At 57.0% G+C, this 57,671-nt stretch carries 49 protein-coding genes and 4 pseudogenes; 29 read left to right on the top strand and 24 right to left on the bottom strand.

The genetic code is table 11. The annotated features are described in order from the left end of the window. Positions 1–21: 21 nt before the first annotated feature. Together ACIPIN_RS24020 and ACIPIN_RS24015 are read left to right on the top strand one after the other, a co-directional pair. A pseudogene (locus ACIPIN_RS24020) lies at positions 22–141 on the top strand (SDR family NAD(P)-dependent oxidoreductase); the annotation flags it as partial. Positions 142–287: 146 nt separating this feature from the next. Then, on the top strand, positions 288–911 hold the full coding sequence (locus ACIPIN_RS24015; RefSeq protein WP_401122997.1) for a glutathione S-transferase family protein: 624 nt from the start codon (positions 288–290) through the stop codon (positions 909–911). Positions 912–1,005: 94 nt separating this feature from the next. On the opposite strand, the gene ACIPIN_RS24010 is transcribed toward ACIPIN_RS24015, so the two are convergent. Genes ACIPIN_RS24010 through ACIPIN_RS24000 form a run of 3 tightly spaced genes read right to left on the bottom strand, consistent with a single transcriptional unit; the run spans position 1,006 to position 3,865 of the window. Continuing rightward, complete coding sequence (locus ACIPIN_RS24010; protein WP_401122995.1) at positions 1,006–1,854, bottom strand: phytanoyl-CoA dioxygenase family protein; 849 nt, start codon at positions 1,852–1,854, stop codon at positions 1,006–1,008. A 10-nt stretch (positions 1,855–1,864) separates the two neighbouring features. Then, entirely contained in the window at positions 1,865–2,644 is a 780-nt protein-coding gene (locus tag ACIPIN_RS24005) for an ABC transporter substrate-binding protein (RefSeq protein ID WP_401122993.1), read from the bottom strand. Positions 2,645–2,689: 45 nt separating this feature from the next. Further along, a complete protein-coding gene (locus ACIPIN_RS24000) occupies positions 2,690–3,865 on the bottom strand; it encodes a M20 aminoacylase family protein (RefSeq protein ID WP_401122990.1) in 1,176 nt (391 codons plus the stop codon). A gap of 237 nt (positions 3,866–4,102) precedes the next feature. On the opposite strand from ACIPIN_RS24000, the gene ACIPIN_RS23995 reads away from it, so the two are divergent. After that, positions 4,103–5,017 (top strand): LysR family transcriptional regulator, encoded by a 915-nt coding sequence (locus ACIPIN_RS23995; RefSeq protein ID WP_401122988.1) that lies wholly within the window; start codon positions 4,103–4,105, stop codon positions 5,015–5,017. 84 nt (positions 5,018–5,101) lie between these two features. Here the strand turns inward: ACIPIN_RS23995 and ACIPIN_RS23990 are convergent, their stop codons facing one another. After that, the gene (locus tag ACIPIN_RS23990) at positions 5,102–5,764 is read right to left on the bottom strand and encodes an NADPH-dependent F420 reductase (RefSeq protein WP_401122987.1); all 663 of its coding nucleotides are present in this window, start codon (positions 5,762–5,764) and stop codon (positions 5,102–5,104) included. Positions 5,765–5,867: 103 nt separating this feature from the next. On the opposite strand from ACIPIN_RS23990, the gene ACIPIN_RS23985 reads away from it, so the two are divergent. The 3 genes from ACIPIN_RS23985 to ACIPIN_RS23975 all read left to right on the top strand — a co-directional run bounded on the left by ACIPIN_RS23985 (position 5,868) and on the right by ACIPIN_RS23975 (position 8,570). Beyond that, positions 5,868–6,761, top strand: a complete 894-nt coding sequence (locus ACIPIN_RS23985; protein ID WP_401123007.1) for a LysR family transcriptional regulator — start codon at positions 5,868–5,870, stop codon at positions 6,759–6,761. Positions 6,762–7,080: 319 nt separating this feature from the next. Continuing rightward, positions 7,081–7,464, top strand: a complete 384-nt coding sequence (locus tag ACIPIN_RS23980) for a hypothetical protein (protein ID WP_401122984.1) — start codon at positions 7,081–7,083, stop codon at positions 7,462–7,464. A gap of 680 nt (positions 7,465–8,144) precedes the next feature. Continuing rightward, positions 8,145–8,570, top strand: a complete 426-nt coding sequence (locus ACIPIN_RS23975; protein WP_401122982.1) for a hypothetical protein — start codon at positions 8,145–8,147, stop codon at positions 8,568–8,570. Between the two features lie 181 nt (positions 8,571–8,751). Here the strand turns inward: ACIPIN_RS23975 and ACIPIN_RS23970 are convergent, their stop codons facing one another. Together ACIPIN_RS23970 and ACIPIN_RS23965 are read right to left on the bottom strand one after the other, a co-directional pair. After that, the gene (locus tag ACIPIN_RS23970; protein ID WP_401122979.1) at positions 8,752–9,567 is read right to left on the bottom strand and encodes a DUF4824 family protein; all 816 of its coding nucleotides are present in this window, start codon (positions 9,565–9,567) and stop codon (positions 8,752–8,754) included. Then, positions 9,567–10,634: pseudogene (locus ACIPIN_RS23965) on the bottom strand (DUF2157 domain-containing protein). Before ACIPIN_RS23965 ends, ACIPIN_RS23970 begins: the two are co-directional and overlap by 1 nt. A gap of 1,607 nt (positions 10,635–12,241) precedes the next feature. Between ACIPIN_RS23965 and ACIPIN_RS23960 the strand changes: the two are divergent. Further along, positions 12,242–12,778 (top strand): hypothetical protein, encoded by a 537-nt coding sequence (locus tag ACIPIN_RS23960; protein ID WP_401122976.1) that lies wholly within the window; start codon positions 12,242–12,244, stop codon positions 12,776–12,778. Between the two features lie 171 nt (positions 12,779–12,949). Here ACIPIN_RS23960 and ACIPIN_RS23955 read toward each other — a convergent pair whose 3' ends face one another. The 4 genes and pseudogenes from ACIPIN_RS23955 to ACIPIN_RS23940 form a co-directional block, all read right to left on the bottom strand. After that, complete coding sequence (locus ACIPIN_RS23955) at positions 12,950–13,852, bottom strand: hypothetical protein (RefSeq protein ID WP_401122974.1); 903 nt, start codon at positions 13,850–13,852, stop codon at positions 12,950–12,952. Between the two features lie 56 nt (positions 13,853–13,908). Beyond that, positions 13,909–14,038: pseudogene (locus ACIPIN_RS23950) on the bottom strand (aconitase family protein); the annotation flags it as partial. Positions 14,039–14,181: 143 nt separating this feature from the next. Continuing rightward, a complete protein-coding gene (locus tag ACIPIN_RS23945; protein WP_401123005.1) occupies positions 14,182–14,901 on the bottom strand; it encodes a methyl-accepting chemotaxis protein in 720 nt (239 codons plus the stop codon). Positions 14,902–16,824: 1,923 nt separating this feature from the next. Further along, positions 16,825–17,781, bottom strand: a complete 957-nt coding sequence (locus ACIPIN_RS23940) for a LysR substrate-binding domain-containing protein (protein ID WP_401122971.1) — start codon at positions 17,779–17,781, stop codon at positions 16,825–16,827. Between the two features lie 100 nt (positions 17,782–17,881). Between ACIPIN_RS23940 and ACIPIN_RS23935 the strand changes: the two genes are divergently transcribed. Beyond that, complete coding sequence (locus ACIPIN_RS23935) at positions 17,882–19,303, top strand: aldehyde dehydrogenase family protein (protein WP_401122969.1); 1,422 nt, start codon at positions 17,882–17,884, stop codon at positions 19,301–19,303. A gap of 341 nt (positions 19,304–19,644) precedes the next feature. Here the strand turns inward: ACIPIN_RS23935 and katG are convergent, their stop codons facing one another. Then, on the bottom strand, positions 19,645–21,879 hold the full coding sequence (gene katG / locus ACIPIN_RS23930) for a catalase/peroxidase HPI (protein ID WP_401122966.1): 2,235 nt from the start codon (positions 21,877–21,879) through the stop codon (positions 19,645–19,647). Positions 21,880–22,227: 348 nt separating this feature from the next. On the opposite strand from katG, the gene ACIPIN_RS23925 reads away from it, so the two are divergent. The 5 genes from ACIPIN_RS23925 (at position 22,228) to ACIPIN_RS23905 (ending at position 25,415) form a co-directional block, all read left to right on the top strand. Next, complete coding sequence (locus tag ACIPIN_RS23925; protein ID WP_401122963.1) at positions 22,228–22,920, top strand: hypothetical protein; 693 nt, start codon at positions 22,228–22,230, stop codon at positions 22,918–22,920. Continuing rightward, the gene (locus ACIPIN_RS23920; protein WP_401122961.1) at positions 22,895–23,218 is read left to right on the top strand and encodes a hypothetical protein; all 324 of its coding nucleotides are present in this window, start codon (positions 22,895–22,897) and stop codon (positions 23,216–23,218) included. The genes ACIPIN_RS23925 and ACIPIN_RS23920 overlap by 26 nt, the downstream gene beginning before the upstream one ends. A 467-nt stretch (positions 23,219–23,685) precedes the next feature. Further along, complete coding sequence (locus tag ACIPIN_RS23915; RefSeq protein WP_401122960.1) at positions 23,686–23,979, top strand: fructose-bisphosphate aldolase; 294 nt, start codon at positions 23,686–23,688, stop codon at positions 23,977–23,979. A 238-nt stretch (positions 23,980–24,217) separates the two neighbouring features. After that, complete coding sequence (locus ACIPIN_RS23910; protein WP_401122958.1) at positions 24,218–24,718, top strand: Hcp family type VI secretion system effector; 501 nt, start codon at positions 24,218–24,220, stop codon at positions 24,716–24,718. Next, positions 24,711–25,415 carry a DUF4225 domain-containing protein gene (locus ACIPIN_RS23905; RefSeq protein ID WP_401122956.1) on the top strand — a complete coding sequence of 235 codons (705 nt, stop codon included), beginning with the start codon at positions 24,711–24,713 and terminating at the stop codon, positions 25,413–25,415. The genes ACIPIN_RS23910 and ACIPIN_RS23905 overlap by 8 nt, the downstream gene beginning before the upstream one ends. A 15-nt stretch (positions 25,416–25,430) precedes the next feature. Here the strand turns inward: ACIPIN_RS23905 and ACIPIN_RS23900 are convergent, their stop codons facing one another. Further along, positions 25,431–25,910 (bottom strand): hypothetical protein, encoded by a 480-nt coding sequence (locus tag ACIPIN_RS23900; RefSeq protein WP_401122954.1) that lies wholly within the window; start codon positions 25,908–25,910, stop codon positions 25,431–25,433. Positions 25,911–25,947: 37 nt separating this feature from the next. Next, positions 25,948–26,433 (bottom strand): annotated as a pseudogene (locus ACIPIN_RS23895) (cupin domain-containing protein). A 197-nt stretch (positions 26,434–26,630) separates the two neighbouring features. Between ACIPIN_RS23895 and ACIPIN_RS23890 the strand changes: the two are divergent. Next, positions 26,631–27,539 carry an alpha/beta fold hydrolase gene (locus tag ACIPIN_RS23890; RefSeq protein WP_401122951.1) on the top strand — a complete coding sequence of 303 codons (909 nt, stop codon included), beginning with the start codon at positions 26,631–26,633 and terminating at the stop codon, positions 27,537–27,539. Positions 27,540–27,605: 66 nt separating this feature from the next. Here ACIPIN_RS23890 and ACIPIN_RS23885 read toward each other — a convergent pair whose 3' ends face one another. From ACIPIN_RS23885 to ACIPIN_RS23855, 7 genes are all read right to left on the bottom strand, one after another. After that, positions 27,606–29,366 (bottom strand): L-tyrosine/L-tryptophan isonitrile synthase family protein, encoded by a 1,761-nt coding sequence (locus ACIPIN_RS23885; RefSeq protein ID WP_401122950.1) that lies wholly within the window; start codon positions 29,364–29,366, stop codon positions 27,606–27,608. 27 nt (positions 29,367–29,393) lie between these two features. Beyond that, positions 29,394–30,110, bottom strand: a complete 717-nt coding sequence (locus tag ACIPIN_RS23880; RefSeq protein WP_401122947.1) for an HAD family hydrolase — start codon at positions 30,108–30,110, stop codon at positions 29,394–29,396. After that, positions 30,110–31,105 carry an L-tyrosine/L-tryptophan isonitrile synthase family protein gene (locus ACIPIN_RS23875; RefSeq protein WP_401122944.1) on the bottom strand — a complete coding sequence of 332 codons (996 nt, stop codon included), beginning with the start codon at positions 31,103–31,105 and terminating at the stop codon, positions 30,110–30,112. The genes ACIPIN_RS23880 and ACIPIN_RS23875 overlap by 1 nt, the downstream gene beginning before the upstream one ends. Before the next feature lie 476 nt (positions 31,106–31,581). Then, positions 31,582–32,130 (bottom strand): cupin domain-containing protein, encoded by a 549-nt coding sequence (locus ACIPIN_RS23870; RefSeq protein ID WP_019689637.1) that lies wholly within the window; start codon positions 32,128–32,130, stop codon positions 31,582–31,584. Positions 32,131–32,487: 357 nt separating this feature from the next. Beyond that, the gene (locus ACIPIN_RS23865; protein ID WP_401123003.1) at positions 32,488–33,771 is read right to left on the bottom strand and encodes an NAD(P)/FAD-dependent oxidoreductase; all 1,284 of its coding nucleotides are present in this window, start codon (positions 33,769–33,771) and stop codon (positions 32,488–32,490) included. A 52-nt stretch (positions 33,772–33,823) separates the two neighbouring features. Beyond that, positions 33,824–35,314: an aldehyde dehydrogenase gene (locus ACIPIN_RS23860; RefSeq protein ID WP_401122940.1), complete on the bottom strand. Its 1,491-nt coding sequence runs from the start codon at positions 35,312–35,314 to the stop codon at positions 33,824–33,826. A gap of 149 nt (positions 35,315–35,463) precedes the next feature. Next, positions 35,464–36,840 carry a glutamine synthetase family protein gene (locus ACIPIN_RS23855; RefSeq protein WP_401122938.1) on the bottom strand — a complete coding sequence of 459 codons (1,377 nt, stop codon included), beginning with the start codon at positions 36,838–36,840 and terminating at the stop codon, positions 35,464–35,466. A 280-nt stretch (positions 36,841–37,120) separates the two neighbouring features. Between ACIPIN_RS23855 and ACIPIN_RS23850 the strand changes: the two genes are divergently transcribed. From ACIPIN_RS23850 to ACIPIN_RS23830, 5 genes are all read left to right on the top strand, one after another. Continuing rightward, positions 37,121–37,882, top strand: a complete 762-nt coding sequence (locus ACIPIN_RS23850; RefSeq protein WP_401122936.1) for a gamma-glutamyl-gamma-aminobutyrate hydrolase family protein — start codon at positions 37,121–37,123, stop codon at positions 37,880–37,882. A gap of 223 nt (positions 37,883–38,105) precedes the next feature. Then, positions 38,106–39,248, top strand: a complete 1,143-nt coding sequence (potA, locus tag ACIPIN_RS23845; RefSeq protein ID WP_401122934.1) for a polyamine ABC transporter ATP-binding protein — start codon at positions 38,106–38,108, stop codon at positions 39,246–39,248. A 29-nt stretch (positions 39,249–39,277) separates the two neighbouring features. Beyond that, positions 39,278–40,159: an ABC transporter permease subunit gene (locus tag ACIPIN_RS23840; RefSeq protein WP_401123002.1), complete on the top strand. Its 882-nt coding sequence runs from the start codon at positions 39,278–39,280 to the stop codon at positions 40,157–40,159. Beyond that, complete coding sequence (locus tag ACIPIN_RS23835; protein WP_401122931.1) at positions 40,156–41,055, top strand: ABC transporter permease subunit; 900 nt, start codon at positions 40,156–40,158, stop codon at positions 41,053–41,055. The genes ACIPIN_RS23840 and ACIPIN_RS23835 overlap by 4 nt, the downstream gene beginning before the upstream one ends. Positions 41,056–41,307: 252 nt before the next feature. After that, on the top strand, positions 41,308–42,429 hold the full coding sequence (locus ACIPIN_RS23830) for an AI-2E family transporter (RefSeq protein WP_401122928.1): 1,122 nt from the start codon (positions 41,308–41,310) through the stop codon (positions 42,427–42,429). 123 nt (positions 42,430–42,552) lie between these two features. Here the strand turns inward: ACIPIN_RS23830 and ACIPIN_RS23825 are convergent, their stop codons facing one another. Further along, entirely contained in the window at positions 42,553–43,941 is a 1,389-nt protein-coding gene (locus tag ACIPIN_RS23825) for a PLP-dependent aminotransferase family protein (RefSeq protein WP_401122926.1), read from the bottom strand. Positions 43,942–44,292: 351 nt separating this feature from the next. Between ACIPIN_RS23825 and ACIPIN_RS23820 the strand changes: the two genes are divergently transcribed. Next, the gene (locus ACIPIN_RS23820; protein ID WP_401122923.1) at positions 44,293–45,498 is read left to right on the top strand and encodes a benzoate/H(+) symporter BenE family transporter; all 1,206 of its coding nucleotides are present in this window, start codon (positions 44,293–44,295) and stop codon (positions 45,496–45,498) included. Then, positions 45,495–46,733, top strand: a complete 1,239-nt coding sequence (gene glyA, locus ACIPIN_RS23815) for a serine hydroxymethyltransferase (RefSeq protein ID WP_401122921.1) — start codon at positions 45,495–45,497, stop codon at positions 46,731–46,733. The genes ACIPIN_RS23820 and glyA overlap by 4 nt, the downstream gene beginning before the upstream one ends. Before the next feature lie 206 nt (positions 46,734–46,939). Here the strand turns inward: glyA and ACIPIN_RS23810 are convergent, their stop codons facing one another. After that, positions 46,940–47,155 (bottom strand): molybdopterin-binding protein, encoded by a 216-nt coding sequence (locus ACIPIN_RS23810; protein WP_054598130.1) that lies wholly within the window; start codon positions 47,153–47,155, stop codon positions 46,940–46,942. A gap of 206 nt (positions 47,156–47,361) precedes the next feature. On the opposite strand from ACIPIN_RS23810, the gene ACIPIN_RS23805 reads away from it, so the two are divergent. After that, complete coding sequence (locus ACIPIN_RS23805; protein WP_401122918.1) at positions 47,362–48,183, top strand: aldo/keto reductase; 822 nt, start codon at positions 47,362–47,364, stop codon at positions 48,181–48,183. A 3-nt stretch (positions 48,184–48,186) separates the two neighbouring features. On the opposite strand, the gene ACIPIN_RS23800 is transcribed toward ACIPIN_RS23805, so the two are convergent. Beyond that, positions 48,187–50,550: a DNA polymerase II gene (locus ACIPIN_RS23800; protein WP_401122915.1), complete on the bottom strand. Its 2,364-nt coding sequence runs from the start codon at positions 50,548–50,550 to the stop codon at positions 48,187–48,189. A gap of 603 nt (positions 50,551–51,153) precedes the next feature. Between ACIPIN_RS23800 and ACIPIN_RS23795 the strand changes: the two genes are divergently transcribed. From ACIPIN_RS23795 to ACIPIN_RS23770, 6 genes are all read left to right on the top strand, one after another. Continuing rightward, positions 51,154–51,483 carry a hypothetical protein gene (locus ACIPIN_RS23795; protein WP_401122913.1) on the top strand — a complete coding sequence of 110 codons (330 nt, stop codon included), beginning with the start codon at positions 51,154–51,156 and terminating at the stop codon, positions 51,481–51,483. Between the two features lie 232 nt (positions 51,484–51,715). Then, positions 51,716–52,156, top strand: a complete 441-nt coding sequence (locus tag ACIPIN_RS23790) for a CBS domain-containing protein (RefSeq protein ID WP_401122910.1) — start codon at positions 51,716–51,718, stop codon at positions 52,154–52,156. 216 nt (positions 52,157–52,372) lie between these two features. Then, on the top strand, positions 52,373–52,969 hold the full coding sequence (locus ACIPIN_RS23785; protein WP_401122907.1) for a paraquat-inducible protein A: 597 nt from the start codon (positions 52,373–52,375) through the stop codon (positions 52,967–52,969). Then, positions 52,966–53,610: a paraquat-inducible protein A gene (locus ACIPIN_RS23780; protein WP_401122904.1), complete on the top strand. Its 645-nt coding sequence runs from the start codon at positions 52,966–52,968 to the stop codon at positions 53,608–53,610. The genes ACIPIN_RS23785 and ACIPIN_RS23780 overlap by 4 nt, the downstream gene beginning before the upstream one ends. Further along, positions 53,591–55,246, top strand: coding sequence for an intermembrane transport protein PqiB (locus tag ACIPIN_RS23775; protein ID WP_401122902.1), 1,656 nt, complete (start codon positions 53,591–53,593; stop codon positions 55,244–55,246). Before ACIPIN_RS23780 ends, ACIPIN_RS23775 begins: the two co-directional genes overlap by 20 nt. A 16-nt stretch (positions 55,247–55,262) precedes the next feature. Continuing rightward, positions 55,263–55,823, top strand: a complete 561-nt coding sequence (locus tag ACIPIN_RS23770; RefSeq protein ID WP_401122899.1) for a membrane integrity-associated transporter subunit PqiC — start codon at positions 55,263–55,265, stop codon at positions 55,821–55,823. Positions 55,824–55,882: 59 nt separating this feature from the next. Here ACIPIN_RS23770 and ACIPIN_RS23765 read toward each other — a convergent pair whose 3' ends face one another. Next, positions 55,883–56,932 carry a hypothetical protein gene (locus ACIPIN_RS23765; RefSeq protein WP_401122897.1) on the bottom strand — a complete coding sequence of 350 codons (1,050 nt, stop codon included), beginning with the start codon at positions 56,930–56,932 and terminating at the stop codon, positions 55,883–55,885. A gap of 217 nt (positions 56,933–57,149) precedes the next feature. Between ACIPIN_RS23765 and ACIPIN_RS23760 the strand changes: the two genes are divergently transcribed. Then, on the top strand, positions 57,150–57,524 hold the full coding sequence (locus ACIPIN_RS23760) for a DUF2784 domain-containing protein (RefSeq protein ID WP_401122894.1): 375 nt from the start codon (positions 57,150–57,152) through the stop codon (positions 57,522–57,524). Positions 57,525–57,671 lie beyond the last annotated feature (147 nt).

Raw genomic sequence — 57,671 nt, 5'->3', positions numbered from 1 at the left:
CTGCGTCAAGATCCAAAGCCTACCCACGAAGACTACGCTGCTGTGCTGTCGGTGAACCTGAATGGTTTCTTCTACATCACCCAACTCGCCATCGCCGAGATGGAAAAACAAGGCAGCGGCCATGTCGTCAGCATCACCAGTCTGACGTATTCAGCCGGTCGCGACAGGCAGTAATCGGCCAGAAGCAGCCCTTGAACCAGGGAGCCCGATTCGCTTAACTTCCCCCTGGAATGACAAAAAACGCAGGACTTATTCAGGTCAACAGCCCCGAACTATAAGGACATGGAATGCTGCGCATATTGGGTAAAGCATCGTCGATCAATGTACGGAAGGTACTCTGGGCATGCGCCGAGATCGAAATACCCTTCGAGCGGGAAGATTGGGGTTCTGGCTTCAAGTCGACGCACACGCCTGAATTCATTTCGCTGAATCCCAACGCAATGGTGCCGGTGATTCAGGACGACGACTTGGTGCTATGGGAATCAAATTCGATCATTCGGTACCTGGCGTCCCGCTACAACGGAGCTCATCTCTACCCGGATCAACCGAGAGCAAGGGCACGGGTGGACCAATGGATGGATTGGCAAGCGTCGGACCTCAACAAATCGTGGACTTATGCCTTCATGTCATTGGTCAGGCAGTCACCTGAGCATCAAGACGGCAAATCGTTGGCCGCCGCTTGCGGTCAATGGTCGAGGCACATGGAAATCCTCAATCGACAGCTCGAATCAACAGGGGCTTACGTCAGCGGTGACGAGTTTTCTCTCTCAGACATTCCGATAGGTCTATCGGTTAATCGATGGTTTGAAACACCGCTCGATCATCCGGATTTTCCTGCCGTGAGTGCCTATTACGAACGGTTGAGTCGTCGACCTGGCTACCTCCTGCACGGAAGAAACGGGACTCCGTGATAGTTCGTCTGGGCATTCTGTTTCGCGGAGCATGCAGAGCCATTTCGACTCATAACGGATGACCGCTATGGGTCGGACAGCAACGCTCGGACATTCAAATCCCGCGATGCCAAAGTGTCGGAAACAGCTCGTGTTCCATAGGAACATCGGGTGCCAGAGTATCCCGAAGCCCAGGAAAATCAGGTGAGGTGGCCCAGGGTCTGGGAGCATGCCGCACGTCGTCGCCTATGACCCTCACTGAAAACGCGCGACGGCGGTTTTGCCCTCCCACCCCGGCAGAGGCATGCAAGGTCAACATGTTAAAACACACCATGTCCCCCGGCGACAAAGCCCATCCCAGGATGGGAAAGTCCTCGCGATGGCTTTCTATGTCCGGTAGTTCGTCCAGGGTTCCCTCGGAAAACCATTTGGCCTGACTGTCCATGAAAGACCGAGGCATCAACCAGGGTCCCTTGTGTGAGCCCGCGATAAACTCGAGGGTCGATTCCCTGGGCACTGGATCGACGGGAATCCAGAAACTCACCGTGTCCGAGCCACTGATGTTGTAGTAAGGCTGGTCCTGATGCCAAGGGGTGCGTTGGCGCGTATGGGGCTCCTTTACGAGCAAGTGGTCATGGTGCAGGCGCACCCGTTGGCTGTTCAACAGGGCGGCAGCGATAGGCGCGATGGCGGAGTTGAAAATGAGGTTGCGATAGTGCGCATTCTCTTGCCAGTTACAGAAATCCTCGAAGAACCATCCCGGGTCGGTGGCACTGCTCGCCACTTTTGCGCGAGGGCTGGGATGGACAAGGTTCAATTCGATGCCTTGGGTCAGTTCGCTGATTTGCTGCGCAGAAAACGCATTGCGGATGCACACCGCGCCCTGAGTCTGGAAGGCGCGCACAGTCTCGTCACTGACGGGGACGGCAAGACGAGACTCACCGCATTGTGTCATTTCGTTCATGGGGATTGCCTCACTCGCCGTAAATATCGAAGTTGAAATACTTCTTCGCAATCTGGTCGTATTGGCCTGATTGACGAACGCCGGCAATGGCTGTGTTCAGTTGTTCTCTGATATCAGGCTCGTTCTTTCTGACACCGATTGCGACGCCATCGCCAATGATGCGTTTGTCGGTGATGGGGTCGCCCGCGAAGGCAAATCCTTGACCTTGAGTCTTTTGCAGCAATCCGATATCTGCCTGTACCGAGGCTTGGAACGAAGCATCCAGGCGCCCGTTGATGAGGTCTGAAAACACTTGGTCCTGGGTTTGGTAGGAAAGGATCTCGATTCCTTTGCTGCCCCATTCCGATTTGGCAAAGCTTTCTTGCAGTGACCCTTGAACAACCCCCACGGACTTCCCTTTCAATGACGCTGCCGTCGGCAGCAATCCGGCGTTTTTCCTGGCGACGAGAGATGATGGAGCGGTGTAGAGCTTATCGCTGAAATCGACCTGCTGGCGACGTGCCTCGGTGGCGCTGAATGCAGACAGAATGGCGTCGAATTTCTTCGCTTTTAACGCCGGGACCATGCCGTCGAAACTCTGCTCGACCCAAATGCACCTGACACGCAACTTGGCACACAGGGCGTTGCCCAGATCGATATCAAAACCACTCAATGAGCCGTCTGGCTGCTTTTGCTCGAACGGTGGATAGCTAGGGTCGACGCCGAATTTGATCACCGGTTCCGCCTGCGATATCGGGGTGATGATCAGCCCGAACAGCATGACGGTGTATTGAAGTTTGCGTAGCTGCATGATGACCTCATTTTTTATTGGTTTTCACGGTTTGCAGGTCTTTGTTCAAGCGTTAAGCGGTAAAAAGGCCTCGGTCAACTTGACCCAATAGCCAGCGCCACGAATCAGGATGTCGTCATTGAAGTCGTAGCGTGGGTCGTGAGCCATGCAGCTCTGTTCACCGTCGCCATTGCCGATGATCAGGTAACAGCCAGGGCATTGCTGCAGGAAATAGGCGAAATCTTCGCTGCCATTGAAGGGTACGATGTCTCTCATGACCTCGTCTTCACCGAGCCAGTCGGTGGCCACCTGACTGGCGAACCGGGTCATTTCTTCGTCATTCACCAGCAAGGGGTAGTCGGCACTGTAGTCAATGTCGGCGGTAGCGCCGAATGCCTCCGCCTGGGCGTGAATGAGGCGTTTTATCTGGCTCTCCAAGCGGTCTCGGACGGCGTTGTTCAGTGAACGGACCGACATCAGCATGTGCGCGCTGTCCGGGATCACATTGGACGCCTTGCCTGCGTTAATGGCCCCGACGGTGATAACGCTCATGTCCTGAGGTGAAACGTTACGCGAGACGATGGTCTGCAAGGCCATGATGATGCTTGCGCAGACCACCACAGGGTCGACACTCAGATGCGGCATCGCGCCGTGACCACCTTTTCCGTGAATCGTGACATTGACCTGGTCGGCGGAGGCCATGAAGGGGCCGACCCGGAATCCGAGTTTTCCGACAGGGTAGCCAGGCATGTTGTGTGCGGCGAACACCGCATCGCAGGGGAACTGTTGTAGTACACCTTCCTGAATCATTCTTCGGGCGCCGGCCAGGCCTTCTTCAGCGGGTTGGAAAATCAGGTGTACGGTGCCATCGAACGGGTGACCATGGGCAAGGGCGTACGCAGCGGCGAGGAGCATGACCGTATGTCCGTCATGGCCACACGCATGCATTTTGCCGGGTATCCGGCTTGCATAGGGGAGCCCGGTTTTCTCTAGAATGGGCAGTGCGTCCATATCAGCCCTTATGCCGAGCACGCGGGGGCTGGTGCCTTTTTTCAGCGTGGCGATGACCGCGGTTTCGGCGTAGCCATGCGTCACTTCATACCCCCATTTGGTTAATCGCTCGGATACCAGTTTGCTAGTCTCGACCTCCTGATAACCGAGTTCAGGGTTGGCATGGATATGCTGGCGGAGTTCGCGCATTTCATGCTCGATCTCTTTTAGTAGCGTCATGAACTGTGTCATTGGCAGCGTTTTTCCTTTGTGACCAGGAGGAGAAACAGATCTGTCGCCGCGGCCACATCCAACGCTATGGCTCACGGCATCATACGTTTCATCAAAATGCCTACGCTTTTTCTGATACGGTCTTTTGATAATGCTGGAAGCCCAGGCGGCGTTGGTTTGAGCTTAGAGGGCCAAGGGAAAGGCCAATAGGCAATCGAAAGTGAACAAGGCAACCCAGGGTTAACACCGGCGGACACTATGAAGTTCTATCAACTCAATGCACTGGTGGCGGTGGCCGACGCAGGCAGCATTCGCGGCGCCGCAAAACGGCTTGATACCTCGCCGGCCGCCGTCACCAAAGCGATACAGAAACTGGAGGCAGACACAGCAACACAATTGCTGATCCGCAACTCCTCCGGGATTGTGTTTACCGAACTCGGCAAGAAACTGTTGATTCAGTCACGCTTGCTGGTGGCACAGATGGTCAGTGCCCGTCAGGTGTTGGTTGATTGCAACGGGGAACTGGCTGGACGCTTGTCGGTAGCCGTCACACCTTGGTTGGCGATGACGCTCATGCCCAAGGCAGTCGTGCGTTTTCGCCAGCTATTTCCAAAAGTGCAACTTGAGCTGCATGAAGGTCTTTCGTCCGTCGCTTGTCCGCGGCTGCGGGATGCGAGCGTCGATCTTTTTATCGGACGGCTTGATAGCCAGTGCTCCAGCGCCGACCTGACCTATCTACCCCTGTTCACGGCCGATTGTGCGGTGGTGGCGCGTCAGCAACATCCTTTGTCGAACTGTCGAGCCATAGTGGAACTGGCGTCGGCCGACTGGATTCTGGCCTCGCAGCAAGACGGGACGATTACGACGCAGGGGCATGTGCATTTCGCCCATTCGCTGTCGATCATCTTGAGCTTGCTGCGTGAAACCGACATGTTGAGCATCTTTCCATGGCCGCTGGTGGAAATTTGCGCTCAGAGAGAAGGCTTGTGCACCTTGCCGCTGCGCGAGCCGGTCAGCAGTGCTTCGGTGGGCGTCATCAGCCGAAGCGGGCAGCCCCTGCGGCCGGCGGCCGAGCGGTTTCTGGAGTGTCTGATCGAAACCATTCACTTCGAGATGGGGCATCCCGACTCGCCTTATCGGCGTATGTTGCAGACCGTCGATCTACTTGTCTGAGCACTGTTATCGAAACTGAGTGAATGGTCCCTGGTTTCATAGTCAGCTCCAAGTCTTCTCTCGATCCAGTGGGTTGCGGGCTATTCAGCGGCGCCACGATCCCTCGGGCAATTCGACCTGCCGTTGGGCCGCAGCCAAGGCAACCTTCAGCCCCTCTTTATCCAGTGGGATGCAGTAGGCGGGTTTAGCCCGTTCGAATCGCCAGCTTTCATCAAGGCTGCCAGCATCAACAGCGTCGAATCCAATCTCGTCCAGCAACGTGATAACCAGGGCTTTCGCGACCGGATCATCAGCAGCAATCGGAAGTGCGCGTCGGTCGGGCGCAGCTTTCGGGCGTGAGTCTTGCACCAGGTCTTGAGCGAGGATTGCGTTAAAAACCTTGACCACTTTGGAGTGCGGCAGATGCTCGGCGAGCAGGCGGCTGGTGGTGGTTTCGAATCGGTCCAGGGCGGAAATGTGGCCGTCTCGTGCCGGGTAGTAGTTGTTGGCATCCAGAACGGTTTTGCCCTCTAGCCACTTGGCAGGCACGCTTCGGTAATGCTCCAAGGGGATTGCCACGAGAACCACTTCGCCAAATTGTGCAGCCTCCTCTATGGTGCCGACCTTACTGGTGGGAATATCACTGAGCACGCTGCTCATCGTCTTTGGGCCGCGTGAGTTGCTAAGCATCGCCTCGTGTCCCGCAGCTATAACCAATTGCGCCACTGCACGCCCGATGAACCCTGCCCCAATAATGCCTATACGCATGTCCTTGCTCCGCTGGGTGGTAGGAAGAGGCTATGATGATTGGCAATCAATGGGAGATAAATAACCATCTGAGACTTAGTATTGTTACCAGGAGTGTTGAATGATGGATCGCCTGACGAGCATGGGCGCTTTTGTGATGGCTGCGGAATCAGGCTCTTATGCCAGCGCCGCAGAGCGATTGGGCATGTCGCCGCAGATGGTGGCCAAACATGTTGCCGCTCTTGAGCACCGGCTAGGGGCGAGGCTACTGAACCGTACGACCCGGCGGCAGAGCCTGACTGAACTGGGGAGTGCTTACTATGAACGCTGTAAGCATATTTTGAGCGAAGCCCAGGCGGCCGACTCCCTTGCGCAGATCATGAACGACACCCCTCGTGGCAAACTGAAAATCAGTGCTCCCGTGACCTTCGGTTCCTATAGCCTCATGCCATTTGTGACGGATTTTTTGCGGCACCACCCTGAGGTAGAAATCGATCTACATTTGACGGACCGCTTCGTCGATCTAGTGGAGGAGGGTTATGAAGTGGCTTTTCGGATCGGCCCCTTGGCAAGCTCCAGTTTGACAGCCAGGCCGTTGGCGCCTTATCGGTTGGTGGCCTGCGCAGCACCGAACTATCTGACTGAGCGCGGAACGCCACAAACACCGGATGATCTCGAGAACCATGAATGTTTAGGATATGCCTATTGGTCCCGCCCGGCCGACCGCGAATGGCAGTTCTGCAAAGGCTCCGCAGTTCATAAGGTACAAGTCGCCAGTCGTTTGCAGGTCAACGAGAGCAAAGCACTGCTGTCAGCAGCGCTTGACGGGTTTGGAATTGTCCTTGGACCCGAAGACTTTCTTGAGCCAGCGCTGCGAAGCGGCAAGTTGGTGCGACTGTTAGCTGATTTCGAAGCTCCGAGCCGGCAAATGCATTTGCTCTACACGGCAAATCGTCAGAGAACAGCCAAACTCCGACGATTTATCGATGCTGCGCTCGCCCGCTTTGGTGCGCTTTGAGCAGGCTTTTGAGTTGTCTAAGCCGCATTGACCTGTGATTGATCTCGGTCGCAGGCTACTGCTTCATTGACTGGCTGCTTTTGGCCGATTTCTGCCTCTCGTGAAGGGCGGTCATCGGCCAGAAGTGGACATCGAGATAGCAAACCTCAAAGGTGCCGAACACTGAGGCCGTTGGCTATTTAAGCAGCGGCTTCCTAGAACTTTTCCCTATTTATCGGTCTATGTGAATAGGCACATCCGATCGGTAAGCGCGAACCCGCAGGTTTCCCGCAGCCAGATGGCCACACGTCCAATTGTCAATCAGAGGTTGTCTTCACTCATGAAATTCCATGACCCACGGATGGTGCTCTTCGGCCTGTTCGCGTTCGCGGCAGTGGGCTCGGCATCAGCAACACAGATGATGACCTCAACCCCTGTTTTCGCAACTGAAGTCGCAGCCGTTCAGGCTCCGATCCAGGCTGCCGGCAACCCTTGGCCGACCTTGGCCAGTATGGCCGGCAAGCAGCCAGGGCCGTTGCTTGCCCATGACGACCGATACTGGCATGACGACCGTTGGCACGATCGTAGAGACGATTGGCGCCGAGACGACTGGCGTAGAGAGCAAGCCCGCCGAGAAGCCGAACGCCATCGTGATTGGGAGCGCCACCATGATCGGGCGATGCGGCACCGCTACGAGGACGATCACCGCTACTATCGTCGCTAGTGCAAAGCCACGGGATCAATCCGCCTGCAACACGGGCGCTGCTCCGCCAACCTGCGAAACCGGGACTCAAACCGGCCCGCAATAGCAGTGCTCGCCCACCAGGTTGTAGAAATCAGGCTGAAAACGTCGACGAGGCATGAATCGGATATTTGTTCAGCGCTTCCCAAGTGAAGTCTGACCGTCCGCAATGGGTCGATTGTGTTGAAAAAGTCGACCCGGCCTGGCTAGCCATGCATTGAGCGGCGAAAACGCTTTTTTGCGCGCTGCCACGTCAAATCTGAGCCCTGAACCTTCTGCGCAAAACACAGATTTCAATCTCAGATGCGCACTTTTCTGCCGTGGAAACCGAAGCCGACTTTTTCAACAGAATCGGTCGATTTCGGTCAGTCGCGACCGGCAAAAATCGGCCAGGAGCAGTCAGTCAGACCGAGTAGAATCAGGCGTGATCACACCCAACATGACACCAGCTCAAAGAGAATAAATCGCTCAAGTATCTTCGATACCATCGGGGCTGGATTGAGTAAACCACGACTAAGGAAGACAATGAACAAAAGTACGGTCGGTTTTGTACCTTGGGTCGGCACCCACTATGAGAGAGGACTTTGCGGTTTACGCACTCTGAACCGCCCCAGAGTTTGCAGGCATAAATAAAACGAATAAGCCGCGCGCCAGGAGCAAAAATGGCAACCAACATGACTTTGCATACGCAACTAGAAAAGAAGCAGAGAGCCATAAAAAGACTTGCGGAAATTTTTCGTGATCATTGGGAGGAAGGTAGGGTTGGCAGCACCCGGATTTTTGAACACGTAATTCCTGATGAGTGGCTAATATGTGGGAAGTCATCGAGCGGAGGGAATTATAGAGAGCACGTTGTGCCATGTGTCCTCATTCGTGACCAAAGCATAAAAATGTATCAAGAAGGCAAGATGATCGAAGATGTGGCAAAAATGATTGAGAGGCATCTTGCGATTGTTCTTATTTCAGAAGAAGAAAAAGATCGGATGGATAAACAGCGTGGCTGGAAAACGACAATGCCTGAAGGTTGGGTGTTTGGATCTGGAGATCCATTTGCGCGACTGACCTCATCTGAAATTGAATTTTCCTGAGAAAACGCCTAAAGCGTTCGCACCTGTAACTGGATGGCTGCATGATGCGGTTGAATCCACAGTCGATTTCGGCCCATCGCGACAGGCAACAATCGGCCACAACCAGTCAGTGGAGGGCTAGTCTGTTAGCAGCCATCCGTCGATCAGTAAATTGACGCCACGGTTGCCATTATTATTGAGTTCATTTTGTCGATACCGTCACAATCCATGGCTCAAGTCGTTTACCAAAAGCAATCGCTGCCTCAAATGGAGGCCGCCCGTCATTCTCGGCGGAATAACTGCTTTTTTGAACGGTTCGCTGCATCGGCTCAAATACAGATCTAAACGCAAAAGGCACATTGATGTTCTCAGCATCAATCTTATTTACATAGCCTGTAAGCATTGCCTGCTTATTTTTACGGTAGATCACCATCAGTTGGATCTGGCCGCGGACAATGCTGTATTGAGTCGTATCCGGGTACTTCGCACGCAGGATTTCGCGGTTCACGCCAGCATCGACAATAAATAATCGACTGCTCGTATTCTGCTCTTTTGCCAGCGTTGTAGGCTGTTTTTTCTTTAATTCGTCCGGCTCCACTTTCTTGGCAAGCTCAACCGCCTGTTGATACGCTCGGCCGTTAAACTCCAAGACCAAAAATACCTGCCTGGAACGTTGTTTACGATAGTAAGAGCGGTCTTGCTCTGTATCGATCGGCGCTGAGACATTGAATCCCAATTCGGTAAGCTTTGCTGTGTCAAACCATGCTGCGCTACCCTCCTCGCCGGGAAACCCCACATCAAACGGCCCCGTAGACCTCAATAGCAGCCTTAACGATATTCCACTATTGTCAGTGCCTTCCCTTCCACCGTAGGGAACTTGTAACTCGCGCTGCGACAACTTAAGCACACTATCGGGCGTTCCACTTTTGTTGTATATAGCGCCCAGCAACACGATCACATTCGTGATCAAAATCAATCCTACTCCGGCGATCAAAGAGTGTCGACGCGTCCAGTTCATTATTTCGCCTCCCCGGGTTGCATCATCCTCAACCGTTTGAGAACAACGAGCATCAGCAAAGCGGTAAGACTGAGCACGAAGAAGAATAAATATTTCGGCATGGACTCCCACCACCAATCGTAAAACTTGGTGTACAGGAAGATCACGAAAAACGTCACACCGGTGTTCACTACCTCCGACCAATAATTGCGTATGCCGAGCCAAATTGCGCCACTACTAAAAAGGAAGCCTGCGACCTGATAGCTATGCTTGATGAGTACTGGATCGGTTTCAAAATAACTGCCTTCCCCCCAGTTGGCCAATACCAGCATAGGTAGAAACAATGTCAAAAGAGAGAAGACTCGATATATCACAGCAAATCCGGCAAAGTTCCGGTGTGGCACAAGTAGTGCCGCAAGAAAGAGAAGAATTGCGGCAGGAAAAAAATTTTCTGGCCGCTCGCCAAAATCGAGCCAATACATGCCGCCCCACGTCCCGGTACGCGCAGCGATGAAGCCAACAAGACAAAGGGTGCCGGCCGCAAGCAGCAAACGTAACTTACATGTATACGCCAGGAGTAGCGCGAGAGCCCCCTAGGCAATCAATACGTTGTCAGATGAAGTGATATTGAAGATTTGCCCAAGCATCGTAATGTCGAGAACGAAACAGGCGAATGTCACCATGGCCACCAGTTTTGTGAAATCACCGGTAGCGTCGTAACTTTGTATCCACATCGTTCCAAGAAAAGTACCAAGCGGAGCCAATAACAGAGTCGTAATCTGCACCGGTGTAGAGAGCATTCCCCAGAATTTGTAGAAGAGGAAGAAAATGCTTGCAGCCAAAGCCAGCGCCCCCAGAAACGAGGCCACACGCATGCCGATCGAGAGTTGCCGAGAGGTAGCGGTTCGATCGATGTCGAACGTGCGAGTGTAGCTGTCCAGCAAGTCACGATGATGGCATGACACCGAGTCCCGCTGCTCTTCTGAAAGCGCGAGAACACCATTCTGCTCAAGCCGTTCCAGCTCTTGCTTGAATGCCCTGATCTCGTCTGCCCGCTGCTGTGCGTCTGTTTGCGTGAATGCGATCATAGAGACATCCATTTCTTAGGCGGAAGCTTGATTGGTAGCTCGAAAACCCGATGCCATCATTGCAACCTAGTCAATCATATGTCGAATGTCCACTTAGCTCGATCCAGACTGTCTCCTATATAGGGTCGATCCAGGTCAGTCGTGGCAGGCAAAAATCGGCCAGCATCTGCCAATCGACCGGTGCCGTCATCTCCACGGTACAGGCCAACCTCTTCACCAGAGCGCTCACCACGATTACACCTACGACCCTTATGGTCAGACCAACAGCATCAGCTCCACCAGTGTTAGCTGCCAGGAGTACACCGGCCGGAAAATGATGGCATTGAGGTCTATTATTGTCGGACACGGTATTACTACCCGAGATTAAATGAACATGACACCCTACGATGGAAACCCACTTTTAAAAAATGTACGTCGGCGCCGAAAAATGTTCTGGTTGTGGCTCCCTATTGGCTTTTTGATTGATTTTATAACTGTAACATCAATTGATTTTTTTTGGGGAGAACCGCCTGGATGGGTGTTTACTGCACTTAACATAGGCTGGGGAATCGTTGCGTTCATACTACTAATAAAACTCTCAAATGTGCGCTGCCCCAGGTGCGAAAATAAGGCATTTCGATTTGCACCGCCCCGCGCAGCGAAGTATATTCGCTGTCAATGGTGTGACTACCCAGAAAAGGAATAATTTAACGCAAGGGACGTTATTTGGTAGATTGCCGCGTGGCCAATCAGTTACAAGGAATTTGATGTGATGTTGACAATCTTTTCAAGTGGAGGGAGTGTGACATTAAATGACACAGCAATTGCTTGTCTGACGGGAGCCTCATTACTTCTAAGCTATTGCTCTCTAAAGAATTCGCGAACCGAGAATCAAAATGCCGAGTTATTCAAAGTGATGGGCGAATTGAAATCATCGCGATGGATAGCGGTTATGGCCAGCGTCATAGCGGCTGCCGTTAGCATTATGGCTGCTGCAATGAATTGCCATTCGGACAAAGATGATTCGTGGGTTTTGTCGTTGAGTGGATCACTTGTATTGCTTATTTTCTTTTGGCGCTCGTTCTATGGAATTCGCTTCGAAAATGAGTTTCTTCGCTACGGCCTTAAGTGTCGAAAACAAGTTTCCTATTCAGAGATCAATGAGTTAGAGAGAGTATCTACGGGGAAAGACGCTACGTTCGTCGTCATACTTCGGTCGGGCGCCCGTATAAGCATTGGATCGAATTTGCCTTGTGAATCTCTGCTGATTGAAGAACTTCAAAGACGCTCCGGTTGCAAATTCTTCCGAAGCGTATGGGGTAGGCGCAAAATTTAGGGAAGGTCTTACGTGTCCTATGCAGGACTCAAGTGTGCATTGATCTGCCCGCTGGGCATTAGGTGCTACTGGCTCAATAGCCGTGTTGATGAAATATTAGTCGCACCGAGACCAGTGGCAACACCTTCAGCAACTTGGTTGATGCGCTGGGTTCAACCCAAGCGCTCACCGACAGCACCGGAGTGCTCACCACGCAATACACCTATGACCCTTATGGCCAGACTAGCAGCAGCGGCCCTGCCAGTGCTAACAGCCAGTAGGGTTCATCGGTACCAATATCCGCCGTCCGCGAATGACCACAGTTGATTTCGGTCAGTCGCGACAGGCAGAAATCGGCCAGAACCTGCCGGTCGCCGCAAAAGAAAATATGGATTCTCATAGAATGAATGAACGCGAAATATTTGGTCCTGCGTCCGGTTGCCAAAGCCTCTCGGAGCTGGCGTTACTCCAACGACGAGTATTGGGCGATGATGCCAAACGTGCCATCGCTGCTTACGCGATGGTTCTTAGTGGCCGGTCTGCGCCACAAGGCGACTACCGTGAAGATGCTCTAGGCGTTCTTGATTGTCTTGGGGCGGCTAAAATGGAATTGGATAAGTCTTCATTTCATACTAAGCCAACAGTTATAGTCACGGCCACAATTCTGTCCGAGACTCAAAGATTCGTGGATGAAATGACCATACCTTGTACTGAGTGGCCAACCTCTGGCGAAGTCGTTTCTTTCATTTTTGAGATTGCGGCTAAATTCGCATGTGCTGGGCCATGGAAACGGACAGTGGTTGGACTTCACGGGCAGGTCACCGGCATCGAAGAATTTGACCGTATCTGATGCTCAACCTTTCTATCGCTAGGTGCCCTCAATGCGGTCGGCCGAGTTCGGCCAAAAGCCGACAGTCGACGGACCTACATAGATCGCAAACAATAGCCGCTGGTTCGACGCCCAAAAGTGCTCAACAGTTTCAATATGCCCCAAGCATTGTTACCCATGCCCCAAGCGGTCCTACGTTGATTCGATACTCGATTGGTCTAGTTTGCTGCAATAAATTGCGGACTCCATAAGTAACGTCAGAGCGATATCGGGGGGCAACACTTGTTTCACATCTTGGATAGGGCGATTCGAGGCTTGTGCTGCGATGGCCGACCACCATGCGACAGGTGCGGCTCCAATTTCGAGCTTGGCAGCAGGAAATTTTCCTGAAAGACAGGTGAGTGCTAAAGGCCACACTAGTTTCAGCAGATCTAGTGCCGCAAGGTGAGCTTGATGCTGAGCAGGAACTGAAGATCGACCTTCATTTGCTCCGCCAATCGTCGACACGACGTGTTTAAACATCGCATCGAGATTGGGTAATTGCTGAGGCTGCAGACCAGCACCTAGTGCGCCGCCGACCGCCAATGACCAAAGGCAGCGATTCCCATCGGCTTCCGCTTTGGGTATGAGCATATTGTTCAGTGCATCGCCAAACCAGTATTGTTCGCCAGACTTCATGCCTATGCGATGAATGTTGTGCCCGACAACCGGCGGCGTTTCGGCGAACAGCGTGCGCTGCGCAGCGTAGCCCGCAATTGCCCCGATCGCCGCAATATAGGTTTCAGCATGGACACGGCCATTGACCTGCAATCGCGGCTGGAGGTTCATAAGAAGATGACCCATCGCAAGATTGCATTCCATCTCATACGGGGTATTTTTCCAGGGAAGTATGTTCGGCGTGGATTTCATTTGGTCTTCCCCGATATTGGCTGGATATGATTTCTTAGCAGCCCACAGTTTGAGAAATACTATTGCATCCACATGATAGTCAGATAACTGGTCGCGCCGAGCGTCCGATGTGGAGAAAACGGACAGACCGCTTTGGGTCGATTTCAGTCGGTCGTGACAGACAGCAATCGGCCAGAAAACAGACATCCGTTTTGCGGTAGCAACGCTGGCGAGTGCGTTTTAGAAAGTGCGGACGAGCTCTCTTCAATCATGCTCTCTGCGATGGCTGCCGCTGTTGCCATGACTGGGCTCATCAAATGAGTCCACCGCGGCCTTGGCTCCTTCGAAATTGCGATTGGACGTCGAGGCGCAGCACTCGCCCGGTTCAAGGCGGTGATCAGAAGCGGAATCAGCATGACGTCAAATTCGACTTTCAAGTCAAACACGGCATCGACCCGAATGGCGCAAGGTCAGCGAGAGTGCCGCTTCACGCATCAGATCGAAGCCACGGGAGAATGCTGTCGAGAAAGGTTCATTCAGGCTGGTTCAGGCACGAGTAATCGTTGCGGGCTACCGTCATGATCTGTCCGCCCTCGCCTGCCTTCTGAAGCAGCTGTAACCCGTCCGGTGTCGTTACTCACCTCAAACTGCCCCACCAGTTTTTGCAGTTTGTTGGCATTGAGCCTCACGGTCTCGGCACTGCCTTGCAACACCACCACCGTCTGACGCATTTCTGCGGAAGACTGGTCGACCTGCTTGATCGTCTTGCCGTAGTCGAGGCTGCGATTGTTGAGCTGCTGGATAATCGCAAACATACTGTCCACCGCTTGATGCAACTGCACGTTTTCCGAGGAGGCATCTTCGGCCAGGCGCAGGCTGTTATCGACATCCGTGACGCCCTCCTTCATGAAGCTGACGGCGATTTGCGTTTCGTTCTGCAAGCCTTCGACCCTCTGCCGAATGTCGTCGGCGGCCCGAGAGGTGCGTGAGGCGAGACTGCGTACCTCATCGGCGACCACCGCAAAGCCTCGCCCATGTTCGCCTGCCCGCGCGGCCTCGATGGCGGCATTGAGTGCCAGCAGATTGGTCTGGTTGGTGATATCACTGATCAGGCCGGTGATATTGCCGATTTGTGTCATGCGGCTGTCGAGCAACTGCACGCTTGAAGAAGAGCGCTCGACCACATCCCTAATCGACTGGGTGCCTGCCTGCACGGCGAGAAACTGCTCGCGAGCACGGGTGACGACTTCGTCCATCGCCTGCTTCATTTGCTCGGCGCTGGCAGAGGCTTGCTGGATCTCACCCAATTGGTCTTCAACGATGATCATCATGCGATGCACCGCTTCGGCCACCTCGGCCGAGGTGACGCCGGCTTCCTGGCTGCGCCCCAACATCATCTGATTGGTGGCGCCGACGGTGCGACTGGCCTTCACCACTTGCCCGACAACCGAGTCCAGATTATCGATGAAGCTGTTGATCCAGCGCCCCATGTCACCGGTCTCATCGTTGGCCATTCGCGTGGTGTCCAGACGCTGACGAAGATTGCCCTCGCCCTCGGCGATGGTCCTGATCACACACGTCATCTCGCTCAACCTCGCCGCCAGCCGTTTCGGCCCCAGCAGGCTGAACAGCAGCGTGGCGCAGACCATGCTCGACACCTGGAGGGTATCGATCAGTCCCTGTGCCAGGCCGCTGTAATGCTGGACCATGAAATTGCAGGCAAAGAGGCCGGCCATGATTGCCAGATAAGGCTTCATCAAGCCATGGCTGAGTGAACGTCGGCGGTAGACCTCCTCCAGATCGGCCTCACACATCATGCCCCAGCGGTCAGGTGATCCTGGCAGCTGGAACGTAACCCCCTTGCCAACCACCGGAATGTGCCGGTAGTCCGAGTAACCGGGATAGGTCACGAACAGATTGGAGCCCATACGGATGGTTTCGCGTACACCCGGGTGTAGCTCCTGGGTCGCCGGGTCAGTGAAGCGCAGTTCCAATTCAGTGTGCCGCTGAATCTGCACGGTCTTCCACGGCGTGTGTACGCCGCTTTTGAGGTTTTCGCCATGGCTGAACGTACCGTCTTCGAAACGTGAACGCGACAACGCGGTTCCCGGCGCAATCGCGGGATCAAAGCGTGATTGCGCCATGAACAAATAATTGTCGCCCGATTCGGCATAGATGTGCCCGGCCTCGCGCTGGATAAGATCGCCCAACACATCGTTTGGCACGCGACCGCAGAGGCAGCCAAGGACTTTTCCCTCGGCCTTCAAAGGCTGATAGAACATCAACGTGACTTCATCGTGAAAGCGTGAAGTCGATGGACCGATCTGCAGGGTCAATGGATCGCTGTAAGGGCCGTGAAGAAACGGCGCCTTCAACCCTTCGGCCAAGGCGCGGGGTTTGTCCAGCTGATGTTTACCGCGTCCACTCCAGGTGGAGGCGATGACGGCGCCGTCGACATCCACGACAAACAGCTCGGAAAAATCTTCGGCCTGGCTGAGCTTGTCCATCAGTGAAGCGCTGTCGATATGGGGAAAATTCCGACCGAGATTTTCCGCCAGTTCAGCGAGGTGCTCCCATTGCTCGCGCGTCCAATTTTGTAGCAACTGCGCACGGGTTTGCGCAATGGCTTCAAAGGTTTGTTCGATCACCCGGTAAGCCGACTGATTGAGTCGGCATGACCAACCCATCGCAAGTTTTCCAGTTTTGCCGAACCACGGTAACCAGCGCCTCTCGCTAAGGGACAACCGCATGGAATTACTTGAAAGCGACATCTGCCTCTCCAACTGCGACATTCAGATGGCGATTTGACAGCAAATACCACGCCAAGTCCCAAGCAGGCTAAGCATCAGTACTGATCAGCGGATATTCTGCAGAGAACGGCATGCTGTCTGCTTTAGTGCACAACCCCCGCATGCTTCAACTCAGTGCGCCAAGCGCCATATGCTCTGAAAAAGCGCTGATTTCAGACTGAGTGACAGCTCGCCAGGGACTAGGTGTTTCGAGAGTCAGGCAAACGCGGTATTACCGGGATACAGCCTGCCGACCCAGAAGCCGCGGCAATGTCGTTCAATCGTTTTTCGCATGGGCCAATCCCAGCCATTCGTCGAGGACACACCGGTGTCCGATGTTGCGTCTCGAGCGGTCGTTCGAGCAGTACGCCAAAGCGCGAAGTTAGCGCATCAGCGCCGCGTGCCATGCTCCGGCGGCGAGCGACGATTCCTCTTCCCCGCCACGCGCTCGCGGTTCGCGTCAGCGTATTCGCGAATAATGTCGGTCAGTGCGCGTAGTCCCGCTGGCACATGATGCCGGCCCGGATAGTACAGGCATAGCCCGTCTAGCGGCGGCGTCCAGTCTTCAAGCACCCGCACAAGCGTGCCGGCCTCCAGATCCGCGTTGACGTGCCATTCGGTCAAATACGCGAGACCTAGGCCTGCGCGTGCCGCCGCCAGCATCAACCCCGGCTCGTCCAGCGTCAGCGCGCCGTCACCGTCGATGCGCACCGTCTCGCCGTGCCGTTGGAATTCCCACTGATAGATTGACCCGCTCGGCATCCGGCTGCGGATGCACCGGTGCGCACTGAGGTCCACGGGCGCGTGCGGCGGCTTTTGCTGCGCAAAATACGCGGGGCTGCCAACGACGGCAAACCGCTGCCTGTCGCCAAAAGGCACCGCGATCATGTCCTGCGGCACGCTTCCCATCAGCCGGATGCCCGCGTCGAACCCTTCGACCACGATATCGATCAGCCGCCCTTCAGTGACGATGTCGAGCTTCATCTCGGGATAGCGCTGCAGGAATGCGATAAAGGCCGGCATCACCTGATTCGCCGCACCCACTGACGTATTGATCCGCAATGTGCCCGACGGCGTGTCGCGGAAGCTGCCGGCCTGCTCGAGCGCGGCATGAATGGTCGACAGAGCGGGCGCGATGCTGTTCACGAATTGCGCTCCAGCTTCCGACAGCGACACGCTGCGGGTCGTACGATTGAAGAGCCGCACACCGATACGCGCTTCGAGCGCCGCGACCGCGTGACTAAGCGCGGACGTCGACACGTTAATTTCGTTTGCTGCGGCGCGGAAACTGCGATGGCGCGCGACGGCCAGAACGGCTTCCAGTTCGCTCAGGCCGGATGTCCTCATTGTCCTAAATCCTTCAACAGGTCATCCTCAATTGTACGGCTAGTCAGTGCAATGGCGACGATCTATCTTGTTCCTCTGACCACATTTTTTCGGACCAACCATGCAAATCATCGACAAAATCTACATCGACGGCGCATTCGTCACGCCGCATGGCAGCGAGTTCTTCGACCTCGTCAATCCGTCTACCGAGCAAGTAATTGGCCGCGTGCGCCTTGCCGACGCCGAGGACGCGTGCGCCGCCATCGCTGCGGCGAAGCGGGCATTCCCAACGTTCTCCCGTACGGACAAGTTCGAGCGCGTTGATATGCTCAAGCGCATGCATGCGGCTGTGGTCGCGAAAGAGAACGAGCTTTTCGAAGCCATTGTTGAGGAATATGGCGCACCTGTGTCGCGCGGCCGCTGGATGGCCCAACACGCGAGCAATGTGCTGCTGGAAGCGGCGAAGGTGCTTGAAGACTACGCGTTTGTCCGCCGCGCCGGGTCCGCCGAAGTGGTGATGCAGCCACTCGGCGTCGCCGGACTGATTACGCCTTGGAATAGCGACGCGGGCTTTATTTGCGGCAAGCTCGCGGCGGCGCTGGCCGCCGGCTGCACAGCCGTGGTCAAGCCAAGCGAGATGAGCGCCATTCAGACACGAGTCATCACTGAGGCGCTGCATGAAGCGGGGCTCCCACCGGGGGTGTTCAACATCGTCACGGGACGTGGCGAAACGGTAGGCGCGCAGATCAGTTCGCACCCCGACGTCGCCAAGCTATCGTTCACAGGATCAACGGCAGTCGGCAAGACGATTCTGCGCACTGCCGCGGAGACGCTTAAGCGCGTGACGCTGGAGCTCGGCGGCAAGTCCCCCGTGATCGTGCTCGACGACGCGAACTTCGACGAAGCCGTGCCGTTTTCGCTTCAGGCGGGCTTCTTGAACAGCGGGCAGGCGTGCATTGCTGGCACGCGCATTCTGGTGCCGCAGGCGCGGCTCTCAGAGTTCGAGAAGAAAATCGTGGACGCAGTCGCAGACATTCAGTCCGGCGACCCGCGCGACCCGCGCACGAGTATCGGCCCGATGGTGAGCCAGAAACAATGGGACCGAGTGCAGCGTTATATCCGCATCGGCATCGACGAAGGCGCGCGCCTGATCGCCGGTGGTGAGGGGCGTCCACACGGCGTCAACAGCGGCTGGTTCGTACGCCCTACCGTCTTCAGCCATGTGACGAACGATATGACCATCGCGCGTGAGGAAATATTCGGTCCGGTGCTCTCGATCATCGCGTACCGCGATACGGAGGACGCAATCGCGATTGCCAACGATACGCCCTACGGCCTGCAAGCCTACATATGCTCATCCGATGCAGGTCGAGCAAGCGCAGTGGCCTCGCAAATCGAAGCGGGACGCGTGCTTGTCAACACACTCGCGCACGAACCGGCTGCACCCTTCGGCGGGTTCAAGCAATCGGGTATCGGCCGCGAGTGCGGAACGTTCGGGCTTGAGGCGTTTCTCGAGCCGAAGGCGCTGCTTGGCGTCTTGTGAACGAATGCCCGCCGGGCGGTCTCTGGACCGGACGAAGCGAGACACGGTATCGCGCACGTTGCCAGTCCATCAGAAAGCGGCTTCGACCGCCTTGACCTCCGGACCGTTATGGCGTCTAGGTTCAGGAATATCCTGACCATCAAAGTCCGCTGGCCGACCGGTCACCGAGCCCCGCGTCTTTGGGCGAGCAAAAAGCCCAACGCCTCCACACAGGGAGGCGTTGCGGGTTTTCAGAAACACCGAATGGAATGCATCTACTCTTGGCAACCTCCCTGGAGCCCCCGAACCTGAGCGATCAGGTGAAGGTGGCCCCCTTCAAGACCCAGGGTCCAACGTTCGCGTCACCTGAGGTCGAAGCGATCGAGGTTCATTACCTTGGTCCAGGCCGCTACGAAGTCTTTCACGAACTTCTCCTTCGCGTCGCTGCTTGCATAGACCTCAGCCAACGCCCTCAACTGCGCATTCGAGCCAAAGACGAGATCGACACGAGTGCCTGTCCATTTGAGGTCGCCGTTTTTGCGATCGCGTCCTTCAAACTCTTCATTGGCGTCCGAGACCGGCTTCCATTCCACACCCATGTCGAGCAGGTTGGTGAAGAAGTCGTTGGTCAACGCTTCAGGTCGTTTGGTGAAGACCCCGTGCCGGGTTTGTCCGACGTTGGTATTGAGCACGCGCAGGCCGCCAATGAGCACCGTCATTTCTGGTGCAGTGAGTGTCAGTAGTTGCGCCTTGTCGATCAGTAATGCCTCGGCCGGTACGCGGTAACGGGTCTTGAGGTAGTTACGGAAGCCATCGGCGATGGGTTCGAGAAACCCGAAAGACTCGACATCCGTCTGTTCCTGGCTCGCGTCCATCCGCCCCGGAGTGAAAGGCACCGTGACGGTGTGACCGGCATTTTTCGCCGCCTGTTCGACGCCAGCGCTACCGGCCAGCACGATCAGATCCGCCAGCGAGATCTTCTTGCCGCCAGTCTGCGCGCTGTTGAACTCGCTCTGAATCTTCTCGAGGGTCGCCAGCACGCTCGCCAGTTGCCCAGGCTGGTTGGCCGGCCAGTCCTTCTGCGGGGCCAGGCGCAGGCGCCCACCGTTGGCGCCACCACGCTTGTCGGAGCCACGGAAGGTGGAAGCCGCCGCCCAGGCAGTTGATACAAGCTGCGAGACTGTCAGGCCACAGGACTGAAGCTTGCTCTTGAGTGAGACAATGTCACTGTCGTTGACTTGGGCATGGTCGACCGCCGGGATGGGGTCTTGCCACAGGAGTTTTTCGTTGGGCATTTCCGGGCCGAGGTAGCGCGAGAGCGGCCCCATGTCGCGGTGGATCAGCTTGAACCAGGCGCGGGCGAACGCGTCGGCCAACTGATCGGGATTCGCCAGGAAGCGCCGCGAAATCTTTTCATAGATCGGGTCGAATCGCAGGGACAGGTCCGTGGTCAGCATGGTTGGATTACGCCGCCTGGACGGGTCGTGAGCATCCGGAATGATGCCCGCGCCGGCGCCGTTTTTCGCCGTCCACTGGTTCGCACCCGCCGGGCTCTTGGTCAGCTCCCACTCGAAGCCGAACAGGTTCTCCAGGTAATTGTTGCTCCACTTCGTGGGTGTCGTGGTCCAGGTCACTTCCAGGCCGCTGGCGATCGTGTCGCCACCTTTTCCAGTGCCGAAGCTGCTCTTCCAGCCCAGGCCCTGCTCTTCGAGGCCAGCGGCTTCGGGGTCGGCGCCCACATTGGTTACAGGCCCGGCGCCGTGGGTCTTGCCGAAGGCGTGGCCGCCGGCGATCAGTGCCACGGTTTCTTCGTCATTCATCGCCATGCGAGCGAAGGTTTCGCGGATATCCACCGCAGCAGCGACCGGGTCCGGGTTGCCCTCCGGGCCTTCCGGGTTGACGTAGATCAGGCCCATTTGCACCGCAGCGAGCGGTTTCTCCAGGTTGCGCTCCTGGACAGTAGGGCTCTCATCTTTGCCATAGCGCACGTCGCCCCCCAGCCAGGTTTTTTCGGAGCCCCAGTAGACGTCCTGATCCGGGCCCCAGACGTCCGGACGACCTCCGGAAAAACCAAAGGTCTTGAAGCCCATGGACTCCAGCGCGACGTTGCCGGTGAGGACGATCAGATCGGCCCAGGAGATGTTACGACCATACTTTTGCTTGATCGGCCAGAGCAGTCGGCGCGCCTTGTCGAGGCTGACGTTATCCGGCCAACTGTTGAGCGGCGCGAAGCGTTGCTGACCGGAGCCGGCACCACCACGCCCGTCACCGGTGCGGTACGTGCCTGCGGCGTGCCAGGCCATGCGAATAAAGAACGGTCCATAGTGACCGAAGTCCGCAGGCCACCAGTCTTGCGAATCGGTCATCAGCGCATGCAGGTCTTTCTTGAGCGCCGCAAAGTCCAGTTTTTTGAACGCTTCGGCGTAGTTGAAGCCCTCGTCCATGGGATCGGACAGGGACGAGTGCTGGTGCAGGATCTTCAGATTGAGTTGGTTTGGCCACCAGTCGCGGTTCGACGGGCCACCGCCCGCGGCGGCGTGATTGAACGGGCATTTCGATTCAGTTGCCATGTGTGAGCTACCTTTGGTCGTGTTCATCCGGCTATCCGGCCCGGCGTGGGCGCGCAATAGCGACGAGCGAAATCAATGACATAAGCTGCAGGGCCAACAATTCGATCAATTGATCATCGTGGTCACACGGGCAATCCGGATAGCGGCAATCGAGTTGCCAGCACGGTGGCCCACGGCAAGCCTAGTACGCTTCTGACTTATTCGTATCTCTTATCAGGTCTCAACCGGCCAGTTTTCACCAGCGCTCCGTTCAGGTTAGACCCCTATAAAGCAGTCAGCTAATAGGTGGCGTATCAGGTCCTGATAGGCCTAGTCTTTTACCTGACACCTAAGACCTGATACGTGACATCCACATGCACAGGAGAGGGCCAGACCATGAATAAGCGCCCGCGCCGCACGGCCATCCACGAAGCTGGCCACGCCCTGGCCTTTTGGTGGAATGATCAGCACATAGAGCGCGTCACTGTGCGCACCTGGACAGAAGCCTTCACCGGCCCAATGATTGATCTGCGCGGCAACCCGCAAAACGTAGAGGGGTTGGTAGAGGCTGATTACTTTGTCCAGCACCCATCCTTCGACGCCCCCGGGATTGCTGAATACCTGCCCTCTATGGTCGAGTCTATTGAACGCGACCTTCTCCATTGCTTCGCCGGCCCCGTGGCCGAAGCAGTCTACAGGCACACCAAATCTGACAAATTCATCAGCGGCAGCGGCTGGGGTGACCGGCGCCGGGGTTACGAATTGATAAGTTTGCTGCCCGCACGAAAGCTACTCGACGCCGAATCCCAGGCAATCGCCCGCTCCAGCTGTCTGGTGCGTCGTTACTGGCCCGCTGTCACCGCTGTGGCGGATCTTCTGCAAGAGCACGGCACGGTTAACGGGGAAGCTATAACAGCGCTGCTGTGCCAAGTCACCGGGGAGTCACCTACGCGGCTCACTAATGACCTGGCAACCCTCGACACGCGACGCAATAGGCAGTGGACTGCAGCCCACTCGAAGCTACTTTTCAGCAAGGCCCAGCAATCGTCTGACCGAACTGACAATGACGGTCCATCAGCTCAATCCTGAAAAAATAATGGGCGCCTACAAGCGCCCCCATGCCATTGTCAGTCATCAAACGGTGTCTTCGGTGCCGGTCGCTGACTGGGTTGTTTCCCATTCGGGCCACTGTGGGTCGATAGCGGCCACCCTCCTGAATAAATCCACAGTCGCTTTTTCCTTAACGGAAATACCGGAACAGACCACGATTTCAAAAACCGTTGAAATCGTGGTCTGCCCCCAAATCCAAGCCCCCCAAAATCCAAACCCCTACCCGACCGGCGTAGGAGCTGCCGAAGGCTCGGGCCGCGTTCGGACGATCTTTTGATCTTCAGCTCCGAAACTCTTGTAGGAATCCACCCACCGTGGCGAGGGGGCTTGCCCCCGTTGGGCTGCGAAGCAGGCCCAAGCCCTGGCACCCAATTTCCTCAGACACTCCGCAGCGCCCGGTTTACGGTAAATACACCGCCGAACATGGACAAACCACATCGCCACAATGGCCGCGCAGCGTCCTACCCCCCGGTTGCGGCGCCAAAAACCGACGCCTATATTCGATCCGTCGCTGACAGCTGTTAGCGATAGGGTTTCGCAGCCCTACAGAAGATGACACACACCGCTAAATGACAACTGTGGCAAAATTTGCCGCCGTTACGTTTTATGGCGGCTGTGTGTGTGGGAGACCCTCGGGTCTGCCGGTTTGACTCTTCTCCGGTCTGCGAACCCGCACATAGCTGCCACCCATTTGTTTCGCAGCAGAATGGTGGCACTTCATTATCCTTTGAAGAGTTCACCCTTATGACCACGAACAATCCGCCCCACCGCTTCACCCCCATGTCCCAATTTGCCACCGACAACCCAGTCCTGCACATCGACAGCGACGCCCCGCTACGCGAACTCCACAACTGCGTCAGCGAACGCCTCAACGCCGTCCTCAAATACCTCAACCTGATGGCCTGCACCAGCCTCCCCGACTACGCCGAGAACGACATCAACACCGTCACCAACATCGCCCGGATCCTGGTCCAGGATGTTGCCGATGTGTTTGGGGTGATTGAACAGCGTGGGTTTGATACGCCTAAGGGGCAGTGAGTAAATTTCAGCCACCAACCCCCGCGTTGCTGCGGGGTTTTGGCCGAAGAATACTTCGCAAAATAAATACACCCTGTTGTGCATGTAGGATTCTTCGGCCTCTAACTTCTTAACTCACTGTAAGAAACATCTGAAATGCCTCAGACGCTGAGCCACCGAAACAAAAACTAAAACACTCCCGACAGAATGCCTGTAACACTCGGAATAGAGTGATCGGCTAATTAAAGGAGCAACACGTATGGCTAACCACGGTTACATGAGCATTACCGGAAAACGACAAGGCTTGATTTCCGCCGGCTGCTCCAGCTTAAGCTCTATCGGTAACAAATGTCAGATTGGTCATGAAGACGAAATCATGATTTTGGCTTACTCGCACAACATGATTACGGGCAATGACGGTGGAGTTTCAGGTGGCCGCGGAAAACACCTGCCTATTATGATTACCAAGAACATCGACAAATCGTCACCATTACTGGCAAGTGCCCTCCATGAGCGCGAAGAAGTGGAGTGCATTATCAATCTATATCGAACCTCGCCTGCTGGCGGCCAGGATAAATATTATTCAATACGGCTCACGGGGGCGAAAATTGCACATATCAGCCTACAAGTCCCCCACTCCATTCACATGAGCGATGCACAACCGCAAGAACTGGTATCCATTCGCTATCGAGATATTAGTTGGACACATATTCAGGCAGGCACAAGCGCTTATAGCACTTGGGGCAACGAGGATGAATGATACAACCTGCGATATTCATGACGTAACTAAAGCCGCATCCGATCTTGTTGCGTTCGGGTGCTCTATCGGTGCTACGCAGCTGTACGATAGTTTTTTGCAGCTTCAATTTAGCTCGATTGTTTCATCTTATGCTAATGAGATTATCCAAGCGGTTGATGAAGGTATCATCAGTGCGTGGCAGGGGATACAAAAGATCCGAGAGGAATACGCTGAGTTATCGTCCAAGGCGCTTTTTTATGCTCAAAACGGCGCTGGGATGGTGGCGGGGGCCATGCAGATTGAGGCTGGCGCCACCGTTTTAGGGAGCACAAGAGGTTTGGCCGTAGTACCTGGAATACCTTTAATCGCGCATGGATTCAATAACATCTATGAAGGCGCCGGCAATATCTACAATGGCCCTGGCGCACCCGGGGTGGTTGGACCCGTTCGAGAGTTTTATCAGGACCGACTTGGAAGCATTTACGAGGGCAATATGACCTACTACTCCATGGACGTGTACTTATCTATAAATGGCTTATCAAAGCTTGTTCGAAAGCCCGACTCGATGCAGTTATTTAACCGCGACCCTATCAACTATGAAATGGCCTACAAACAAATGGGGAGGCTCGCTTTAGCTTTCGAAGCGTTAGTCGACGCTATCACAATCAAAACAATGATAAACGAGAGCAACGTAGCAATTGAAAATAAGCAACCATGAGCGCGAACAACTCATTCATCGCCTACACCGTGACCGCCCAGCATAAAAACTCAAGAAGGCAAAGATTAACGTAAAAACAAGGAACACAACAGCCACAATCAACAAATAAGGCGCACCATCTAATAGCTCAATTCTCTTCACCTGAGGCATAAAAATCATGGTCCCAGTTACGGCTCCAATGACAATACCAACCCAAGAACCGCGCAAACTAATATACTTTTCTTCCATCATCCCGCCAAGCCACACATTACGCAGCCTAGGGACATAAAAACGCAAACCTAAGAAACTAATAACCATATATATAACAATGCAGGTTACTCGCAAATAGCTGCCCTCCAAGGGTATTACTTGCTTTATCCCCCCAACAATTATTACGGTATAAAATCCGGCAGAGCCCAAGACAAGAGAACACACCCAAATATAATAGCGAGCATTGCTAAAATTCATAAATACATGATCCATCATGGCTACAACATTTGAAATCATTATAGCCATGCTTCAGATCGATGGAAGCACTGAAACATCTACTAAATCAAAAGTTCGCCAGAGTGTTGGCACTGATGATTTCAGCCTCATCCGCCCCAATATTCCGAAACCGATGCGGCGGCGTCGTCGGAAAGTAATACCCATCCCCGGCATTCAGCACACTAATCTGCCCATCCACGGTCAACTCAACCGTGCCACGGGTAACGAGCCCACACGCCTCCCCTTCCGCATGCACGATAGGCTGTTTGCCAGACGTACTGCTCCCTCAAAAGCCGCATCTGCCGACTCGGTACCGAAGCCCCAATCAGCAACAACCGCAACCCAAGACGCCCGAGATCCGGCTGTTCATTGGCACGAAACACGTACTGATATTCGCGAGGCGGTTGATCAAAGGTAAAAAAGTCCGCCAAAGACATAGAAATGCCTTCAAACAGTTTCTTGAGGGAACTAACGGAAGGACCGACGCGATTCTGTTCGATCAGGGAGATGTGGCATTGGTGACGCCGCTACGCCGGGTCAGGATGACGACCATCAATCACAGCCAAACGGTCTAAGCTCATCCGATCGGGACTTATCGTGCTTCAGACGGCTCGCCATTTTGGGCGTAGCGGCTTGCTGGTGATGGGGCATGTCGATTATGTGCATCTCGTTGCGCGGTCAACTCTCGCCGCCAAGCGACACGTACATTGGCTCGGGGCCCCTTCCACGCGCACGTCTGGAGACACCGCCATGATTCGCGTCCTGTTGACCGCTTTTATGCTGCTTGCTCTAAGCATCCCGGCACATGCTCAGGTGACGCCATTTCCTGCGTCCTTTCGCACTCAGGACATCCCTGTAGAAGGCGTCACACTCCATGTGCGCGTCGGCGGCAAGGGGCCGGCCGTGGTGCTGTTGCATGGTTTTGGCGATACCGGCGATATGTGGGCGCCATTGGCCGCCGATCTGGCCCGGGATCACACGGTCGTGGTGCCGGACCTTCGCGGCATGGGCTTGTCGTCGATCCCGGACGGCGGCTACGACAAGAAGACCCAGGCGGGCGACATCCGTGCGGTGTTGGCAGCCCTGGGTATCGAACACTCGGTGGTCATCGGCCACGACATCGGCACCATGGTCGCCTTCGCCTATGCCACGCGTTATCCGCAGCGTACCGATCGTCTGGTGGTAATGGATGCGCCCGTGCCGGGCATTCCGCCCTGGAACGAGATTGTCCGCTCCCCGATGCTTTGGCACTTCGACTTCGGCGGGCCGGATGCTGAACGCCTGGTGGCCGGTCGTGAGCGAATTTACCTGGATCGGTTCTGGAACGAGTTCGCGGGCGATCCCGCCAAGGTGGATGAAGCAACCCGTCAGCATTACGCCAAACTCTATGCCCGCCCCGGCGCCATGCGGGCAGCCTTCGCCCAGTTCCGCAGCATTCGTCAGGATGAGGTGGACAACAAAGCGTCGATGGCGACGCGGCTGACGATGCCGGTGTTGGCCATTGGGGGTGAAAAATCCTTTGGAGCCAATGAAGCAATCGTGATGCGCAACGCAGCGGACAAGGTCACGGAAGTGGTGATTCCGGGGGCAGGACATTGGCTGATGGAAGAAGCGCCAACGCAGACTATTCGAGCGGTTCGAGACTTCATTGCGCAGTGATGGGAAGAAATCTCGAAGGGAATTTCTTGCAAGGCCCTGTCTCCAGGGCCTGCCAGACGATAGCGGTTAGTAAACCTGCACCCGCCACAGCTCCCGCGAGGAGGAAGCCGCCGACATTGGCAGTCGGCCGTGCAGCGTCCGATAGTTGTCGACCAGCACCAGATCACCTTCGCTCCATTGATGGGCGATCAGGCAGTCCGGGTCATAAACCAGCGCGTTGACCTGTTCAAGCAGCGCCTGCTGGGCCTCCTCGTCATGGTCCTGCACAGACTGGCTCAGGGTCTGCAATGCCGAGTCGGTACCCTCTTGGTAACGCAGGATGAGTTCGCCGCTACGGGGGTTATGATCCACCAGGCTGTACATGCGCGGCGAACCACCGAAGTAGGTCATCTTGGTGTAGTAGGTGATGTTCACGGCCTGCCATTGTCGGGCGACTTGCTGCCCGACTTTTCGCAGCACGTTTCGGCTGTCGACGATGGTGGTCTGACCCTCGCCCGGCTGCGGCGCTATCTTGCAATACAGCATGAATTTGCTGGCGCAGAATTTCGGATTGCGCTGAACCTGTGCGTCGCTGTCGGGCAGCATATTCAGGTCCCAGTGCAAAGGCGTTTTCTCCAGCGAGTGCACCACGCCTTGGGGTTTGTCCGCGGGCTTGACCACATGCACGGCACCGAAGGCCCACTCGTACAGCGTGCCAAAGCGTTCGCAGCTGCGAGCAAAACTGTCCTGGTCGTCGAAGCGACAGCCCTTGAGACAGACGAAACCAAAGGTTTCCACCAGTGCCTCCAGCAGGCCGGTGGACAGTCGCTCGAAACCCAGCCCCAGCGGGTCTCGCACCACCAGGCCAAATAGTGGAAGCTTTTGCAGTTCGTATTCGAAGCCTTGGGCCTGCGGGCTTTCTGTTTGGTGGTAGAGCCATGGCCGCCCCTGCCAGGTGACCAGCACATGGTGGTCGAGGTCGACCTGGGCCCGTGCGCGAAGACGCAGGCTACCATCGATGTTGCACACCGGCACGGCATGCCAGGGGCTGTCGACACGGGTCAGCCCTTCAGCCAACCCAAAGGTAAATTTGGGCCCGGCATTGCTGTACTGATGGACCGATAATCGAATGTCATCGCCGAAGAAACGATCCACTGCCGCATTCAATGCCTGCCCGCGAAACATCATCTGGTAGGCTTTGAAGTTGATTTGCTGCAGGTACTCGTCCTCGCTCTGCCCGCCCTCACGGCACAGGCGCAGGTCGTTGTACAAATGACTACAGAGGTTGTCATGGGCCTGGCTGAGGGATTCATCGTGCCGGCTCTGCTCGATCAGTTCTCCAAGGTTTTTCCAGGGTAGACGGGCCTGCTTGACCAGGCTAGCGCGAACCGCCTCGGCACTACGGGCCTGCGGGAACAGGTCTTCCATGCTGACCCACTGAATCGTATGGGTGGTGCACAGTTCACGCAAAGCCCGGTTGTAGGCCGCGCGAACGTCGTCGGCCACCCCAACAATGTCATTGAACGTCGTCCCGTCGCTGAGGATCGACACCACACAGCCCGGTGCGTGTAACGCGGCGATGGCTTGGCCGAGCTGGTCGAGGCGCTCGATGGCCATCACCTCACCATAATCCGGCAGCACGCCGAATGTCTGGTCACTGGCGTTTGGCGACTTGCAGGGAAAACCTGGCAGTACCAGACGCACTGGCAGGTTTTGATCAAAGCAGTGCCCCAGGCTGCGCGCCAGTTGTGCTCTGCCTTGTGTTTCGAAACAATCATCCGTGCCTTTGAGCAGATAACCAGCCAGCAAATCGCTGACGGCAGCGATCCAGGCGTCTCTATGTTCCATAGAACAACTTCCTTGAGGGTTTGTGTATCAATAGGATTTGACGGTATCGCCATGCTCGGTGAACGCATGCGCTGTCCCGCAGACTTGCTGCAGAATGCGCAACAACCCGGCCGGTTGCTCACAGCAGAAGCTCGGAGCTTGAGCCTGCAAAGTATGAGTCAGGCCATACCCCCAGGTGACCGCTGCCGAGTACATACCTGCGGCACGGGCAGTTTTCAGGTCGATCTCTGTGTCACCGACGAACAAACAGCGTTGCGGATCAACCGACAACCGCCGAGCGGCTTCCCACGCCACATCCGGCTGAGGCTTGAGTGACCTGCCCGTGCGATGCCCCAGAATCGGCCCGAAAGCATTCTGCGGCAGCAATGTTCTGGAAACCTGCAAGGCCATTTCCTCGGCCTTGTTGGTCACGATAGCCAACGGCAGCTGTAACTGGCGGCAGCCTTCGAGCAATTCCAGTACACCGCTGAATGGCCGGGAAAATTGAACCAGGTTGTGCTGATATAGCGTCACATAGCGCTGGTGCAGGGCGATCGTATCAGCGATACCAAACTGCGTGGCAACCCGCTCAATCATCGCAGTGGTCCCGCCACCGATATACCCCCGCAATGTTTGCGCAGTCAGCGCCGGGTAACCGTGTTCGAGTAACACCTGGTTCAGGCACCAGGTGATGTCAGGCAAGGTGTCCACCAAGGTTCCATCCAAATCGAAGAGTACGGCTTCGACCCGCAACCGAGACGCCATCATTGAGCACTGGCGTAGTGACAAGGACGCCCCTTGCGGAACACCAGACGGTGGTAGCGCTCATCGACATTACTGCGTTTTTCGAGGGTGACCACACCCCGTCGCTTGATTGCTACCGAATGCCAGGGAGTACGCCACAGGTCACTGGTTGGCACCAGCCGGATACCGATCTTCGTCGACACCGCCAGTTGCGGGTGAATCGACAGGCGCAGGCAATGCGGGTAGCGCGCCAGTAACAGGGCGCTCCAGGCTTCACTGCGCTGAATCACCCGCTGGGAGGCCGGCTTGGCGACCTTCTTCACCGCATTCAGGCTCATGCCGGCGAACACCTTGAGCCCCGAGTAATCCTCGGAAAGAAAGCGATGGATACCGCAGTACATCAACATCATGTGCGGTTCATCCTTGAAGCGCTGCTGCAACAGGACCAATGACTGGCCGTGCTCGATCATCATCTCCTCACGCATGGCGTCCAGACACTCAAGCTGAGGATAGGCATCCCTGAGGTCGAAATGGGCGAACGTACCGGGATAAAGCTGTTCGGCGTAGTCCTGGATAGCGTCGGTGTAAGCCTTGACGTCAGAATCGGGAACATGCACCAAGTCAGAGAACACATAGCCATCGGAGCAGATATGAATCAGCGCGCCCGGCGCATAGATCTCCTGGATCTCCTCGCACAGGCGGTGTAACTCGTCGATTGCATGGTGTTCAGCAAGATCAGGGAGATGGCTCAGGGTTTTCTTGCGGCTGGGCGACTTGCCGGGAAAGGCTGGCAAGACCATTTCGACCTTGCGACCGCTCTCGACCGCCTGCATTACCTTCGCCAGATGGGGTTCCAGCACCTGCAACGAAAGCTCATGATCTTGTTCCGGGGCAAGACTACGACGCCGAAACAGACATTCGAGGATTTGCTGGGCAATGTTCATGTGCGGGGTGTTCTGATGCGCATGCACCAGCTGACCGCCCGCCTGTTGAGCAACGGTATTTGAACCTTGCATAGACAATCCCTTGTGTGGTGAATAACGGCCGTTTTTTGGCCATCAGCAGATATGCCTTACCTGCGGGCGGCTAAATTCCTACAAGTCGTAAGAGTTTGTCAATCGTAGCCATCAGGAATATTACGTCCTGCACGAGCCCCTCCCTCCCGGGCCTGCCGTCAGTTAAGTAATCAACCCCTGCCTAGCCTACAAAAGCCCTTTCACCATCGGTGGACGGAGAACTAAAAAGCCCCGTCCATTTCTGGCGGGGCTTTGGGTAATTACGTCAAATCCTACGAACGCATGACCTCATGGCCCGCCTGAGGTGGTCATGGAGGAGCACATCATGTTTATGCGGCGTGTGTAGGTCATGGGTTGATGGTGTTTTGGATGATCCAACTTGTCAATCTCGGAGCGGAGTTACGAAACATCCGCGTCCGGCTCAGGCTGTTTGAAAACGTTCAGGTTCGAAAGCAACCACCGAGGCCGCTTTCACATCAGAAGTTAGCCGGCGTATTCGCACTAATAATCTCCGCCTCATCCGCCCCAATATTCCGAAACCGATGCGGCAGCGTCGTTGGAAAGTAATACCCATCCCCGGCATTCAGTACACTAATCTGCCCATCCACGGTCAACTCAACAGTGCCACGGGTAACAAGCCCACACTCCTCGCCTTCCGCATGCACAATCGGCTCTTCGCCAGAACTGGCCCCAGGCGCGTATTGCTCGCGCAAAAGCCGCATCTGCCGACTCGGCACCGAAGCGCCAATCAGCAACAACCGCAGCCCATCACGGCCCAGGTCGGGCTGCTCGTTGGCACGGAACACGTATTTGTGCTCTTGGGGCGGTTGATCGAAGGTGAAGAAGTCCGCCAAAGACATGGGAATGCTTTCGAGGAGCTTTTTCAGGGAACTGACGGAGGGACTGACGCGATTCTGTTCGATCAGGGAGATGGTGGCATTGGTGACGCCGCTACGCCGGGCCAGCTCGCGCTGGGACAGTTTGTAGCTTTCGCGTACTAATTTGAGTCGAGAACCCGTGTCCATGACAGCCTTATGCGAGAAATACTTAAGGGTTATGGGGGTGGATGGCGGGCGACTTTTGGCCGCGAAAAACACCGCTTCCCTGTCCCAGAAACGTGAAAGGCGGCTATTAAATCACGTTTGTTCGTGTAGCTCAGCAGCTTCGATGAATGGCTGGATAAAAAGGCCGTTGACCCTGCTGCCGGTCAGTTCAGATGCGGAATTGTGGGAGCGAGCTTGCTCGCGATGGCGGTGTGTCAGGCGACATCAATGTTGAATGTGCCGACCTCATCGCGAGCAAGCTCGCTCCCACATGGATTGCATTTAACTGACTTGAATTAGCCGGCAGCACCTTTTTGGGGGGGCCGCCGGTAGTGCAACCTAGATGCCGAAACGGTCACGCATGGCGTAATACACGGCGCCCATGGCGGTGAGCGGGGCCTGGAAGGTGCGGCCGCCGAACATTGGCATGTGTGGCAACGAGGCGAAGGCATCGAAGCGCTCGGCGTCGCCACGGATCATTTCCGAGATCAGCTTGCCGGCCAGGTGCGAGCAGGTCACGCCGTGGCCGCTGTAGCCCTGCATGTAATAGGCATTTTTCTCGATACGACCGAACTGCGGCATGCGCGACATGGTCAGCAGGAAGTTGCCGGTCCAGCGGTAGTCGATCTTCACGCCCTTGAGCTGCGGGAAGGTCTTGAGGATTTTCGGCTTGATCAGTTGCTCGATGTCATCCGGCTCCCGCGCGCCGTAGACCACACCGCCACCGTACAGCAGACGGTTGTCGGCGGTCAGGCGGTAGTAATCGAGCAGGTAGTTGCAGTCTTCGACGCAGTAGTTGTTGGTGATCAGGCTCTTGGCGACTTTGGCCGACAATGGCTCGGTAACCACGATTTGCGAACCGCACGGCATGCTCTTGCGGGTGACGCGGTTGTCGAGGTCCTGAGGCAAATAGGCGTTACCGGCGATCAGCAGGTACTTGGCCCGCACCACGCCTTTGGCGGTGCGCACGGTGATCGGCTCGCCGTAGGTGATTTCCACCGCCGCCGATTGCTCGTAGATCTTGCCGCCCAGGCCGATGATGGCCGAGGCTTCACCCAGCGCCAGGTTCAGCGGGTGGATGTGGCCGCCCTGCATGTCCAGCAGACCGCCGACGTAGTTGTCCGAGCCGACTTCTTTGGCGATGTCCTTGGCGTCGAGCATTTTCAGGTTCTTGTTACCGTAACGCTCCCAGCTGCTTTTCTGCTCGGCCAGGCCTTTGAGCTGCTTCTTGTTCAGCGCCGCGAAAATACCGCCGGGTTTGTAGTCGCACTTGATGTCGTATTGCTTGATGCGCGAACGGATGATTTCCGCGCCCTCAAAGATCATGCTGCCCAGGACTTCGGCAGTCTTGTCGCCATAACGCTGTTCGATGACATCGACGTCGCGGCTATAGGAGTTGACCAGTTGACCGCCGTTGCGACCGCTGGCGCCGTAGCCGACCTTGGCGGCTTCCAGCACGGTGACGCTGTAGCCCGCCTCACTGAGAAACAGGGCCGACGACAAACCGGTGTAGCCCGCGCCAATGACGCAGACATCGCACTCGACCAGTCCTTCGAGCACCGGAAAATCGATAGTCTCGTTGCGGGTCGCGGCGTAGTAGCTGTTTACATGTTTTTGCATGATTGAATTCCCGAGCGGTCGCACGCTGATGCCTGCGACCGCTGCTGTGAAAATGTTAGAGCTTGATCCAGGTCGCCTTGAGCTCGGTGTACTTGTCGAACGCATGCAGCGACTTGTCGCGACCGTTACCCGACTGCTTGAACCCGCCAAACGGCGCGGTCATGTCGCCGCCGTCGTACTGGTTGACCCAGACGCTGCCGGCGCGCAAGCCGCGAGCGAAGGTGTGGGCCTTGCTCAGGTTGCTGGTCCAGACACCGGCCGCCAGACCGAAGATGCTGTCGTTGGCAATCGCCAGTGCTTCTTCAGCCGTGTCGAAGGTGATCAGCGACAGCACCGGGCCGAAGATTTCTTCCCGGGCGATGGTCATGGCGTTGGTCACACCGTCGAAAATCGCCGGTTCCACGTACAGGCCACCGGTGTCTTCAAGGGTGCGATTACCGCCAGCAATCAGTTTGGCGCCCTGCTCTTTGCCGATGCTGATGTAGCGCAGCACCGATTCCAGTTGGCGCTGATCGACGACTGCGCCGACCGTCGTTGCCGGATCAAGGGCATGCCCCGGTTTCCAGGCTTGCAGTGTTTCCACCAGCAGTGGAATGAACTGCTCGCGGATCGAACGCTCGACCAGCAAACGCGAACCTGCGGTGCAGACTTCCCCCTGGTTGAAGGCAATCGCACTGACCGCTGCCTGTGCTGCCGCGCGCAAATCCGGCGCGTCGGCAAACACCACGTTCGGGCTCTTGCCACCGGCTTCCAGCCAAACGCGTTTCATGTTGCTTTGCCCGGCGTAGATCAGCAGTTGCTTGGCAATCGCGGTCGAGCCGGTGAAGGCCAGCACGTCGACATCCATGTGCAACGCCAGCGCCTTGCCGACGGTGTGACCGAAGCCCGGCAGGACGTTGAACACGCCTTTCGGGATGCCCGCGTCCAGCGCCAGTTGGGCGATGCGAATCGCCGTCAGCGGTGACTTTTCCGAAGGCTTGAGGATGAACGAGTTACCCGCCGCCAGGGCCGGGGCGAACTTCCAGCTGGCCATGATCAACGGGAAGTTCCACGGCACGATGGCCGCAACCACGCCCGCCGGTTCGCGAGTGATGAGGCCCAACTGATCGTGAGGTGTCGGCGCGACTTCGTCGTAGATCTTGTCGATCGCCTCGGCGCTCCAGCGGATCGCGTTGGCGGTCGCTGGAATGTCGATGGCCATGGAGTCGCTGATCGGCTTGCCCATGTCGAGGGTTTCCAGCAGCGCCAGTTCTTCCTGGTTCGCCAGAATCAGATCAGCGAAGCGAATCAGGATGCGCTTGCGCTCCGCCGGGGCCAGTTTGGCCCAGACGCCGGACTCGAACGCCCGGCGCGCAACCTGCACCGCCACATTCGCGTCGGCTTCGTCGGTGCTGGCGACGGCCGCCAGAAAGCGGCCGTCCACCGGGCTCATGCATTCAAACGTGTCGCGGCTAAGTGCCGAGCAGTATTGGCCGTCAATGAATGCCCGACCTTCTAGTGTTAGGGACTGAAAGCGTTGCTCCCAGTCGCTGCGAGTGTTTGTCATTGTTGTGACTCGACGCAGAGAAATAAGTGATCTTCAGGCTGATACCCGTAGGAGCTGCCGAAGGCTGCGATCTTTTGATCTTGCCTGTAAAAATCAAAGTCAAAAGATCGCAGCCTTCGGCAGCTCCTACGGGGTTATTCACCAGCCAATCAGACCGTGTGCAGGTACCAGTTGTACTCAAGGTCCGAGATGGAATTCTCGAACTCGGCCAGCTCGCTTTCCTTACACGCCACGAACACGTCGATGTACAGCGGGTCGATGTATTTGGCCATGACTTCGCTGTCGTCCAGCTCACGCAGTGCATCGCGCAGGTTGTTCGGCAGGCTCTGTTCGTTCTGCTCGTAGCTGTTGCCTTCCACCGGCGGGCCCGGCTCGATTTCGTTGGTCAGGCCATGGTGAATACCGGCCAGGACCGACGCCATCAGCAGGTACGGGTTGGCATCGGCGCCAGCGACACGGTGCTCGATGCGCACGGCATCTGCAGAACCGGTTGGCACACGGACCGCAACGGTGCGGTTGTCGATGCCCCAGCTCGGCGAGTTCGGCACGTAGAACTGTGCGCCGAAACGACGGTACGAGTTGACGTTCGGGCAGAGGAACGCCATCTGCGCCGGCAGGGTCTCGAGCACACCGCCGATCGCGTGACGCAGTGCGGCGTTCTGCTCGGGATCCTCGCTGGCAAAGATGTTGTTGCCTTCTTTATCAAGGATCGAAATGTGGACGTGCAGACCGTTGCCCGCCTGGCCCGGATAAGGCTTGGCCATGAAGGTGGTGTCCATTTCATGGTCGTAGGCGATGTTCTTCACCAGACGCTTGAGCAGTACCGCGTAGTCGCAGGCCTTGATCGGGTCGGAGACGTGATGCAGGTTCACTTCGAACTGCGCCGGGGCACTTTCCTTGACGATGGCATCAGCAGGGATGCCCTGCTCTTTCGCGCCTTCGAGGATGTCTTGCAGGCAGTCGACGTATTCGTCCAGATCGTCGATCAGGTACACCTGAGTCGACATCGGACGCTTGCCGGACACCGGCGAGCGTGGCGACTGTGGACGACCGTTCACGTTGTCCTGGTCGATCAGGTAGAACTCCAGCTCGAACGCGGCGCAGATGGTCAGGCCCATGTCGTCGAACTTGCGCACCACATTGGCCAACACTTCACGCGGGTCGGCGAAGAACGGCTGGCCTTCGAGTTCGTGCATGGTCATCAACAGTTGCGCGGTGGGGCGCTTCTGCCAAGGCTCGATGCTCAGGGTGCCGGGAATCGGGTAGCAGATTCGGTCAGAGTCACCGATATCCAGGCCCAGGCCTGTGCTTTCCACTGTTGAGCCGTTGATATCCAGGGCAAACAGCGAGGCTGGGAGGTTAATGCCTTTTTCGTAAACCTTATGAAGACTGGTGCGCTCGATGCGCTTGCCGCGCACCACACCGTTCATATCCGCAATCAGAAGGTCGACGTACAAAACCTCAGGATATTTCTTAAGGAATGCGTTTGCTTCGTTGAGTTGAACGGCACGCAGAGGGACCGACATGATGCACCTATTAGCTGTTAATTATTATGTTCACTGCACTTTCACGAGCCCAGTCAATCCGAAAGGCAAAGTGAAGTCAATAGCGAACACTTGACCTTTCAGCGTTATTTTTCGGGCCTTTTTAGGGCACATGAGTGCCACATCAGCTTTTGAGCGAGCAAAAATCCTGAACATCGGACGTACGGCGTTTAGAATTTTTTACATGAGAGTTGTTAATTAAAATCAACGAGGCTAAGCTCCGGAAAAGCTCGTTCAAGTGTGAAACTTCGAGGTGATAAAAATGGCACTCAAGCCATTGATCGGCGTTACTGCGTGCGTCAAACAGATTGGCCTGCACCCCTACCACGTCAGCGGCGACAAGTACTTGCGTGCTGTCAGCGTCGCGGCTTTGGGGTTGCCGGTGGTCATTCCTTCCTTAGGCGATCTGACCGAGATTGATGAGGTGCTCGCGCATCTCGACGGTTTGCTGCTGACCGGCTCGCCCTCCAATGTGGAACCGTTCCACTACCAGGGCCCCGCCAGTGCACCCGGCACGGATCACGATCCGCAACGGGATGCCACGACCCTTCCTCTATTACGCGCAGCCATCGCTGCCGGTGTTCCGGTGCTCGGTATCTGTCGCGGCTTTCAGGAAATGAACGTGGCGTTCGGTGGCAGCCTTCATCAGAAGGTCCACGAACTGCCCGGCATGCTTGATCACCGGGAAGCGGATCATCCGGATCTGGCGGTGCAGTACGCACCGGCGCATGCGGTCAACGTGCAACCGGGCGGTGTGTTCGAAGCGCTGGAATTGCCGCAGGTGTTCCAGGTCAATTCGATTCACAGCCAAGGCATCGACCGACTTGCCCCCGGCCTGCGCGCCGAGGCCATCGCACCCGATGGCCTGATCGAGGCTATCTCCGTCGAACACAGCAAGGCCTTCGCCCTCGGCGTGCAATGGCACCCGGAATGGCAGGTCCTGGCCAACCCTCCCTACTTGAGTATTTTCCAGGCGTTCGGCGACGCGTGCCGACAACGGGCGGCGCTGCGTAATACGCGCTGACTGACGACCTCAAACAGCACTCAACGATTTAACTGCCCCCGTGAGCCCGGCGGGTGCGCCCTTGCGCGCCAGCCTTTCACGAATACAACAAAACGCTAGAACAAAAAGCATCACCCGGCAGCCAGGAAGGCGGCGCCGAATAGACCTGCTCAGTGCGGGTTCGCAATCAACTATTACGTCAGGCCGCATTGGCCCGACGACTGACACCTGTTGGGAGTTTCACATGGCAAACGCCTCCAGCATCTACAGGAAGGCTCTAGAAGGTAACCAGCAACCCAAGAAGGTTCTGGTGAGAGTCGACCGCGTAACCAAGAAATTTGATGAAACCGTTGCCGTAGACGATGTATCCCTGGACATCTACCAAGGCGAAATCTTCGCCATGCTGGGCGGTTCGGGTTCCGGTAAATCGACACTCCTGCGCATGCTGGCAGGCTTTGAGCGGCCGACCGAAGGGCGAATCTACCTCGATGGCGTAGACATCACCGATATGCCGCCCTATGAGCGGCCGATCAACATGATGTTCCAGTCCTACGCGCTGTTCCCGCACATGACCGTGGCGCAGAACATTGCCTTCGGCCTGAAGCAGGATCGCCTTCCCGCCAGCGAAATCGACGCCCGCGTCGAGGAAATGCTCAAGCTGGTTCACATGACCCAGTACGCCAAGCGCAAGCCGCACCAACTCTCTGGCGGTCAACGTCAACGTGTTGCACTGGCCCGCTCACTGGCCAAACGGCCGAAGCTGCTGCTGCTCGACGAACCGATGGGCGCACTGGATAAAAAGCTGCGCTCGCAGATGCAGCTCGAACTGGTGGAAATCATCGAGCGCGTCGGCGTGACCTGCGTCATGGTGACCCACGATCAGGAAGAGGCCATGACCATGGCCGAGCGCATTGCGATCATGCACCTGGGCTGGATCGCCCAGATCGGCAGCCCGGTCGACATCTATGAAGCGCCGGTCAGCCGCATGGTCTGCGAATTCATCGGCAACGTGAACTCCTTCGACGGCACCGTTGTAGAAGATCTGGAAGGTCACGCGATCATTCACAGCCCGGACCTGGATCAGAAGATCTACGTCGGCCACGGCGTGAGTACGTCGGTGCAGGACAAGTCGATCACCTACGCCATCCGCCCGGAAAAACTGCTGGTCAGCACCCTCAAACCCGAGACCCGTTACAACTGGTCCCAAGGCAAGGTGCATGACATCGCCTACCTCGGTGGGCACTCGGTGTTCTACGTGGAGTTGCCAAGCGGCAAGATCGTGCAGTCGTTCATGGCCAACGCCGAACGCCGTGGCACCCGCCCAACCTGGGACGATCAGGTCTACGTCTGGTGGGAAGACGATAGCGGCGTGGTACTGCGCACATGAACACTCTCACTCAGCAGTTTCAGCGGTTTTTGCCGAGCGGCCGTAAAGTCGTCATCGGTATTCCATTCCTGTGGCTGTGCCTGTTCTTCATGCTGCCGTTTTTCCTGGTGATGAAGATCAGTTTTTCCGAAGCAGCCCTGGCCATTCCACCCTACTCCGAGATCTACAGCTTCGCTGAGCAGAAATTTCATCTGCTGTTGAACCTCGGCAACTACGCCATGCTGGGCGACGATGAGCTGTACATCTCGGCTTATCTGGGCTCCTTGAAAATGGCCGCCCTCAGCACGGCCATGTGCCTGGTAATCGGCTTCCCGATGGCCTACGCGATTTCCAAGGCCAGCAAGGAAGCGCAGAACGTGTTGCTGCTGCTGATCATGATGCCGACCTGGACGGCGATCCTGATCCGCGTTTACGCCTGGATGGGTATCCTCAGCAACAATGGCTTGCTCAATGCGTTTCTGCTGTGGACCGGGCTGATTTCGGAGCCGATAGAAGTCCTCAACACCAACACCGCGGTCTATATCGGCGTGGTGTATGCCTACCTGCCGTTCATGGTGCTGCCGCTGTACGCCAACCTGGTCAAGCATGACCAGAGTCTGCTGGAAGCCGCATCGGACCTGGGTTCAAGCAACTTCAACAACTTCTGGAAAATCACCGTACCGCTGGCCAAGAACGGCATTATCGCCGGCTGCATGCTGGTGTTCATTCCGGTGGTCGGTGAGTTCGTGATTCCGGAACTGCTCGGTGGCCCGGAAACCCTGATGATCGGTCGCGTGCTGTGGCAGGAGTTCTTCAACAACCGTGACTGGCCGGTGGCGTCCGCGTTGGCGGTGGTGATGCTGGCGATCCTGATTGTGCCGATCATCCTGTTCAACCGCAGCCAAGCCAAAGAGATGGAGGGACGGGCATGAACCGTTTCGGATTTTCAAGAATGATGCTGGTGTTCGGCCTGCTGTTCATCTACATGCCGATGCTGATTCTGGTGATCTACTCGTTCAACGCCTCGAAACTGGTGACAGTCTGGGGCGGCTGGTCGGTGAAGTGGTACGTCGGCCTGCTGGATAACACCCAACTGATGGGCTCGGTGGTGCGCTCGCTGGAAATCGCCTGCTACACCTCGATTGCTGCGGTAGCGCTGGGCACTTTGGCGGCCTTCGTGCTGACCCGCGTCACCCGCTTCAAGGGTCGCACGCTGTTCGGCGGCCTGGTCACCGCGCCGTTGGTGATGCCGGAAGTGATCACCGGTCTGTCGTTGTTGCTGCTGTTCGTGGCCATGGCGCAGATGATCGGCTGGCCGCAGGAACGGGGCATCTTCACCATCTGGATCGCCCACACCACGTTCTGTGCTGCCTATGTGGCGGTGGTGGTGTCGGCGCGCTTGCGTGAGCTGGACCTGTCCATCGAAGAGGCCGCCATGGACCTCGGTGCACGGCCATTGAAGGTGTTCTTCCTGATCACCATTCCGATGATCGCGCCATCGCTGGCCGCGGGCGGCATGATGTCGTTCGCCCTGTCGCTGGATGACCTGGTGTTGGCGAGCTTCGTGTCGGGCCCGGGCTCGACCACCCTGCCAATGGAAGTGTTCTCGGCCGTGCGTCTGGGCGTGAAGCCTGAGATCAACGCCGTGGCGAGCCTGATTCTGCTGGCGGTGTCGATCGTGACCTTCATGGTCTGGTACTTCAGCCGCAAGGCCGAAGCCAATCGCAAACTCGCGATCCAGGAAGCCATGGATCAGACCGCGAGCGAATCCTGGAAGCAACCTGACTCACAGCGACCTGTTACCCAACGGATCGGTGCGACGGCTTAACGCCGTCGCGCTTCACCGCGACTGCACTGAATAGACAACGGCGCGCCCTTGTCGGGCGCGTCACGCATTACCGTTCACGCAGCGCCTTACCACCGCTGCCGTTACACGAACGGCCTCACCTGGCTCCTCGGTTAAGGTGATTTTGGGCGCCCTCGGGCGCCCTTTTTGCTTTTCAGATCGCCCTCCTAATTTGCCCGGCGCACCGAACAAAGCTGTCTAGACTTCAGGCAGCCAGCAACGGAGCCAATGCAGATGAGCAACAACCGAATCATGGGATTGAACAATGCCCGCGAGCTACTCGACGTGCTGATCCGCGCCGGGCTGATCGCTGTACTGGTGATGTTCTGCTTTCAGATCTTCCATCCGTTCATGAACATCGTGTTGTGGTCGGTGATTCTGGCGATCACGCTTTACCCGCTGAATCAGAAACTGGCTGCCACTCTGGGCGATCGACACGGCTTGGCCGCAGTGATTGTGGTGATCCTCGGGCTCGCCTGCCTGATCGTGCCGATGGGGCTGCTGGGCGCCTCGATTGCAGATTCCGTTCAGGCCAACATGCACACAATGCAGGGTCGGACCTTCGAGATTCCGCCGCCGCCTGCAGTCGTGCAAACCTGGCCGCTGATCGGCGAGCCGCTGTTCAGTCTCTGGACCCATGCCTCGGAGAACCTGAGCTGGGTCTTTTCGCAAATCGCACCGCACCTCAAGGATTTGAGCAGAACCGTGCTGACCCGACTGGCCGGCGCCGGTGCAGGGATCATGGTGTTTGTGCTGGCGCTGTTCATTTCTGGTTTGATCATGGCCCATGGCGACAGTGGCCAACGCACCGCGCTGGCCATCGCCACACGGATTTCCGGTCCGGAACACGGCCCCGGACTGGCGTCGCTCTGCACCGCAACCATTCGCGCCGTGGCCCAAGGTGTGGTCGGTGTTGCCTTTATCCAGATGGTGCTGGTGGGCATTGGCCTGGTGGTGATGGGTGTTCCGGGCGCAGGTGTTCTGGCGTTGCTAGTGCTGTTGGTGGGGATCATACAATTGCCCACGCTGCTGATCATTACTCCCGTGGTGCTCTACGTTTTTTTCCGCGACGGCGTCGGTGTTTCGAGCATCATTTTCACCGTGTGGCTCGTGCTCGCGGGCCTTTCCGACAACGTGCTGAAACCCTTAATGCTGGGCCGCGGCGTAGCGGTGCCGATGCCGATCATCCTGATCGGCGCCCTCGGCGGCATGCTGAGCAGCGGCATCATCGGGCTGTTCATCGGACCGGTCCTGCTTGCGATGGGTTACCAGTTGTTCATGTCATGGGTGTATCAGCCGCCACCGGTCACTACTTCAGAATCGGGTACCGCGGATCCTGGCAAACCGTTGGACTGAGCGCTGGATGAAGGAGCTGGATGGCAGGGCCACACTGGCACCGAGAGTTGGCAATTTATCGCACAAGTTTCCGAGTGTATCGGGTAGCAACCTTGAGCGAGAAAGATCGCAGCCTGCGGTGACTCAGTAGTAACGTCGCGGGTCGGAATCGATCAGGCTGGCCAGTTTGGTCAGGGCGAAGCGCAATTCGTCCTGGCTGGTGGGCGACATCAGCACCAGCCGCACACAACGGGTAATCCCGGAGCGTTCGGCCTGGAACTGGGTGCCACTGAGTACCAGCACACCATTGGCCCGGGCCAGCATGGTGAACTCGTCGCTGGTCCACGGCTCGGGCAGCGTCAACCAGACGTGGTAGGAATACGGCTGGGTCTTGAGCTCGAAATTGGCAAAGATTTCCCGGGCAATCGCTTGCCGCCCGGCGGCTTCGTTGCGCTGGATGCGGATCAGTTTTTTGTCGAGGCCTTCGGTGATCACATTGCTGGCCAATTGCGCGGTCAGCGGCGACGGCATCCAGACGCTACTGCGCACCATCGAGGTCAGGCGCGACAGCAATTTGGGCGGGCTATAGATATAGCCGACGCGTAGCGCCGGCATGACCGATTTCGACAGACTGGTCAGGTACACCGAACGATCCGGCGCAAACGCCGACAACGGCTTGATCGACGGGTCGGTGGCGAGGAAGCCGTAGATGTCATCATCCAGGATGATGAAGTCGAACTCTTCGGCCAGTGCCGCGATTTGTGCTCGGCGTTTTTGCGACATGATCGCCGCCGTCGGGTTCTGGCAGGTCGCGACGCAAACCAGCATCGCCGGTTTCTCCCGTAGGCACAGTTCGCGCAGTGCTTCGGGAATGATCCCTTCATCGTCCATCGGTACGCCACGCAGGCGGCGCTCAAGACCATGGGCCAGGGAAATGATGCCGGGGTAGCAAAGCTCTTCGCAGAGCACCAGGTCACCGGCGTTGGTCAGGGCGCTCATCGCGACCATCAAGCCATGCTGTGCACCGGCGGTGATTACCACTTGCTGCCATTGCGCATCGGGCAACGAATGGCGCAACCACTGCGCACCCGCCTCGCGATGAGCCGGGTGACCGCCGTCCGGCGCGTAATCCAGGGCACGGGCGAAATCGGTGCTCTTGGCCATGCCCACCAGCGCGCCGCGCAACCAGTATTCCAGGGTTTCGCTGTAGGGCTTGATGATCGACAGATCGAGTAATTCGGATTGCCCCAGGTTCAGCGGCGCGGCGCTGTTGCTGGCTGGCAGTTCCAGCTGCTTTTGATTGAGCACATAAGTACCCCGCCCGACTTCCCCCTGCACCAGACGACGTCGATGGGCTTCGCTGTAGGCCCGACTGATGGTGCCCGGCGTGACATTCAGGGTGGTGGCCAGCTCCCGCAGCGTCGGCAGGCGATCACCTTCGTTCAATACGCCGTTGCTGATATCGCGCGCCAACGCATCGGCAATCGATAAATACATCGGCTGGCTGAACTCGCTTAGCTGGGGAACCCACATGAATGATCACTGCCCATCGTAGAAATGATGAATATCCGAGCATATCACATGGAGGTTAGGCAACTAATAAATCGATCAAATCGATAAATTGAGTCGATTGATGCGACGATTGAATCGATATGTATTGCGCCGCGAAGATATTTTTACAAGAACTAATAATCTTATAAATCAAATAATTAAACACCTAATAGCCGAAAAACAAGCACTGATAGCAAAAAAACATCTCGTAACAACCACGCCGTCTATTGAATCAACTCAATTCATTCAAATACACTCATCACGAATCGAATCAATCGACTCAATCCACCCCCCTGATCACTGCGCGACTCTGCCGCGCCAAGTCGAGACATCATGGACACACTCAGAAAGGATCTATCCCTGTCAGCGGTCATTGCGGGCTTCATCGCCGTGATCATTTCCTATGCCGGCCCTTTGATCATCGTGTTTCAGGCAGCCAAGGAAGCCCATCTGCCCAACGACGTGGTGTCTTCGTGGATCTGGGCCATTTCCATCGGCAGCGGCATTACCGGCCTGTTCCTGAGCTGGCGCCTGCGGATTCCGGTGATCACAGCGTGGTCGACGCCGGGCGCGGCGTTGCTGGTGTCGATGTTGCCCACCGTTACCCTGCCCGAGGCCATCGGCGCCTATGCAGTGGCGTCAGTGATCATCGCCGTGGTCGGTTTGTCCGGGGCGTTCGACAAACTGATGAGTCGCCTGCCCAAAGCCATCGCCGCGGCCATGCTCGCGGGCATTCTGTTTCGCTTCGGCGCCGAGCTGTTCACATCGATCAAGCTGCAACCGGTGCTGGTGCTGTCGATGATCGCGGCCTACCTGATCTTCAAACGCTTTTCGCCGCGCTACGCCATTCTCTCGGTGCTGATTATCGGTTGCGCCGTGGCCGCCTCGTTCGGTGAACTCAACAGCAGCTCGATCACCATCGCAGTGGCCCACCCGGTCTTCATCGCCCCCGAGTGGAGCTGGCACGCAATCATCAACATTGGCCTGCCATTGGCCCTGGTGACCCTGACCGGCCAGTACGTCCCCGGCATGGCGGTGTTGCGCACCTCGGGCTACAACACCCCGGCGCGCTCGATCATTTCGATCACCGCGATTGGCTCGACTCTGATGGCCCCGTTCGGCTCCCACGGCTTTAACCTGGCAGCGATTACGGCGGCGATCTGCACCGGACGCGAAGCCCACGAAGACCGTGACAAACGCTACATCGCCGGGATTGCCTGCGGGGTGTTCTACATTCTGATGGGCACCTTTGGCGCGACCCTGGCCTCGGTGTTTTCCGCCCTGCCTAAAGAGTTGATTGCCTCCCTCGCCGGCCTGGCCTTGTTCGGTGCAATCAGCGCCGGGCTGACCGGCGCCATGGCCGACGAGAAACAACGTGAAGCGGCGCTGATCACCTTCCTGGTCACCGCCTCGGGCATGAGCTTCCTCGGTTTGGCCGCGGCGTTCTGGGGCTTGATCTTCGGCCTCGTGGCGCACTTCGTGCTGACTTACACCCGGGAAAGCAAAGCCGCCGCCATCGCCGAGGGCAGCCGACCATGAGCCTGCAGAATTTCGACCCCGCCATCGCCCGCCTGATCGACCGCGAACGCAATCGCCAGGAAACCCACCTGGAGCTGATCGCTTCAGAAAACTATGTCAGCGAAGAAGTGCTCCAGGCCCAGGGCTCGGTGCTCACCAACAAATATGCCGAAGGCTATCCGGGCAAGCGCTACTACGGCGGCTGCAAGGTCGTCGACGAGATCGAAAACCTGGCCATCGAGCGCGCCCGCAAACTGTTCAACTGCGAATACGTCAACGTCCAGCCGCACTCCGGGTCCCAAGCCAACCAAGCGGTGTTTCTGGCGGTGCTCGAACCCGGCGACACGATTCTGGGGATGTCCCTGGCTCATGGCGGGCACCTGACCCATGGTGCTTCGGTGAATTTTTCCGGCAAGTTCTACAAGGCACTTTCCTATGGGCTGGAGAAGGAAACCGAGACCCTCGACTACGCCGAAATGGAAGCGCTGGCCCGGGAGCACCGGCCGAAGATGATCATTGCCGGGGCCTCGGCGTATTCCCGAACCATTGACTTCCAGCGCTTTCGCAACATCTGCGATGAAATCGGCGCTTACCTGATGGTCGACATGGCGCACTACGCCGGGCTGATTGCAGCGGGCGTGTACCCGTCGCCGGTCGGCATCGCCGACTTCATCACCTCCACCACCCACAAAACCTTGCGTGGCCCGCGCGGCGGTCTGATCCTGGCCAAAGCTCAATACGCTGCGCTGCTAGACAAAACGATTTTCCCGGTTTACCAGGGCGGGCCGCTGATGCACGTCATCGCGGCCAAGGCCGTGGCGTTCAACGAAGCCCTTGGCGATGGGTTCAAGCATTACCAGCAACGGGTGATCAACAACGCCCGGACCATGGCCGACATCCTGACCCGCCGTGGTTTGCGCGTGGTATCCGGCGGCACCGACTGCCACATGTTCCTGCTCGATCTGCGCTCGATGAACATCACCGGCAAAGATGCCGAAGCGCTGCTGGAAAGCGCCCACATCACGCTAAACAAAAATGCGATTCCCGACGACCCGCAGAAACCGGCGATCACCAGCGGCATCCGCATTGGCACGCCAGCACTGACGACCCGTGGCTTTGGCGAGGCGGAGTGCGCTGAAGTGGCGAACCTGACCGCCGACCTGCTGGAACAACCGAACAACGCGGCGCTGCTGGATAACACTCGGCGCCGGGTGATGCACTTGTGTGAATGTTTTCCGGTGTATCTGCCGAGTTGATTGCTGGAGGAACATACCGGATAGGGGACTCTATGTAGTGGTCTAATAAAACCGGCCACCCATTTAGGCGTGAATGCTCGCCAGACAGGTTGGACTGAGCGCGTGCAGGAACAATTCACTGCAATAACAAGAAGCCCCGCAGATGCGGGGCTTTTGCGTATTCGGTGGGAGATCGTGACGCCAGACCCGGAGCCGTCACACCCGCGTCAGAGTTTGGCGATCGACACCTCGGTGGATTTGACGAAGGCAATGACCTCGCTGCCCACCACCAATTCGAGATCACGAATCGAGCGTGTGGTAATCACCGAGGTGACAATTCCGGAGGCGGTTTGCACATCGACTTCAGAGACTACCGGTCCTTCCAGGATTTCCTTGACGATGCCTTTGAACTGATTGCGGACGTTGATCGCTTTGATGGTCATGACTACGCTTCCTGTCGAATTGGGCTACGCGAGCACTGCTGTGCGAGGCCCTAAAATGCACCTGATCGAACACCAAACAAAGGAATAAATAACTAGATATTTATTTCTTTTAGATATAAGCAATGGATTGCGTCGAGTTTGCGATAGAACCTCTTGGCTTCGCTGCGGCCCAATTTCTATTCATCAAATCCCGTCTGGAGGTTGTCATGCGAACGCTCGAACTGGCCGGTGTGTCCGTCCCTGTCATTGGCCAGGGCACCTGGCGCATGGGTGAAGACCCACAACAACGAACCCATGAAATCGCCGCATTGCGCAGCGGTATCGAGCTGGGAATGACGCTGATCGACACCGCAGAGATGTATGCCGAGGGTGGTGCCGAAGAAGTGGTTGGCGAAGCCATTGGCGGTTTGCGCGATCAGGTGTTTCTGGTCAGCAAGGTTTATCCGCACAACGCCAGCCATCGCGGTATTCCCCAGGCCTGCGAGCGCAGCTTGCGCCGTTTGGGCACCGACTATATCGATCTGTATTTACTGCACTGGCGTGGCCAGTTTCCCCTCGAAGAAACCGTCAATGCCTTCGAACGCCTGCGCGATGACGGCAAGATTGGCCGTTGGGGCGTGTCCAATTTCGATATGGCCGACCTGCACGAATTGGCCTCTGACGCCTGCGCGACCAATCAGGTGCTCTACAACCTTGAGGAGCGCGGTATCGAATTCGATCTGCTGCCCTGGTGCCGGCAACAGCGCATGCCGTTGATGGCTTATTGTCCGATTGCCCAGGCCGGGAGCCTCTTGGTCGAGCCGACACTGAAGCAGATCGCCGCACGCCATAACGTTACTGCAGCCCAAGTGTCACTGGCCTGGCTGCTGCGTCAGGACGGTGTGATTGCCATCCCCAAAGCCGTACATCCTGAGCACGTGCGGTTGAATGCCGCCGCTGGCGAATTGAAGCTCGACGCTGAAGATCTTCAGGCGCTTGATCGAGCCTTTCGCGCCCCCACCCGCAAGCATCGACTGGCGATGGTCTGAGGCTTAAAACAACCCCAGTTGCCCACCAATCAGCGTGCTGAAATCGTCGTCAACAAACGGCAGGATCGCGTCGGCCACCGGTTGCAGCTGGCGACTGACGTAATGGTCGTAGTCAATCGGCGCGCTGCGGGTTTCCAGCGGTTCGGGCCCCGCCACCGTGATCACATAACTGATCCAGCCGCCGCTCTGGTACTGGCGCGGTCGGCCCTGTCGATCGTTGTACTCATCGGCGAGGCGTGCGGCACGCACATGCGGTGGTACGTTGCGTTGATAGTCGTCCAATGGACGGCGCAGGCGCTTGCGATAGATCAGCAGCTCATCGTGCTCACCGGCCAATGTCGCGCGCACAAACTCGCGAACATAATCCTGATAAGGCCGACGGTGAAAGATCCGCAGGTAGAGTTCCTGCTGAAATTGCCGGGCCAGCGGCGACCAGTCGGTGCGCACGGTTTCCAGGCCTTTGTAGACCATTTCGTCAGTACCGTCGGCGCGCGTTACCAGCCCGGCATAGCGCTTCTTGCTGCCCTCCTCTGCGCCGCGAATGGTCGGCATCAGGAAGCGCCGAAAATGCGTTTCGAATTGCAGTTCGAGCACGCTGTGCAATCCGAACTCCCGCAACAAATGATCGCGCCACCACTGGTTGACGTGCTCGACCAGCGCCCGGCCGATCTGCGCCGCCTCTTCTTGACCGTGGGCGCGCCGCAGCCAGACGAAGGTCGAGTCGGTGTCGCCATAAATCACCGCGTGCCCTTGCGCCTCGATCAGTTGACGAGTCCTGAGCATGATCTCGTGCCCGCGCAAGGTGATCGACGATGCCAGGCGCGTATCAAAAAACCGGCAGCCACTGGAGCCGAGCACGCCATAGAAGGCGTTCATGATGATCTTCAGGGCCTGGGAAAGCGGCGCGTTGTGCTCGCGTTTGGCAACTTCCCGGCCTTCCGATACACGGGCGACAATCGCTGGCAGGCAATGCCGGGTCCGTGAGAAGCGCGCGCCACGGAAACCCGGTACCGACTCGCTGTCGTCGGGGTGACGCAAACCTTCCACCAGTCCCACCGGGTCGATCAGAAAGGTACGGATGATCGACGGGTACAGACTCTTGTAGTCGAGCACCAGCACCGACTCATACAACCCGGGTTGCGAGTCCATGACAAAACCACCGGGACTGGCCTGTGGTGGACGCTCGCCAAGGTTTGGCGCCACAAAACCCTGACGGTGCATCAACGGCATGTAGAGGTGAGTGAATGCCGCTACCGAACCGCCACTGCGATCTGCCGGCAAACCAGTGACGCTGGCGCGCTCCAGCAAAAAGGTCAGCAGTTCGGTCTTGTGGAAGATCCGCGTCACCAACTCGCAGTCCTTGAGGTTGTAGCGCGCCAGTGCGGGCTTGTCCTCGGCGAACATGCGGTTGATTTCGTCCATGCGCTGATACGGGTTATCGATCGACTTGCCTTCGCCCAGCAGCGTCTGCGCGACGTTTTCCAGGCTGAACGAGGGAAAGCTCCAGGTCGCCGAACGCAGCGACTCGATGCCATCGATGATCAGTCGGCCAGCTGCTGCGGCAAAGAAATGATTGTTGCCCGAACCGTGTTCGCGCCACTGCATTTCCTCGCCGCCACGCCCCAGGCGCAACGGCACGGCCAGACGCCGCGCATGCTCGTGCAGCACACGCAGGTCGAACTGCACCAGGTTCCAGCCGATGATTGCATCAGGGTCATGGAGCGCAAACCACTCGTTGAGTTTTTTCAGCAACAGGGTTCGGGAGTCGCAGTACTCAAGCGCAAAATCCACCAGCGAGTCGTCGCCATTCGGCCCCCCGAGCATGTAGACCTGGCGCTGACCACAGCCTTCGAGTGCAATCGAATACAACTCGCCCTGCTCGGTGGTTTCGATATCCAGCGAAACCAGTTTCAGGCTCGGGCGATAGTCCGGTGCAGGTTTGAGATGAGCGTCAAGCAGCGTGCCGGAGTCGTCTGCCGTTCCAGTAAACGACACCGGCGCGGTGATAAAGCGCTCCATCAGGTAGCGTTCCGGTGGCCGAATATCTGCCTCGAAGACATCGATACCGGCCCTGCGCAAGAGCGTGTCGAGGTGCATCAACTGGCGGTGCTGTTGGCAATACAGTCCGAACACCGGCCGATGCTGAAAATCCTGTAGCCCCAACGGCCGTAACTCGACACCCTGCTCACCGCGCAACAGCAACTCGGCCTGCTCGCGCTGCTGCTCGGGAACGAACGCCACCGACGGCTGAACCGGCAGCCGGACAAGCCTTGGGCCTTGATCGGTCGCCAACCAGAACTCGACTTGCGTGCCAGCCGGGGTGTCGCGCCAATGCCGGGTCAAGACGAAGCCCTGCTGTAAATCCACCACTGCAACCTCGAAGACTATTTCACGGGATGATTCTACGCGTCATCGGTGCTCACGGCTGCCTTTGCGTTTGTCCCGCAAGTGATTGTAGGACAAGGCTCTAGGCCGACCCTGCAGGCGCCAAAGCGTTTTATGTAGTGATTAAAAATATTCACTACAAAACCGTTGACGAGTTGTTTTTCCCCTTGCATGATGCGGACGTCTCCCCGATCGGGAGCATTGGCAAAAGTGTTGTGAAAAGGCTCGACTGACCGCCGAGCTGTTCCCGGATGTGTACTGCCCACAAGGCAGATTGATGAAGCTGACCTGGCATGCGCGTCCAGTACAAGGACGAGAAACGCTGGCGATCAATCCTCAAGATGCTTGTGGCCGAGCTGATTTATGTCGGTAGCAACTTCCAGGAAATCGCTGTTTCTCCCCTCTGTGCCGCAAGTGCGTAGCAGTTTCTCGGCAAGACTACATGCATCCTGCTCAAGGCCCTGCCGATATTCGGCAGACACCCACTGTCGCCCTGGTTTCGGTACCAGATATCAACTTACCGATGTAGAGAAGTGAATTAGCGAACCAACTAGACAGATCAAACACTGGTCAAGGGGCTTACACATGAATCTGAACAATCAACCGACTATTGATGAACTGGCTCGGATGTTCGCGGCACACAAAGACAGCCATGACAGCCATATCCTGTGGATTGCCGAGTCTGGCCAGGTGCACATCGACTGCCTGTCGCCCCACGCCCATGAAGATGAGTTCGAAAAGAACAAACGTGACTTGCGTGCCCGGCTGAAGATGTACCGTCGTGGCCAGGGTTATGTTGGCAAAAAAGCCGCCGCTGACAAAGACTTTGTCGGGCGTGTTCTTGAAACGCTGAATCAGGCATGGAAGAGCGCACAGAATCAGTCCGACGTGTGCGTAATTGATCGCTACTGCTAAGTGTGCCAGGACGCTGATAACCCGCCCGGGTTATCAGCGACTGCCAGGAATGCGGTCACTCTCGCACTGAGCGCGAAACAGCACTGCTGATAGCTGAAACACCCTTCCATGACGCTTTTAGCCCCCCTGAATGCCGCTTTGCCCTCTTGCTCTGTTGGCGTGCGTCTATGATTCTGTATAAGCGTCAGCGCGCTTGGCGACGCCTAATAAATACAACACCGGAGAGGCCCCCATGAAGACCGTCGCGCAACTGCTCAAGTTAAAGGCCGAACAGAACCAGCAGGTTCATACCATCAACTCGCATCAGATGGTGCTCGAAGCCCTGATGGTGATGGCCGCGAAAAACGTCGGTGCATTGCCAGTGCTTGAAGAGGGTCGGATCGTTGGCGTGATCAGCGAGCGCGACTATGCGCGCAAACTGGTGCTCAAAGGTCGCTCCTCGGTGGGTACGCCCGTCAGCGACATCATGAACTCGCCGGTGATCACGGTGGACTCCCATCAATCCGTTCAAACCTGCATGAACATCATGACCGACAAGCACCTGCGTCATTTGCCGGTGGTGGAAAATGGCCAACTGCTGGGTTTGCTGTCCATCGGCGACCTCGTCAAGGAAGCCATTGCCGAGCAGGCCGAGTTGATCCAGCAGCTGGAGCAGTACATTCGCGGCGAATAGTGTCCTTCGCCCATCAATCGAACCACTGACTGCGCATTCTTCATCATCAAGAACTGATCCTCAAGAACGCGCAGTTTTTGGTTGTGGAGCCCGCTAGCTACTACCGCTCTCCGTCCCGCCTTGTCTCAATCCCCGCACTTTAAATTTGCTCTATCGCGAGGCACTTCTATATTCATTTAACTGCCTGCAGCTTCCGACTTCCCCTGAGCGCGAACCATGACCAGGACTGATCATTTGATCATCTGTGAACATTGCGATTGCGTGTATGAGAAAGTCGCGCTCGCCAAACATCAAACCGCGCTGTGTCCGCGTTGTGGCGGGGTGCTTCAGCGCTACAACGGAATGTCGGTGGAGCAACGCCTGGCCTTGAGCCTGACAGCCGCCGTGCTGTGGATTTTCGCCAACTTCTATCCGGTGATGAGCATCAGCCTGCAAGGCCTGAAGAACAGCGCCACTTTATGGGACTCGGTGCTGGCGCTCAGCCAAGGGCCGATTACCTTCATGGCCATGGTCGCGGCCATCGCCATGATCATCGCGCCGATCATTCAACTGCTGTTGCTGGTCTGGGTGCTTAGTTTCGCCCTTGCGTCCAGGCGCTCACCGGCATTCAAGCTGTGCATGCGCTGGCTGGAAACCCTCAGGCCCTGGAGCATGCTCGAGGTCTGCCTGCTGGGGGCGATGGTCGCGGTGTTCAAGCTCGCGGGTCTGCTTGATGTGCTGCCCGGTATCGGCCTGTTTGCCCTCGCGGTGCTGAGCCTGCTGCTGATCCGGATTGCCGGCCGCGATGTTCGTGACCTGTGGGATACCCTATGAACAGCGCACCTGAGGCCCGCGACCTCAACCTTTGCCTGTGCCACAGTTGCGGCAATGCCTGCGACATGACCGACCACCCTCACGAGTGCGAGCGCTGCGGCGCACCCTTGCATGTCCGCAAAGCCAACTCACTGGCCCGGACCTGGGCCTACCTGTTGGCCTCATTGGTGTTTTATGTCCCGGCCAATCTGCTGCCGGTGATGAACACCAGCCTGTTCGGCAGTGGCTCTGAAAGCACTATCATCGGCGGCGTGCTGGAGTTCTGGGAACATGGTGCCGGGGACATTGCGCTGATCATTTTCATCGCCAGTATCGCGGTGCCGGGCATCAAGTTCGTTGCCCTCTCGCTCCTGCTGATCACGGCACAACGCGGCAGCCACTGGGCCCGTAAAGAACGTTCGAAGCTCTACCGTTTCGTCGAGTTGATCGGCTACTGGTCGATGCTTGATGTGATTGTCGTCGCGCTGGTCGCGGCGCTGGTGAAGTTTCAGGCGCTCGGCGATATCGAGCCCCGGCCGGGGATTCTGTTCTTTGGCCTGGTGGTGGTGTTCACCATGCTGTCGGCGATGAGTTTCGACCCACGCCTGATCTGGGAAAACCGAAAATCCGAGGAGGTCAGGGATGAAGTCGCAAGCCACTGAGGGGCCGCCACTGCCCGGCCACGCCAACATCAAGACCCGTCGATGGAGTGTTTCCCTGGTATGGATCGTACCGATCGTGGCGGTGTTGGTCGGGATTTCCCTGGTGGTGCACAACATGCTGCAACAGGGGCCGACCATCACCCTCAACTTCAAGACCGGCGAAGGTCTGACGGCTAACAAGACCGAGGTCAAATACCGCAACGTGGTGATCGGCCGTGTCTCCGACGTCGAATTGAGCGACGATCAGAAGAGCGTCAATGCCACGGTAAAACTCGTCAAGCAGGCTGAATCCTTCACCCGCGAGGACTCGAAGTTCTGGGTCGTGCGGCCACGCATTGGCGCTGGTGGCGTGTCTGGAGTCGACACCTTGCTCTCGGGCGCCTTTGTCGGTGCCGACGCCGGTCACGCCGATGCCCGCGCCAAAACCTTCACCGGCCTTGAGACCCCGCCCCCCCTCACCTATGAGGAACCGGGCAAGCATTTCATGCTGCACACCCAGGATCTCGGTTCACTGGATATTGGCTCCCCTGTTTATTACCGCAAGATTCCGGTTGGCCAGGTCGTCGCCTATACCCTGGATTCGGAGGGCAAGGGTGTGGACATCCAAGTCTTCGTCAAGGCGCCGAACGATGTCCACGTCACCGAAAACACTCGTTTCTGGAATGTCAGCGGTATCGCCATCGATGTCGGCGCCAATGGCTTTGCGGTCAAAACCGAGTCACTGTCAGCCTTGCTGGTGGGCGGTATTACCTTTCGTGCTCCGGATTACAGCCCCAACGACCAACCGGCGGCCGAAGACAAGAACTTCGAGCTGTTCGACGATCAACAGACTGCTCTCGCCCCTCCCAACGGCAAGGCGCAATTCCTGTCACTGCGTTTCGATCAGGAGTTGCGCGGGTTGAAGGTGGATGCCCCCGTGGAATTCCGGGGACTGGAAATCGGCAAGGTGGTCTCGATCAACCTGGATTTCGACGAGAAGACCCGCAGTTTCCCTATCAACGTGGGCATAGTGTTCTACCCGCAACGCTTGGGGCAGGCCCATATCAAGATGCTCAAGGCCTTGAACCACAATCCCGACGACGAACAGGCTGGCATCCGGCTCATGGGCACGTTTGTCGAGCATGGTTTGCGCGCTCAGGCCCGCAGTGGCAGCTTGTTGACCGGGCAGTTGTACATTGCGCTGGACTTCTTCCCCAAAGCCGAAAAAGTTGCCTTCGATCCCAATGCCCGACCCGTCCAGATACCCACCGTTCCCGCCAGCCTCGAACAGCTGCAAGAGCAGCTCCAGGCGATGGTCGACAAGATCAACAAACTGCCGATCGAGCGCATCGCCAACAACCTGGATAGCAATCTGACGGAACTGCGCAGTGGCCTCAAGCAGTTCAACAGCAAGACACTGCCTGGTGTACAGAACACCTTGCAGGACATGAGCAAAACCCTGCAATCGGCCAGCTCTACCCTCGCCGAAGACTCGCCACAACGTCAACAACTGAGCGAAACCCTGGACGAACTCGGGCGTGTGTCACGCTCGCTGCGGGAGTTGTCGGACTATCTGACCCAGCACCCGGAATCCTTGCTGCGCGGGCGGCCCAAAGGTCTTCCCGTACTGAACCTGCAACCGTCTTCGAGCAACTGACCCCAGGAGCACGCCCATGCCTTTATCGCTGAAAGTTTCGTTGCTCAGTCTGGCGGTATTGCTCGCTGCGTGCCGCAGTGATCCGATTCATTACCACACCCTGACTCCGGCCCAGCCAGCCACAGGCTCGCGGGGCGGCGCGGATATCCAGATTGAGCGGGTTACCGTGCCGCCTCAGGTCGACCGCCCGCAAATCGTCATTCGCCAAGGCAACAGTGGCTTGGCAATTCTGGAAACCGAATGGTGGGGGGCCAGCCTGTCCGACGAGTTAAAAAGCGCCTTGGTCGATCAGCTGTCCGGCGCGACGTCTCAGCGCAAAGTATCGCTACGGGTCGATGTTCAGCGTTTTGATTCTGTTCCCGGTCAGTACGCACTCGTCGATTTGAAATGGCGCCTGAGAACTGTCGAAACTGATACAAGCAGCGCACCGCTGACCTGCCGCACGACGCTGCAAACGCCGGCGGGCCCGACCATTGATGATCTGGTGGCAGCTCATCAGAACAACGTAAAACGACTGGCCAGTCTGATCAATAAAATGGTCAGCGCGCCCTTCAACGGATGTCCTCCTGCCGAGTAGCGGGCGGGCTGTTCATATCCGTGGCAAGCATCGAAAGGGCTGTCGTAGTCACGCCTTCCTTACTGAAGAGCCTGATCGCCTTGCAGAGGAGACACTAGCGGCGCAGGTTCGGGCACGACCGGCAAGTTTTTGGCGAGACTGCCTTCTATCTGTCCCGAAATGTAGTAGACCCCCGCCATTACCCCGTTGGCCTCGTTCTCCATCAACCCGAGCCACGCTTTGTCGAACGCGTCACCCAGGCTTTTGCGTAGCTGCACTTCCGTCGCTGGTCGATCATTCTCGTTCGAGAAGGCGCCGATACCCGCCGACACAACGGAAATTACTGCGCCTGCCACTCGGCCAACTGCCGCGGCAACAGCGCCAGCGGCACTACGGGTGGCGATCTGGCCCTCGAGCTTTTCACCGGCTCGCTTGGCCACCGACGATATACCGGCGTCCGATAACCCAGCCCCCGCACCGCTGTTAGCGCTGCGGACTCGTTCGATCAAGGCCTGATAGGCTGGCAGTTTGGTAACCGGTTCGGCGTGAGCAATTTGATAGAGCGAAGCGTTGCGCGCAGGTGGCGGTGCCAGCGCAATGGCTGGAATGTCGTTGAGTCGACGGTCGAATTGATCTTGAGGTGCACTGTAGTGCTGTTGGATCTCCACGAGATGCGCGTCGAGGGTCTGTAAATAGAGGGTAATTGCGTCGGCCATGATCACGTTGGGATCGGTGACCTTGGCGACAGGGTCCAGCACGCGCTCATGGTATTGCTCCTGTAGGTAGACCGTTAACCGGTTTACCACAGGATCGACCTCTCCCCCGCTGCTCATCTTGTACCAACCCACCTTCGCAGACAGCCATTGCTGGGTCCAATAGCTGGTAAACCACGGGATGAAGTCTGTTTCGGTGCGCTGGTAGACCATCTCTCTCCAGCGCTCCATGGCACTGCGTGTGTAACGTTTGACTATTCCTTTGGAGGCCAATGAAGCGGCGTCTATGTCTTGATCAATCTGCTGCCAGGTCGCTTCGGAGATCACAACCGGCGCAGTCGGCTCCGAGGCGCGATGTACTGTGGCACATCCTGCCAACACTGCTAGCAAGACGACAAGCAGGAAGCGCAGACTCAAGATCGCAGTCCCCTGAAAATGACACGACAGCGCTAACCTATCCGCTGTCCGAACGGAACAGCCAGCGTTTCCAACCACTGTATTTTGAGTATAGGTGGCGAAAGGATGGACAAAGAATCACGATGGGAGCCTAAGGTTTTGGTGAAGTAGAACAGCCTCACTTCAATAAAACCGCATGCCCGGATGCTATGGAAATACGTTAGAGGACGGAGTCGTCATGGTTTACCGAATCACCGCCGACACGTTGGTACTGTTTCATCTGTTGTTCATTCTGTTCGCGCTCTTCGGCGGCCTACTGGCGCTCAAATGGCGGCATGTGATCTGGTGGCACCTGCCCGCAGCTGTGTGGGCCGTGGTAGTCGAAGTCTTCCAGTTGACCTGCCCGCTGACCCGCTGGGAAAACCTTTTGCGCCAACCCGCCGGACAGTACGGTTACGGTGACAGTTTCATTGAGCATTATGTATGGCCGTTGATATACCCGGCCGGACTGACTCCGGCGATACAGCTAGGGCTGGGTAGCCTGGTTTTGCTGATCAACGTGATTGTCTATGTGCGCCTGGCCAGACAGTGGAAGCTAGCGCGGGCAACGTAGTCGGGTTGCTCGCGTACTTTTTCGCAGGCAAAACAAAACCCCTACCTGCAGTCGCAGATAGGGGTTTCGGAATTTAATCTTGACGATGACCTACTCTCACATGGGGAAACCCCACACTACCATCGGCGATGCATCGTTTCACTGCTG

The organism is Pseudomonas sp. NPDC087697 (assembly GCF_044743155.1).
Classification (GTDB): Bacteria; Pseudomonadota; Gammaproteobacteria; order Pseudomonadales; family Pseudomonadaceae; genus Aquipseudomonas.
The sequence above is the reverse complement of the archived record's forward strand: the minus strand, read 5'-3'. Positions and strand labels throughout refer to the sequence as shown.

Coding starts and splice junctions, on each gene's coding strand:
- ACIPIN_RS23990 (WP_401122987.1), bottom strand. CDS start 5,764: ATGCGTATAGGCATTATTGGGGCAGGGTTCATCGGGCGTGCAGTGGCG.
- ACIPIN_RS23935 (WP_401122969.1), top strand. CDS start 17,882: ATGCAAATCATCGACAAAATCTACATCGACGGCGCATTCGTCACGCCG.
- ACIPIN_RS23830 (WP_401122928.1), top strand. CDS start 41,308: ATGAGCAACAACCGAATCATGGGATTGAACAATGCCCGCGAGCTACTC.
- ACIPIN_RS23835 (WP_401122931.1), top strand. CDS start 40,156: ATGAACCGTTTCGGATTTTCAAGAATGATGCTGGTGTTCGGCCTGCTG.
- ACIPIN_RS23795 (WP_401122913.1), top strand. CDS start 51,154: ATGAATCTGAACAATCAACCGACTATTGATGAACTGGCTCGGATGTTC.
- ACIPIN_RS23790 (WP_401122910.1), top strand. CDS start 51,716: ATGAAGACCGTCGCGCAACTGCTCAAGTTAAAGGCCGAACAGAACCAG.
- ACIPIN_RS23805 (WP_401122918.1), top strand. CDS start 47,362: ATGCGAACGCTCGAACTGGCCGGTGTGTCCGTCCCTGTCATTGGCCAG.
- ACIPIN_RS23770 (WP_401122899.1), top strand. CDS start 55,263: ATGCCTTTATCGCTGAAAGTTTCGTTGCTCAGTCTGGCGGTATTGCTC.
- katG (WP_401122966.1), bottom strand. CDS start 21,879: ATGAACACGACCAAAGGTAGCTCACACATGGCAACTGAATCGAAATGC.
- ACIPIN_RS24000 (WP_401122990.1), bottom strand. CDS start 3,865: ATGACACAGTTCATGACGCTACTAAAAGAGATCGAGCATGAAATGCGC.
- ACIPIN_RS23880 (WP_401122947.1), bottom strand. CDS start 30,110: ATGGCGTCTCGGTTGCGGGTCGAAGCCGTACTCTTCGATTTGGATGGA.
- ACIPIN_RS23940 (WP_401122971.1), bottom strand. CDS start 17,781: ATGAGGACATCCGGCCTGAGCGAACTGGAAGCCGTTCTGGCCGTCGCG.
- ACIPIN_RS23760 (WP_401122894.1), top strand. CDS start 57,150: ATGGTTTACCGAATCACCGCCGACACGTTGGTACTGTTTCATCTGTTG.
- ACIPIN_RS23825 (WP_401122926.1), bottom strand. CDS start 43,941: ATGTGGGTTCCCCAGCTAAGCGAGTTCAGCCAGCCGATGTATTTATCG.
- ACIPIN_RS23945 (WP_401123005.1), bottom strand. CDS start 14,901: ATGGACGAAGTCGTCACCCGTGCTCGCGAGCAGTTTCTCGCCGTGCAG.
- ACIPIN_RS24015 (WP_401122997.1), top strand. CDS start 288: ATGCTGCGCATATTGGGTAAAGCATCGTCGATCAATGTACGGAAGGTA.
- ACIPIN_RS23890 (WP_401122951.1), top strand. CDS start 26,631: ATGATTCGCGTCCTGTTGACCGCTTTTATGCTGCTTGCTCTAAGCATC.
- glyA (WP_401122921.1), top strand. CDS start 45,495: ATGAGCCTGCAGAATTTCGACCCCGCCATCGCCCGCCTGATCGACCGC.
- ACIPIN_RS23870 (WP_019689637.1), bottom strand. CDS start 32,130: ATGGACACGGGTTCTCGACTCAAATTAGTACGCGAAAGCTACAAACTG.
- ACIPIN_RS23775 (WP_401122902.1), top strand. CDS start 53,591: ATGAAGTCGCAAGCCACTGAGGGGCCGCCACTGCCCGGCCACGCCAAC.
- ACIPIN_RS23995 (WP_401122988.1), top strand. CDS start 4,103: ATGAAGTTCTATCAACTCAATGCACTGGTGGCGGTGGCCGACGCAGGC.
- ACIPIN_RS24005 (WP_401122993.1), bottom strand. CDS start 2,644: ATGCAGCTACGCAAACTTCAATACACCGTCATGCTGTTCGGGCTGATC.
- ACIPIN_RS23855 (WP_401122938.1), bottom strand. CDS start 36,840: ATGTCGGTCCCTCTGCGTGCCGTTCAACTCAACGAAGCAAACGCATTC.
- ACIPIN_RS23955 (WP_401122974.1), bottom strand. CDS start 13,852: ATGTCTGTTTTCTGGCCGATTGCTGTCTGTCACGACCGACTGAAATCG.
- ACIPIN_RS24010 (WP_401122995.1), bottom strand. CDS start 1,854: ATGAACGAAATGACACAATGCGGTGAGTCTCGTCTTGCCGTCCCCGTC.
- ACIPIN_RS23910 (WP_401122958.1), top strand. CDS start 24,218: ATGGCTAACCACGGTTACATGAGCATTACCGGAAAACGACAAGGCTTG.
- ACIPIN_RS23900 (WP_401122954.1), bottom strand. CDS start 25,910: ATGGCTATAATGATTTCAAATGTTGTAGCCATGATGGATCATGTATTT.
- ACIPIN_RS23960 (WP_401122976.1), top strand. CDS start 12,242: ATGACCACAGTTGATTTCGGTCAGTCGCGACAGGCAGAAATCGGCCAG.
- ACIPIN_RS23780 (WP_401122904.1), top strand. CDS start 52,966: ATGAACAGCGCACCTGAGGCCCGCGACCTCAACCTTTGCCTGTGCCAC.
- ACIPIN_RS23915 (WP_401122960.1), top strand. CDS start 23,686: ATGACCACGAACAATCCGCCCCACCGCTTCACCCCCATGTCCCAATTT.
- ACIPIN_RS23875 (WP_401122944.1), bottom strand. CDS start 31,105: ATGCAAGGTTCAAATACCGTTGCTCAACAGGCGGGCGGTCAGCTGGTG.
- ACIPIN_RS23820 (WP_401122923.1), top strand. CDS start 44,293: ATGGACACACTCAGAAAGGATCTATCCCTGTCAGCGGTCATTGCGGGC.
- ACIPIN_RS23970 (WP_401122979.1), bottom strand. CDS start 9,567: ATGAACTGGACGCGTCGACACTCTTTGATCGCCGGAGTAGGATTGATT.
- ACIPIN_RS23975 (WP_401122982.1), top strand. CDS start 8,145: ATGGCAACCAACATGACTTTGCATACGCAACTAGAAAAGAAGCAGAGA.
- ACIPIN_RS23850 (WP_401122936.1), top strand. CDS start 37,121: ATGGCACTCAAGCCATTGATCGGCGTTACTGCGTGCGTCAAACAGATT.
- ACIPIN_RS23985 (WP_401123007.1), top strand. CDS start 5,868: ATGGATCGCCTGACGAGCATGGGCGCTTTTGTGATGGCTGCGGAATCA.
- ACIPIN_RS23885 (WP_401122950.1), bottom strand. CDS start 29,366: ATGGAACATAGAGACGCCTGGATCGCTGCCGTCAGCGATTTGCTGGCT.
- potA (WP_401122934.1), top strand. CDS start 38,106: ATGGCAAACGCCTCCAGCATCTACAGGAAGGCTCTAGAAGGTAACCAG.
- ACIPIN_RS23785 (WP_401122907.1), top strand. CDS start 52,373: ATGACCAGGACTGATCATTTGATCATCTGTGAACATTGCGATTGCGTG.
- ACIPIN_RS23980 (WP_401122984.1), top strand. CDS start 7,081: ATGAAATTCCATGACCCACGGATGGTGCTCTTCGGCCTGTTCGCGTTC.
- ACIPIN_RS23925 (WP_401122963.1), top strand. CDS start 22,228: ATGAATAAGCGCCCGCGCCGCACGGCCATCCACGAAGCTGGCCACGCC.
- ACIPIN_RS23810 (WP_054598130.1), bottom strand. CDS start 47,155: ATGACCATCAAAGCGATCAACGTCCGCAATCAGTTCAAAGGCATCGTC.
- ACIPIN_RS23920 (WP_401122961.1), top strand. CDS start 22,895: ATGACGGTCCATCAGCTCAATCCTGAAAAAATAATGGGCGCCTACAAG.
- ACIPIN_RS23905 (WP_401122956.1), top strand. CDS start 24,711: ATGAATGATACAACCTGCGATATTCATGACGTAACTAAAGCCGCATCC.
- ACIPIN_RS23860 (WP_401122940.1), bottom strand. CDS start 35,314: ATGACAAACACTCGCAGCGACTGGGAGCAACGCTTTCAGTCCCTAACA.